Raw genomic sequence first — 44,345 nt, forward strand, 5'->3', positions numbered from 1 at the left:
AGCGCGCGCCCGTTTCCACGGTCATGGACGAGGCGTTCAAGGTGGCGATCACCCGTCTCGGCTCACGCATCCGGGCCGGCGGCATGGCTGAGATTGCCGGTTTCAGCAAGGATTTGCCGGCCGCACGCCAGGAAACGCTCGCCCATTCGGTGGAAGACCTGTTCGGCGGCGCGGGCGATCAGAACCAGGCGAAATTCTGGTGCGGCCTGCGCCCGATGACGCCCGATGGCACGCCTGTCATCGGCGCCACCCGCTACAGCAATCTCTATCTCAACACCGGCCACGGCACGCTCGGCTGGACCATGTCCTGCGGCTCGGCCCGGGTGCTTGCCGACCTGATCAGCGGAAACAAGCCGGAGATCGATACACACGACCTGGCCATCAGCCGCTACGCCGCCTGAGGCGGGACAGAAAAGCCCCTTCCCGCCGGCAAGGCGGGACAGGCGGCGATCAAAGCGCCAGCGCGTCCCTGAGCGCCAGTCCTTCCTTCATGCGAAGGTCGAGATCGGCTTCGATGTGGTCGAGGTGCCGCAGCATCAGCGCACGGGCTTTTGCCGCATCCTTCGCCTCCAGCGCATCCAGAAGGTCGGCATGGTCATTGTGGCCGCAGCTCGAGACACCCGAGCGACCGTAAAGCGCAATGACCAGCGATGAACGGGCCACCAGCTCATCCATGAATTTCTCGAGAATGGCATTGCCGGCAAGCGCGGCGAGCATCAGGTGAAAATCGCCCGACGCCTTGATCTCCGCACGTCTGGCGGTGGGGCCGCGCTCAAGCTGGTGGCGGCTTTCCTCGACCAGATGTTCCCTCAGCTTCTTCGCCGCCGCAGGGGTGATTTTTTCGATCGCCGCATCCACCACACCGGGTTCGATCAGCCGGCGCGAGGCAAAAACCTGTCGCGCCTCATCCGGCGTCGGGTTGGATACGAAAGCGCCCCGGTTTCGCTCGGCCTTGACCAACCCCTCATAGGCCAGCATCTGAAGGGCCGCCCGCACCACCGTGCGGCTGACCTCGAACAGGGTTCCCACTTCCGCTTCCGACAGTTTCGTCCCCGGTGCAAGCCGCCGGTCGACAATGGCGTCACGCAGCGTATCGCGAATGGCCTGTGCACGGTCTTCATGCGAGGAATCGGGATTGACGGTTATGTGGGAAAGGCTCATCGGTGCGTCCTGTTTACTCTTGAGTTCTAGCGCGAAGTACGGTCCGCGCAAACAGGAATTGCAGGCAGCCGCCGGTCCGCCACAATTCATTCAGCGCCCGTTCAGCAGCCGGACGGTATTTCCTTAACCATCGAATTTGCAACTGGCAGCGCCCTGCCACTTCGATGGAAGAAAACACCATGTCGTCCTTCGCAGCTAAAACAGTTCTGACGATCGCTGTGGCCGCCGCCACGCTCGTTCCCTTCAGCAGCGCATCCGCCGGCGACTGGGATCGCCACGACCGTCGCGACGCCGCCATTCTGGGTGGCGTACTCGGTCTTGCCGCCGGTGTCGCCGTTGGCTCGGCAATGGCGCGCCCGGCGCCGGTGGATGATGAGCGCGTCTATATCGACCCGCCCCGTCGTTATGAGCCGAGCTACGTGTATGAAGAGCCGGATTATCGCTATTATCAGCCGGCACCACAGCCGGTTTATCGCCCCGCTCCGGTCTATCGTCCGGCACCGGTTTACCGCGCCCAGCCGGTCTATGACACCAATCCCGGTTATTACCAGCCGCGCCGGACCTACCGTACCATCGAGCCTTGGACAAATGCCTGGTACGATTATTGCTCGCAGCGCTATCGCAGCTTCAACAGCCGGTCCGGCACCTATGTCGGTAACGATGGTCAGCGCCATTTCTGCGTAGCGGGTTGATCGGGAAGACCGCCAACATAAATACTCCCGTTATTGTCAGGCCGCGGACAGAAACGTCCGCGGCTTTTCCATGAGCGCCCCGCGCTACCTCACGCCGTACCGCTCTTCACATAATCCGCCCGGTTAATGCCGTGGCGCTGCAGCTTGTCGTAAAAGGTCTTGCGGGCGATGCCGAGCGTTGTGATGGTTTCCGCCACGTCTCCGTTCGACTGCTCCAGCGTTTCACGGATGATATTGGCCTCGATCTCGTCCATGCGCTCCGGCAGGGTGCCGGAAGCGGGAATGGCCGATTGTGACGCGATAGTAGCGGCCGGTTCTGCCTCCAGCCCCAGCACCACCCTCTCCGCAAAATGCCCGAGTTCCCGAACATTGCCCGGCCAGTCGTGCTCCTGAAGCCGCCGGGACGTGCCCGCGCTGATTTGTGGCACCGGCATGTTGAAGCGGTTGGCAGCCTTGGTGACGAAATGGGAAAACAGGAGTGGAATATCCGCCTTGCGTTCGCGCAGTGGCGGAATGGACAGCGTTACCACATTTAGCCGGTAGTAGAGATCCTCGCGAAAAGTGCCGCGTTCGGCCGGATCGCCGAGATCCACCTTTGCCGCCGCCACCACGCGAATATCGACCGGCCTTTCCTCGTTTGAACCCAACGGCGAAACTTCACGCATTTCCAGAACACGCAACATCTTCACCTGAACGGCAAGCGGCATGCTTTCGATCTCGTCGAGAAACAGCGTACCGCCGCTCGAATGTTCGATGCGGCCGACACGCTTTTTCTGCGCACCGGTAAAAGCACCCGGCTCATGACCAAAAAGCTCGCTTTCAATCACCGTCTCTGGCAGCGCACCGCAATTCAGCGCCACGAAATTGCCCTTCGCGCGCTTCTTGCTCCAGCGATGCAACGCCGTTGCCACCACTTCCTTGCCGCTGCCCGTTTCCCCCGCCACCAGCACATCCACATCGGTATCGGCTATGTGGCGCAGCGTGGTCCGCAGGCGCTCCATGGCGGGTGTCTGGCCGATCAGCGGCAGATCGTCTTCCGCCTGTCCCACCGCCCGGCGAAGCGCCCGATTTTCCAGCACGAGGCGGCGTTTTTCCAGCGCCCGGCGCGCGCTTTCCACCATGCGTTCGGCGGGAAAGGGTTTGGCGATGAAATCATAGGCGCCATTGTGAAGTGCATCGACGGCCATCGGCACATCGCCATGGCCGGTGATGAGGATGACCGGCAGGTCGGCATCGATCTTGCGGACATGGTCGAAAAATTCGAGACCCGTCATGCCGGGCATGCGCACATCGGTGATGATGATGCCGTCGAAATCCTCGCTCAGGGCCGCAAGCGCCTGCTCGGCGCGGGAAAAGGAAGTAACCGGCAATCCATCGAGTTCCAGCGTCTGCACCATCGCTTTGCGCAATTGGGAATCGTCGTCCACCAGGAATATGGTTCCATCCACCGTCATGTCATGCTCGCTTCAGAAATACGGAAAAACATGTGCCCGCCTCGCTGCTCGCCACCTCGATACGCCCGCCATAATCCGAAGCAATATCGTTGGAGATGACGAGACCGAGGCCGAGACCGCTTTCCTTTGATGTGTTGAAGGGCGAGAAAAGCTGGGCGCGGATGGCCTCCGGAATGCCGGTGCCATTATCGCTGACCGAAATCACGATCATGTCGCTCTCCTCCCGCACCCGCACCTCGACACGCGCGGTGTCAATCGTTTCCGTGGCTTCCAGCGCGTTTTGCAGGAGGTTGATGAGGATCTGTTCGAGCCGGATACGGCTGCCGAGTACCTTCAGATCCTGATCCGGCAGGGCGATTTCCAGCGCATCCATCTGCCCGGAAAAACGGCTACGCAACAGCACGACCGCACCTTCGATGACCAGCCTGACACTCACGGGTTCGGCGGCGGTGCGGCCCTTGCGCGCCAGTATCTTCAGGTCGGTGGTGATGGTGCCGATACGCTCGGTGAGAGCGGCGATATCTTCCAGATTTTCGGTGACTTCCGACAGCCGATCGCGTTTCAGCAAGGTGCGGGCATTATCGGCAAAGGCACGGATGGTCGCCACCGGCTGGTTGATTTCATGCGCTACGCCCGCCGCCACCTGGCCCAGAATGGAAAGACGGTTGGCCTGCACCAGCTCGTGCTGCACATTGCGTAACTCGCCGGTGGTCTTTTCATGCAGGGTAATTTCGGCCTGTAGATGATCGCGTGTTTTCGTCAGGTCGCGGGTGCGCTCCTGCACCTTCATTTCCAGCTCCGCGCGGGCGCGTTGCTCCTCTTCTTTTTCCTTGAGCGCCTTGTGCCTGCGCCACAACCAAAGGGCCGAAAGCGCCATCAGCGGCATCAGCGTCGCCAGCGCCACCACCCTGCCCTCACGAATTATGGCGTTCAGCGTCGGCGCCACAGGCTGGAGATAATGCAGCGTCCATGATGTCGTCGGCACCGGCACTTCCAGCCGCAGATAATCGCCACGCACACTCCCCGGTTCATCGACATGAATGAGCGGAACGCCCTCGCTCGCTCGCCGCGCTGCGCGAAACGGCAGCGTTGAAAGCGCCTCATTGCCGAATTGCAGGCTCTCGGAAATGATTTTCCGCTGCGCCTCGTCAATAGGTGCGACGGTCTTGAAGCGCCATTCCGGCACGCTGGTCATCAACACGACGCCGTTTCTGTCGACCACATAGACCGGTTTGCCTCCGATGTTCCAGTCGGTCTCAAGCCGATTGAACTCAACCTTGGCAATGACGACGCCAAGCGGCCGCCCGTCGGCGGCATCGATGCGGCGGGAGATATAAAGACCCGGTCGGCGGCTGACATTGCCAAGCGCATAATGTTCGGACATGCCGGTCTTCATCGCCGCCTGGAAATATTCGCGGAAAGCATAATTGGAGCCGACAAAGCTGTCGTCCTGCCGCCAGTTACTTGACGCGATGGTCAATCCGGTCGGCCCGGTGACATAGATCACCGAGGACTGCGTGCCTTCGATCAGGCCTTCCAGCTTGCGGTTCAACCGGTCGAGAGCGGGAGCACCACCGCCATCCAGCGCGGCGGCAAGATCGGGATCTCCGGAGAGGACAAGGGGAATGGCGCGCGGCCGCTCCAGCGCGACATTCAGGAGCGCGATCTTCAGTTCGGCATCCGTGGCGGCCTCGGAACCGGCCATGCGCAGCGCCTGATTGCGGGCGAACTCATCGGCCACCAGCAGAACGCCAAGACTGACGAGCAACCACAGGCCCGCCAGCGCCAGCCATTGCGCCCGCCGCTTAGCTTGGGAATGAGGTGCGTGATCCTGATAGGTCATGGGATGATTGTGCGGATTTACGCACAGACATCAAGATATTTTGTCCGGAATTCCGCACAAATGGCCGTGAGCCAGCGAAGCTTCAATAAAAACTACTTTTGAAATCAGCCAGTTACAGCAAATAATCAAGTCTGGCATGCGTATTGCACATGACTCCGCAATCGGCGCGAAGCCGTCAACGACACGGCGATCCCGGGAGGCCAATAAAGGCAGGGTGAGGCCGAGGAGGAAAAAATATGATCGATACGACAGCCGTGGCCGCAGGCCACGCCAAGCAGCCATTCTACAAGCACCTGTATTTCCAAGTTCTGGTGGCCATCATCGCCGGTATCGCGCTCGGCCATTTTTACCCGACTTTCGGCGAACAGCTGAAGCCGCTCGGCGACGGCTTCATCCGCCTCGTCAAGATGATCATCGCTCCCGTCATCTTCCTCACCGTCGCAACCGGCATCGCCGGCATGAACGACATGAAGAAGGTTGGACGTGTGGCCGGCAAGGCCATGATCTACTTCCTGGTGTTCTCCACGCTTGCGCTTATCGTTGGCCTCATCGTCGCCAATACCGTGCAGCCGGGCGCCGGCATGAACATCGATCCCGCCACGCTGGATGCCAAGGCCGTCGCGACCTACGCTGACAAGGCCCATGAGCAGACCATCACCGGCTTCCTGATGAACATCATTCCGACGACCATCGTCGGCGCGTTCGCCAGCGGCGATATCCTGCAGGTGCTGTTCTTCTCGGTGCTCTTCGGCATCGCGCTTGGCATCGTCGGCGAAAAGGGCAAGCCCGTCACCGATTTCATGCACGCCCTGATGTATCCGATCTTCAAGCTGGTCGCGATCCTGATGAAGGCCGCTCCCATCGGCGCTTTTGGCGCGATGGCCTTCACCATCGGCAAATACGGCATCTCGTCCGTCACCAACCTCGCGATGCTGATCGGCACCTTCTACATCACGTCCTTGCTGTTCGTGTTCGTGGTTCTCGGTGCGGTCTGCCGTTACAACGGCTTTTCCATCGTCGCGCTTATCCGCTACATCAAGGAAGAGCTGCTGCTGGTTCTCGGCACCTCGTCTTCGGAAGCCGCCCTGCCGGGCCTGATGAGCAAGATGGAAAAGGCAGGCTGCAAACGTTCCGTCGTCGGCCTCGTCATCCCCACCGGTTATTCTTTCAACCTTGACGGCACCAACATCTACATGACGCTGGCCGCCCTCTTCATCGCACAGGCGACTGGTATCCACCTCTCCTTCGGCGAACAGATCCTGCTGCTGCTCGTGGCCATGCTCTCCTCCAAGGGCGCGGCCGGCATTACCGGCGCGGGCTTCATTACGCTTGCGGCAACCCTCTCCGTCGTACCTTCGGTTCCCGTCGCCGGCATGGCGCTGATCCTCGGCATCGACCGCTTCATGTCGGAATGCCGCGCGCTCACCAACTTCGTCGGCAATGCAGTCGCCACAATCGTCGTTGCCCGCTGGGAAGGAGAACTGGATCAGGAGCAGCTCGCCCGCGTTCTGAGCGGCAAGGAAGAGTTCACCGGCATCGCCGATGTGGATCAGCTTCCGGCATCGGTCCAGCCGGCCGAATAACACGACCTCCCAAGGTCCTGCCTGTCCCGGTTTTCCCGGGCAGGCAAATACAGAAAGCCCGGAGCATCTTGCGATACTCCGGGCTTTTGCGTTGCGGGACTCCAAACCGTGCAGTGTCAGCCTTTCGCGGCCGATGCCTTATCGAGACCGCGTCTTACGCCGGCAAACAGATCGTCCAGCTGCTCGGCCGTGATGATCAGCGGCGGGCAGAAGCAGATCGATTCACCGATCGGCCGGGTGATGACACCTTCGCTTTCGATAGCCGCGGCCAGCGCCAGCGTCGTATCGCCCGGTTTCATGCCCTCCCACGGCTTCACCTCCAGCGCGCCGATCAGGCCGATACCGCGCGAGGAATGAATGAGCGGGTGATCGGCCAGCGCCTTCAGATGACTGAGGAACTTGCCCTCCAGCCGGGCGACATTCCCGACCAGATCGCGCTCCTGAATGATCTTCAGGTTTTCCAGTCCCACAGCCGTCGCGACGGGATGGCCGGAGGCGGTGTAACCATGGCCGAAAGAGCCGATACGGTCGGATTCGTCGGCAATCGGCTGGTAGAAATTGTCGTTCATGATGATCGCCGAAAGCGGCATGTAGGACGACGAAATCTGCTTGGAGACGACAAGCACATCCGGCTCGATGCCATAGGTCTCGCAGGCGAACATCTTGCCGGTTCGACCGAAACCGCAGATCACCTCATCCACCACAAGCAGAATATCGTATTTTTTCAGGATCGCCTGCACGCCCGCCCAATAACCTTCCGGCGGCAAAAGAACGCCGCCCGCGCCCATGACCGGCTCGCCCCAGAAAGCGGCAATCGTTTCGGGGCCTTCGCGGAGGATCAGATCCTCAAGCTCTTTCAGGATGCGCGCGGTGAAATCCCCCTCGCTTTCCCCTTCCTTTCCAAAATGCACATAGGAGGGGCAGGCCGTATGCAGCATCCGGTCCAGCGGCAGGTCAAAACTTTCATGGTTACGCGGCAGGCCGGTGATCGAGGCCGAGGCGATGGTTACGCCATGATACCCCTTGATGCGGCCGATGATCTTCTTCTTGTCTCGCCTGCCCAGCGCATTCGAGCGATACCAGACCATCTTGGCGACGAGATCGTTTGCCTCGGAGCCGGAGGAGGTGAAATGCACCTTGGACATCGGCACCGGTGAAAGCTCGATCAGCAACTCGGCGAGATCGACCGACGGGCCGTGAGTCTTATAGGAAAAGGTGTGGTAATAGGGCAGCTTCTGCATCTGCTTCGTTGCCGCTTCCACCAGCCGCTGCTCACCGAAGCCGAGCGCCACCGACCACAGCCCCGCCATCGCCTCGATATAGCGCTTGCCGCTGCTGTCGGTGACATAGATGCCCTCACCGCTCTCGATCACCAGACCGCCGGTCTTTTCGAATTTGCGCAGATTGACGTTCGGATGCATCTGATAGGCGATATCGCGTGCCTCGACGGAATTCGGCAGAATGGTCATCGATAAAGGCTCCATTTTTGGTTGATGCTCGGCGCGTCAGACGTGCTGGCCGCCATTGATGTGAATTTCCGCGCCGTTGATGTAGCTCGACTGTTCCGAGCAGAGGAAATAGATGGTCTGCGCCACCTCGGCCGTGGTGCCGAGCCGTCCAAGCGGCACCTGGGCTTCCACCAGTTCGGCCGTTCCGGGCGAAAGGATGGCGGTGTTGATCTCGCCCGGCGCAATCGCATTGGCGCGCACGCCGCGCGGGCCGAACTCATGCGCCAGTTCGCGCGTCAGCGCCGCAAGCGCCGCCTTCGACGTGGCATAAGCCACGCCGGCAAAAGGATGCACCCGTGAGCCGACAATCGATGTGACGTTGACGATGGAACCCTTTGCCGCTTCCAATTCCGGCAAAAGCGCGCGGGCGAGCAGCGCCGTCGAAACGAGATTGACGTTCAGCACCCGCGTCCAGATTTCCGCCGTCGTATCCATGACACCGAGGCGGCTACCGCCCTCCCCCTTCGGCGAAATTCCGGCATTGTTGACAAGCGCCGCAAGCTTTCCCTCCGGCAGGCGTGAGCGCACCTCGTTCGCGAGATCGCCAATGCGGGACAGGTCCTCCAGATCGGCCTGAATATGGCTCTCCCGCGCAGACGGCCAACGGCATTCCTCGGAGAAAGGTTGTCGCGATACGGTGAGAATTCTCCAACCTTTTTCCTGAAACAGCTTGACGGTGGCGTGCCCTATTCCGCGGCTGGCGCCGGTCAAAAGCATGAAAGGAACAGCCATATGAGAACTCCTGTGCCACGCGGGCCGTTGAGCCGGCCGCGCATTCAGCCCGGCATGTTAGAGCGCCGCCACCGGCTGACAAGGTCTTTTTTGTCGCGGCGCGGCGTTGGTGGATCGGCGACGGGCTAATCCCATTTGATGCACGGCTTTCACCCGAAGGGAATATTTGAAGCCGACCGTTTACCCATAAAATGAAGCCTCCCGAATGTGTGATCAGTATTGGGAGGGGGCAAGAATGCGCATCGATATCATCGACACGGACGCCGGCTTCGAGGCGATCCGCGAAAACTGGGATGCGGTGTTCATGGCCGATCCCCATGCCCGGCATTTCCTCTCTTGGGGGTGGCTCAGGGATTACATGCCGCGCCGCAGGCGCTGGTTCATTCTTGCGCTGCGCGAACGACAGGAAGGCTCGCCCTATGTGGCGTTTTTCCCGCTGCGCATCGTCACCGAACCGGACAAAAAAACCGGACGCTTCCACGACAGCATCGTCATGGCCGGCAATGCGGCGGCGGATTACACCGGTTTCATCACCCTGCCGGATTATGAAAATCGCGCAGTCGCCGGCTTCTGTTCATACATACGGCAACAGAACTGGACCGAGCTGAAGCTCGATTATCTTTGCGGCCCGCCGGAACGCCGCGACGCGATGATCCGCGCACTTCAGGGCCCGCTCGTCATGTTTCGTGACAACATGCCGACCAACCCCTACAACATTAACAATTGCATCTGCCCGGTCGTGACCCTGCCGGAGACGTTCGACGGCTATCTCGACAGCCATATGAGCAGCCAGACCCGGCAGAAGCTCAGGCGTTTCCTGAGAAAAGTGGAGGGCGGCGACGAATATCGCATCACCTTTGCAACGCGGGAAACAATCAGGCGGGATATGGACATCCTGTTCGATTTCTGGCGCATCCGCTGGGCGCCGCATAAGGGCAAGGAACGCACAGAGCTTCTGATCGGCGCGACGCGGCAGATGCTGATGGATGTCTATATCCGTGGCGATCTGGAAGTACCGGTATTGTGGTTCGGCGAACAGCCGCTGGGGGCACTCGCCAATATCATCGACCGCCAGAAGAAATCGGTCCTGTTCTACATTACCGGCCGCGACGAAAACTGGAAGACCCCTTCCCCCGGCCTCGTGCTGCATGGCCATTGCATTCGCAGGGCAATCGAGCAGGGTTTTAAAACCTATGATTTCCTGCGCGGTAACGAGCCTTACAAATATTTCTTCGGGCCGGAGGAGCAGAAGCTGAGCTGCACGCTGTTCCGCACCCGCTCGGGCGACAATCTCGGCGGCAAGCTTCACCCGCGCAGCATCCGTTTTGTCTACGAACAGGCCCTCAAGCTCTATAAGGCAGGCCAGAAGGCGGCCGCCAATATTGCCTTCGCGCAGGTACTGACTGCGGCGCCGGACCATCTCGGCGCCCAATTCGGGCTCGCCAATCTATTGTTCGACCGGGGCGAATTCCGGGAGGCCGAAATCGCCTTTCTCAGCCTTCTGGCCGCCGGGCAGGAACCCGTCGTCCTTTGGCTGCGTATCGGCGAGGCGCGGCTGGCGCAGCAGCACTACCACGAGGCGTCCGAGGCCTTCCGCCAGGTGACCAACCGCGCGCCTTTCCACCGGGAAGCGCTTTACAAATGCGCCGTGGCGCTGATTGCCGCTGAAAGAACGATGGAAGGTGCGGAAATCCTCGACAGGCTGCAGCACTATCACTCGGACGATGCAGCCCATCTGGAATATGCGGAAAAGGCCCGTGCAGCCCTTGCCCGGCTGGAACTGGCAAAGGCGAAGGTTCCGCTGCCGGCCGATGTCGTCACGCTCTCCATCAAGCCGAAAGCGGCAGGCAAGCGCTGGCACCCGCCAAAGGTTTTGCATTAAAGGCAACGCCCTGTAAGTTGCGGCAGGAAAAACCGGCCGGTCGACTTGCAAGGATGTTTGATGTTTCTGACCAACAAGGACATGCTCGATCTCATTGAGCTTCGCCATGATCTGCACCGTCATCCGGAAATTTCCGGCGAGGAGAAGCAAACGGCGCGGCGCATCCGCGCTTTCCTCGAGCGGGCGCAGCCCGACCAGCTTTTCACCGCTCTCGGCGGCCATGGCGTAGCTGCGGTCTATGACAGCGGCAAAAGCGGCCCGGCGATTCTGATCCGTTCGGAACTCGATGCTCTGCCCATTCACGAAAAGAGTGACGCCGAATACCGCTCCGGCACCGACGGCAAGGGCCATCTTTGCGGCCATGACGGCCACTCCACCATTCTGACGGCGCTTGCGCTCGGCCTTTCTCGGCAGCGCCCGGAGACCGGCCGCGTCATCCTTCTGTACCAGCCGGCGGAAGAAACCGGCGCGGGCGCCGCCGCCGTCCTCGCCGACCCGCACTTTGGGCAGATAAAGCCGGATTATTCCTTTTCGCTTCACAACCTCCCCGGCCTTCCTTTCGGCCATGTCAGCGTCGTGGAAGGTCCGGTCAACTGCGCGTCACGCGGGATCAAATTCCGCCTTTCCGGCAAGACCGCGCATGCGTCTTCGCCCGAACATGGCATTTCCCCGATGCAGGCAATATCCTGGCTGATGCCGGCCTTGGCCGAACTGGGCTCCGGTTTCCCGCCCGAACCCGATTTTTCCATGGTGACGATCACCCATGCCGCGATGGGCGAAGCCGCCTTCGGCATTTCCCCAGCCGATGCTGAAATCTGGGCGACACTCCGGACACTGACCGACGACCGGATGGAAAAACTCTGCGAGGCTGCGGAAACGCTGGCTAAAAAGGCGGCGGACAAACAGCAGCTGACACTCGACGTCACCTATGACGATATTTTCCTGCATTGCGAAAACGCGCCTGACGCGGTCGGGCACATCCGGCGCGCGCTGGACGAGGAGAAAATCTCCCACGGTTCGGAGGGGCTGCCCATGCGGGCTTCCGAGGATTTCGGCCGCTTTCGCGCCGTTTCGTCATCGGCGATGTTCTTTCTCGGCGCAGGCCGGGATTATCCCAACCTGCACAATCCGGATTACGACTTTCCGGATGCGCTGATCGGCACCGGCGCGCGCATTTTCATGCGCATCATCCGCAACCTGTCCGACGCAAAATAGCAGCGGCCGAAGACATCCAGCCACGATCAGCCGAACGTCAGCCGCCCTGGGGGCCGTTGCTCGGCCGGGCGGCGCGCACCGCAGCCAGCCCGCGGATACCATCCTTGTTTCCGATAGCCGTCAGGCTTTCGAAAATCTGGGCGGCCTCACCATAACGGCGCATGGCGAGGTAGGAATAACCGCGCAGCACCATCAGGTCAGTGCGTTCATCCGCCAGCCGCGCGCGCTGATCGAGCAGGAGAAGAGTTTCAACATATCGCTTCGACCCGAATGCGGAAACCGCTCGATCGGCAAGGATCGCGACTTGCAGTTCCGTCGCACGCGGGCGATCCATGTGCGACTTCGTTGCCGAGACGGCTGCACGGTCCGTCAAGCCCATGCGCAGATAGGCAAGGCTCTGGCCATAGGCCGCATCGCTTTTGACATTGGACTGACCGCTTTCTATCGCGGATTCGAAAGCTTTGAGAGCCTCCGCCGGCCGGTTCGTCTCCATCAGGCACCAACCGAGATCGAGCGCCTGCTGTGGCGGCAAACGTTGCGGATCGGGATAGGCAACGCAGGAGCGTGGGCGCGATGCGGCGCTTGTTTCCCTTCGCACCTGCACTACGCGGCGCGCCTGCTTGCGCGAAGGTTCAGGTTGCTGGACGACGGGTGGATTATACACCACCGCCGTTTCCCCCTGCGGGGCATTGGCCTGCAGGGGCGGCGGCGTCACCTGTGCCGCAACCGCCTGCCCGGACTGATCCACCATGCGCGCGGTTCCCACATCGGCGATACGTTGCGAACGGCCTCCCCATTGCTGCTGGATGCCGCGCAGGCCGGCAAGATTGCGAAGATCGTGATAGCTGACGGCCATGCCGTAGGCTGATGGCTCATCATCGGGTTTCCAGCCAAGGGCCGTACTGAACCATTGCAAAGCGAGCGGCGTCTGCCGGAAGGCAAGCGAGTACCAGCCGAATTGCTGCGCCGTCGCCGCATCCTTGCGCGCCACCGTTTCGGCGGCGATACGTTGCAGCACATCGGGAGGTAGAACGACCGGCGGCTCCAGCGCCAGAAGATTGGCGGTTGCGGCGAGATAGGTCGCAAGCGCTTCGTCGGATGCGTTGCGCCATTTATACATGACGTCCTCGGCCTCACGCGGCTCGTTACGGTCGATCAGCGCCAGCGCCAGACCCTGCGACGCCGACGCGCTGTCTTCTTCTTCCCGCGCCTTGCGGAACCATTTTTCCGCCTCCGCCATGTTCTTCTGCCGGATATTGTACCAGCCGAGCAGCAGGGCGTCGCTTGCAAGCTTGTCGGTCTCGGCAAGTCGCTGAAGCCGCATCACATAGGTCGAGGGAACGTTGACGCCCTCCTTCTCCCCTGCCTTTGCCACGAACTGACGGGCGAGATCATTCTTGACCGGTTCGAATTCCAGTTGACCGTCCACACCCGGTTTTTCCCTGGCAAGCAGCTCGTCCATCATTTCCGCCGGCAAAAGCGCGGATGCCTTCTGCACGGTGGCGAGCCTGTCGCTGGCGACAGTGCAATTGTTGAGAATGTAGAGATAGGCGTCGCGCGCCCGTCCCATCCGGTCGGTATTGGCGAAAGCATCGGCAACCCGCCACAGCACATCGACCTCGCCGCAGGTCAGCAGGCCGGGGTTGTTGGCAGCTGTATCCACCACTGTTGCATATTGCTTGAGATCGGAAGCATTAACGAGGCGCTGGCGCGCTTCGGCAAGGGAAAGCATGCCCATCAGATTGTCGGGCGCCTGCCAGCCGGGCTCCGCCTGCTGGCGGTCGGCAATCGCTTTCCGCACCTCGGCATAACGGCCGTCGGTATAAAGCTGCCACATCGCGTCGAGCTGAGGATCGCCGTTTTCGGGAATGGCGAGAGGATCGGCAGGCGGCGTCCAGTTGGGATAGAGCGCGCGCAGGCGCGCGATTTCGGCTTGAAGACGCTGCGTATCGCCCCTCGCCGCGAAATAGCGCAATGCGCTCAAATCGACCTCGGGCATATCGGCCGAGGCAGGCTGGGTGGCACGAGGGGCCGGTGCCTGCGTCGTCTTCGTTTGCGGTGCCTGCCCGGCAGACGGCGTGACCGGCAAGGGGTCGGTCGCCGGCACCGTCACCGGCGGTGTCTCGGGCTGCGTTACCTGCGCCATTTCACGGTTCTTGACGAAAGCATTTATCTGCGCCGGATTGGCCGCAGTCGACAAAACACGCTGCGTCGTCCGGTTGTCGCCGACCGCCGAGGTATGCACCTCCGACACCCGCCCGAGGATGCTGTCACGCCAGTGGAAGGCGGCGAGCGCTATAAGAAGCAGAATGAGAGCCGAGGTCGACAGTGGCTTGTTCATCGGCATTCCCCGTTATTCCTTGCCAGAAACGACAATGCCAGAAGATGCAATGTGGAAGGATAATAAAGTGTTGGCTGGAAATTCTTAAGTTCGGCGGAAACGTCCGGCCCGCCGCCGATACAGGCTGCGAGCGCCGGGATGATGCGATAGCCGGGATCGGACAGGACATCCTTGACCGCGCCGCTCCTCAGATCGAAGGTTCCGGCAGCGCCGCTTTCCAGCGTCATGCCGCTTTTCAGCCGGGCAAGCAGCACCGGCGATCCCATATTCGCCCTTGCCAGATAAAGCGGTATGCGCACCGCATTATAGCCGAATTCCGGCGGGAAGCCCGATGCTGGCTGCGGCTTCGTCTTCACCGATACCCAGTCGGCCGGCAGTTTTCGATCGCTGAAAGCGAATGTCTCGATCTGCGCCGCACCGTCATCGGCAATGGCTTTCCAAAGCGGCGATGGCGCAACAAGATTGAGTACCGGAAAGGCCTCGAAAATCAGATAGGAAGGATTGAGCACTGGCCCGTCCTCCCGGTCATCCTCGTTAAAACCGCTGGCCGCCGGCAAAAGCAGCGTTCGCCCGCCGCGTCGCACCACCGTCTTCTTGAGAATGGCGGATGCGATGGCTGCCGATGCTTGGGCATAATCCTGCCGGTTCCATTGCCCTGCCGCCAGCGCCAACGCATAAGCGATCAGAATGTCGCCATCCGTGGCGTTGTTGATATCGGTTATATGCGGCTTGATGCGCGGATCCCATTTCCAGGCGGAAAGCCCGTCGTCACGCACCAAAAGCTCGGTGCGCGTGAAACTCCAGATCAGCTCGAAGTCGGACAGGTTGTCGGCAAGCACGGCAAGCCACATGCCGTAGCCCTGGCCTTCGCTATGGCTGATATTGCCGTTGCCCGTATCGATGACGCGGCCGCCGGGATCGAGAAACGCGCCTTTATAGGCGGACCACGCCTCCGGCGAAACCGAAGCGGCGCGGCTGACGGAAATACCTGCAATCATCGTCATCATGGACAGGAAGAAAATACCGGCCAGTTTCGAAATTCCGCTCTTCATCGATGCCGTCCCATCATGCGCAGCATCGCGAAAGTGGCGAGGCCAAGGAGAGACACGAAACCGATGAACGCCAGCGAATAGGAAAGAACGTTGGAAGACAACCAGTTGGCGGCGATCAGCCTCCAGTTGGAAAGGGAAAACGCCCGCGTGACGTAAAAATAAGGCCGCTCCACCTCCACTGTCTCCAGCTTTTCGGCAGCGGCATCGTAAGCGGCAACACGTCCCCTCACGCCGCTCCAGCGGTTTTCCCGTGTCATCGCCGCCATCCCGTCACGAAGTTCGGCTGAAGTCGGTGCAGTGGCAAGCGTCCACACCCCCTCGCCGGAGGGGCTCAGCCCCTGGGCCAGCATGAAGGAGACATTGCTTGGCGGCGCATAGAGCTGCTCGGCTGCCGGCAGGAAGCGCAGCGTATCCGAACTCAGGTCGAAATTCCGCTTCATCCACTCCTCGAGGGAGGACACCTGCCCCTCCCAGACACCGCCATCCACCCGCTCGCGCCAGTCGTTGAAAAGGGTATCGCTGCTTTGGGCGGGCGGCTGGACGCCGGTTCCCATTTTCCAGGAAATCTGGCTGGAGGAAACGAGATTGAACTGGCCGATCAATGCCTGCGGGAACTGCGAAATCGTGCCGACGAACAGCGCGTCGCGATCGCCGATCACCAGTGGCGAGGCGACAGTCTCAATGTCGATGGGATGCCCCGCCACGCTTGCCAGACGGCTGATCAGCGTCGCTGCCGCAGACATGGTATCGGTGTCGAAACGGTCGAGTGACAGGGCAACAGGTGCTCCGCCGGTCCGATAGGGTTGTCCGGCCCCCGCCATCGCGGCGAGATCCGGCTTGCGGCCGATCTGCGCATAGTCCGGAATATGAAGTTCCGACGTGTCGAACAATGCAAAACGCGGCGTCGTGCTGGCGGGCGCGCCGGGGGCGCAGGCCTGATCCTGTGCCGTCATCAACACCGCCTCGATGGTCACCTTGTTCGGCCCGGGCTTGAAATGACGCATCGTCACATTGATCGGCAGATGCCGGAAAATGCCGCCGCCATTGTTGGAAATCGGCACGGTCGAGGCTATCTGGTCATTGACGTAGATATCGACATGGCTGCCCGGCAGTACCTGCGACGAATAGGCGGCGTCGAGGAGAAGCGACGCCTCACCATAGGCAGATGCGTAAAAATCAGCCGGCATGCCGACATAAAATTCGTTGCGGAAACGCCGCCCGCCAAATTCGGTGCTTTCGAGACCAAGTTCGGAAAGCGCGATACGACGATCAGACATGATGAGCGGCACATCCGGCGCATGCCAGCTGCGGGTCGAAAAAGTCGTTCTCTGCGCACCGGGGGTGCGCGATATCGACGAAAACAACGTTTCAATTGCCGCCTGCACCGCCTGAGAGGTGGGACCGCTCACAAAAAGCGGGGAAAGAGCGCCCGGCGCGGCAGCGCCGAAGCCGGCGAAAGCGCCTGCCGAAGCCTCGGGTGGCAGCGTTCCTGCGATCCCGGCGATCTCACGGGCGGTGCCGACGAAGACCGTCAGCGTGCCCGCCTTGCGTTCAGGGGAAGGAGCAGCCACGAAGCGGATCGTCTGGTTCGGCATCTGGGTTCGGAGCGCCAGCGCCTGTGAAAGGCGCAGGAGAGAATCCGCAAATGCCGGATTTCCGAGTGCCGGTGCGACAATCTCGATCGACGTCATCGCCTTGCCATCCGGCCCGGTCGCCTGAATATCGTCGATATTGGTAAAGCTTCCGGCGACATCCGCATTAAAGCCGATATAGGTATTGCCAGGGTCAATATCGGTCCACAGATCATAGGTGGACTGGATCGTGCAATCGGTTCTATGGCGTTGCTGTACGCCCAGTCTCACGACATTAGAGCCGACCTGCAAGACACCGGGCGGAATCGTCAAGGAGACATTGCCTTCGCTGTCGGGCGCTTCGATACGCGCCGGATCCAGCGCGACATTGTTCAGGCTGACCTGAAAATTCGAGCTTTCCGGCGCGACGACAATGGCGTTCTGATACCCGATATTGAGCGAAACGGCGGCGTTCACCTGTTCCGGCGTCAGGTAGATACTCCATTGCCGCCGATCCATCTCACCGGAAAGGCTGAGCTTTTCATAAGGCAGGATGTAACGTCGGCGGCTGTCGGCGTTGAGCGACGGTGCTGGAGCAGGTCCTGCGCCCTCCTGACGCGGAGGAGCCGCAACCGGCGGCGGCAACGGAACGGCGGGGCTCTGCTGCGACTGCGGCGCGGGCTGAACGGCAAATGGCGGCGGGGTGGATGGCTGAGACGACGACCGGGCCGGCATCTGGGCAGGCGGCAGCTGATACGGTGCGGCAGGCGGCTCGGGTGTCGGAGCAGTTTGGGCGGGCCGTTCCGGCGACATGTCGAAAGGAGAGGACTGCGCCATAGCGCCCGTGGTGACGGCTCCCCATACCAATATTGCCAGAGAATCCCGGATGGGTTTACGGTCGGTCATTTTACCGCTCCGACAGATTTGACGTCTCTGGGCGCAGGCCGAAGCGTCCGGACCAGATAATAAAGGCCGCGCTGCGTCTGGAAGAGCGCGATCGCCAAGAAGATGGCGGTGCCGCGTATAAGGCCGGGGTTCTTGCGGCGCACCCGCTGGAATTCGCTCCACTGTTCCGAATTGGCGAAGATCAGGTCCGCAATCAGGCGGTGATCGACGGCGCGTTGCGGCGAAAACGTACAGCCGATCGAGATGAACCCCTCGCCCTTCACCGTTCGCACCACGTTGACAGGCATGGTTTCCGGCACGCCCTCACTATGCGGCCTGACCTTCACGATGGCTGTGGCGCCTTTTTCGATGGTTGTCGCGCTGTCGAAGAGATTGATCAGCAGGCCATGAACAGACACGTTATCGATGGAAGCCGGCACCCAGGCGTCGCTGCCCTCGAGCTTGACTTCGCAACGCCGTTTGACCGTTATGCGCCGCGACGCCGACTTGTCGCCGCGCTCGGAGACGACACCGAGCGCACAGCCCGCGAAGATGAGATTGAGCAGGTTCCAACCGCCGACCACGAGCGTGACATCCGCCTTGTAAGGCTCGCTGTAGATGTGCCAAACTGCAAAGGCCATTGCCACCACCAGCAGCGCGAAAATGACGAAAAACGGCCGGCTGATTTCCGAAAGCCGCGCCTCGGCGATGGATTCGTCCTTCGCCGTCACCTTGAAGGTGGGCTTGCCGGGATTGAAGATCACCGAAACGACGGCGGGCAGGAGGTGAACCGTCTGTACATATTCGTAAAGTTCCGAAATCCACGGCCAGCGGAAGCTGCCATAGAGATAGTTCTGCATCATCAGGTTCACGAGCATATAGGCCGCCGTATAGGCCAAAAACTCGCCGCCGGAAGCCACGAAAATCTGCAGGTCGAAGAACAGGTAGAACAGCGGTGCGAACAGGAAGATGGTGCGCGGGAACGGAAACAGCCAGAACAGCGTCGACGACATGTAGCAGAGGCGTTGCGTAAAGGAGAGACCGCGCCGGAAAAGGGGCTGGCGGAAGATCAGGATTTGCATCATGCCCTGCGCCCAGCGGCTGCGCTGGCCGATAAAGCTTGCGAAGGTCGCCGGCTGCAGCCCGGCGATCAGCGGCTTGTCGACATAAATGCTGTTCCAGCCGCGCGAATGCAGCGCCAGGGCCGTTTCGCAATCTTCCGTGATGCTGACACCGCTGAACCCTTCGGTATCCTGCAACGCCTCACGCCGTAGCACCGCGGCCGAGCCGCAGAAGAATGCACCGTTCCACTTGTCGAGGCCGCGCTGGATGATGCCGTAAAACATCTCGTTTTCGCTGGGCATCGTCTCGAAGGTGCGCAAATTGCGCTCGATGGGATCGGGATTGACGAAGAAATGCGGCGTCTGAACGAGAAAGAGCCGCGGGTCCTCTTCGAAATAGCCAACCGTTTCCAATAGGAAGTCGCGGGCGGGCGCGTGGTCGGCGTCGAACACGGTCACGAGCTCGCCGGTCGAATGGGCAAGCCCGTTATTGAGATTTCCGGCCTTGGCGTGGACGTTGCGCTCGCGCGTCAGATAACGCACATCGAGATCCTCGCAGAGCTTCTTCAACTCCTCGTGGCGGCGCTGCGCCGCCTGCGCCTCGACGATATTGCTGGCGTTGCGCTTTTGCACCGAGCCACCATCGTCCAGCAGCCAGACGGTAAACCGGTCGGCCGGATAATCCATGTTCTTGGCCGCTGCGAGCGTATTGGCGAGAAGCTCCGCGTCCTCGTTATAGCTCGGCACGAAGACATCCACCGTCGGCCGGTAATCGGGTGAACCGGGCCTCGCCTTGCGCGACGGCAACGGCATCGATACGATGACGAGGCTGAGCGCCAGCATAATGACGCTATACATTTCCGCCAGATAGAGCAGAAAGCCGGGAATGAAGTTCTCAAGCTGATTGACGGGCGGCAGCGTGCTGGTGGTGCGCCAGTAGACATAGCGCAGCACGATGGCCGTGCCGAAACCGAGCGCGACCAGACGCCAAGCCCCCTGCCCGTTGAAACTTTTGATCGTCGCCAGCAGAATGAGGGAAATCGCCGTGGCGACCAGATGCGTCTGCAGGCTGACCGGCATCGTGACGATGGCCAGAACGCAAACCGAAACAAGTAACCAGACAATGATTGTGATGGCCTTGCTCATCTAGAAACTTTCCGTTGTCTTCCCAACCCGGAATTTCGGCCCGGATTTTTTGCGATCTTCGCCTTGGCGTGCTCTTTCCCGCTGGTTCCGGCGATCACCTGCATCCTGGCGTCACCCCCGAACCGGACAGACATGCGGGCGACGGAATGGATACCTGCGGGACTTGCGATGGTTGCCGGCCGCCACCCGCCGGCGCACCATCGACGCGCCTGCCCGCCACCGTAGGCCTTGCAGGCTGGAGGGGCGCGCCAGCCGATGCGGGCGACGGGATACTGACTGCAGCAACGGGTGGAAGTGGCTGCGGTTCCGGCTGGGCGGGCGGCGCAACGGCAGCCGTGCGACGAACGGGCCGGGTCGGCACGCTCGCGGTCACCTCGCCGCCGGGCCGCATGGGCACCTCATCCGCCTCTATGGGATAGACCGGGTGGCCCGGCCGTCCAAGATTTTTATCCACCGCCTGCGGCGTGCCGTAAGGGTTCCAGCCTGGCGAGGCGTAGGCGCCGGTAATCGTGTAATTATACATGACCGCCAGCAGCCGCTCGACACTGGCGCCTGACTGGCAAAGGCGCAGCCGCACCTTGATGCGCCCGAGATTGCGGAAATCCTGCCGCATGCTTTCCGGCGAGCGTATGTCCTGCCAGCCATAAAGGCAGGTATCGTCGCCACGGCCGCTGCCGGCGGCATAGGCGAACGCGCCATAACCGTTCTGCAGGTAATTTGCCGACATGGCGATGTTTTGGCCTGGAAACTCGGACCGGATCTCCCGCGCAACGGAAGATGCCCTGAAACCGGAAAAAGTCAGCGCATCGCCACCGGTATCCCCTGCCTTTTGCGGACCGAAAAACTCGGCTTTGATATAGTTCTGCCCGGGGGTCGCGGCCTCAGAGCGCAAAATGACCTGCTGCGCCACGGCGTTGGAATAGGTGCGGTTGACCACGGTCACGATTTCGGGACCACCGGGCGGCGGGAAAACCAACGCCTCGGACGGAGACAACATCTGTGCGCCCCCGAAGGACCGAACGCCCGCGGGAGTATTGCAGCCCGAAAGAACCGCAACGGAGAACAGCAATGAAGTAAAGGCAGAAAATCTCACTGCCTTGCGCCCCTTTATTTCCCCAACGCCGCCCAGGTTAAAAGGAGACCGAATCACTAATGACCAGACCATTGTTACGAAATACGGGAGGGGATCAAATAAGCAATACGAATTTTAGGAAGTATCAAACTCGCGTTGTAATTTCTGACATTTTGGTCTTTCGAATCAACAGCGTGCATGGACCCACCGATGAGATGACGGAACCGACTGCCTTGTTATCGGTTAGTTTGGATAGAGATCGATAATTTTGCGGTTGCAGCGCAATATGTCCCATGGTCTACTTGGCTCCATGATGACGTATTTTTATTGGTCCTTTTTTTATTCAACTGTAAAAACAGAGAGTTGACGTATGACATTGCAATTTCCGAGCATCGCGCAGGCGCTTGCCGAAGAGATCGGAACATTACGCAAATGGCTGGATGAGGACGCCCTACCCCTGTGGTGGGAGGCGGGATCGGCCCGCCCGGATGGCGGCTTTTACGAGCGTCTCGGTCAGGATGCGAAACCGATTTTTTCCGATGACCGCCGCGCCCGCGTGCAGCCGCGCCAAGCCTATTGTTTCGCTGCCGCCGGCCAGCATGGCTGGCAGGGACCGTGGAAGGACGCGCTCCTGCACGGGCTTTCCTGGTTTGAGAAGGTCTACCGCCTTGAAAACGGCCTTTACGGCAACCTTGCCGACCAGACCGGCAGGCTGATCGATCCCTCCTTCGATCTCTACAATCAGGCCTTTGCGCTGTTTGCCGCCGCACAGGCGGCCGCAAGCCTTCCCGAGCGCCGGGACGAGATGCGCGGCCGGGCGCTCGATATTCTTGCCATCCTCGAACGCGACTACAGACATCCGGTCGCCGGCTTCGAGGAAGCGAACCCGCCGCGCACGCCGCTCTGCTCCAATCCGCACATGCATCTCTTCGAGGCGATGCTGGCCTGGGAGGTGCAGGACCCGGACGGCCCATGGTCGGCGCTGGCCGACGAGATCGCCGGTCTTGCGCTTAACCGCTTCATCGATCGCGGCAATGGCGGCTTGCGCGAATTCTTCGGTCATGACTGGACACCCCATGATAGCGACAAGGGCCGGATCATGGAGCCGGGCCACCAGTTCGAATGGGCATGGCTTCTTGTGCGCTGGGGGGCCCTGCGTGGAAACGATGAAGCGATCAGGAAGGCAAAACGGCTGTTCCAGATCGGCGAAGAACATGGCATCTGCCCGCGCCGCAAAGTGGCGGTGATGAGCCTCTACGACGATTTTTCGGTGCATGACGGGCTGGCGCGGTTATGGCCGCAGACGGAATGGCTGAAAGCGGCGGTACGGCTTGCAAGCGTCACGAGCGGCGAGGAGCGGCAGCGTTACCTCGCCTCCGGTCTCAGCGCCATCGGCGCGCTGCAACCTTTCCTCGACACCACGGTCAAGGGCCTGTGGTTCGACAAATGGCCAGCGGATAAGCCGATGCTCGATGAGCCGGCGCCGGCAAGCACGTTTTATCACATCGTCTGCGCCATATATGAGGCGGAGGCGGTGCTTTCAGCGGATCAATAATATCGAAGCTGCGGGCGAGCGGCATCGCCGCTCGCTGGTATCGATGGCGATCAAACCTTGGCCGGTCTGACCACGCGCCAATCAGGTCTGCCGAGATTGTGCGGCCAGGGATGAACATCCTTGTCATTGAAATAGACGACTTCTTCCAGTTTCGGAAAATCCGCCTGCTTCAGCGTCACGTCGTTCATCCACGGACGAACATAGGAATCGCCGCCTTCATAGCCCAATTCGGCAACCCAGACCGGCTTGTTGAAGTTTTCGACAAGTCCATAGCCCTTGCGCAACAGGTCGGTAAAGGTTTGTGGCGCGCCATATTCGATCTTATCGTACTCCTCGAGACCGAAGACCGAAAGACCCACAAGATCCGCGTAACTGTCGCCGGGGTAATAAGCCCGCAGACCATCCATACCTTTGGGTGACCACATCACCTTGACGCCGGGAACCGCCTTACGGGTCATGTCCACCATACGTCTATAGGCCGCGATGTAGTCACGCGGGTTCCAGCCCGACCAAGAGAAGCGGCCGGACGTGTCCTCCATTTCCTGTCCCCAGCGCAGGATCAGCGGGCTCTTCATCGCAGACATGCGCGCGGCGATCGCCTGCATATTCTGGTCGTAGTCGCCTCTCATCACCTTACGGCGCAATTCGTCGGAGGTGAGCCGCCAGTTTACGTCCCAGGACCAGGGTTCGACCGTGATCAGCACGTTGCGCTTGCGTTCCATCGCATAGGCATCCGCAAGCGCCAGACTGTCGAGATCCACGTCCTCCCAGGGCAGGAACAGATGTTCCGTCGCCACCCCGGCCTGGCCGGTGAAATCGCCGTGCGGATCGTATGCGCCGAAACGAATACCGTCCGCATGCAATGTCGGTCTTTTGTCGGCAAGCGTCTTCATGCCCGTCGACGTCATGGGGGCGACACCCTGTGCGTCGAGCTTGAGCACCGGATACATGCCGGCGGTAAAGGCTGCGGCGGCACCACCTGCGAACAGAAGTTTTCTTCTTGTTATTTGCATGACACCCTACTCCCTACCTTGTTGCCCTCATCGCCTTGTCGTATGCGGCGATCTGCGGCGTGACATTGTCCTTGCGGACAAGTTTGAGGAATTCATCGCCTGGGCGTGGCGGGTTGTGCCGGAACACGTACCATGGCCCGCCCTGCTTGCGCTGGTAGATCACCTTGCCGATGCGGCCGTGATCGAAACAGGTATCGGCCTTGCCTTTGCCAGCGGCGCTTTTCCAGGTGGCGCGCATGCAGAGCGTGCCGTTGGCGTCGACAGTCCAGCGGCCTTTACCGGTGGATTTCTGGCCCTTTTCCTGCGTCGCAGCGATGAATTTGCGGTCTTCGGCAATGAAGCGTCCGCCGCCCGTTTCCCATTTCCAGGTCTTGTCGAAGTACATCTTCACGACCTCGCTGGTTCTGAGCGGTTTCGGCGTCTTCGTGCCGCCTGCAGCATGGACCGCGCTTGGCAAGACCACCGCAAGACAGAGTACGAAAGCGGAGAATCCGCATTTGCTTATTGTTGTTTTCATCACAGCCTCCTCCTTCATTGTCCGACCCTATTGTCGGCCAGCATGATCTCTCCGGGCGCCACCGCTGGCGGCGGCGTCACGATGGGTTCCGCCTGCATTTCCTGCGGTTCGCGCAAGCCCGGTACGGTAATGCGCAGTTTCAGACGCACCGATCTCGCACCTTCCACACCCGCGCCGGCGACCGTGAACCGCGTTTCGGTAAAACTCACATAGGGCTGCCCGTGCGACAGGGCTTCCAGGCCGCCGATTGCATGGGAACTGAGTTCTACAGCACTTCCCGCCGCCAGCAGCAACGAGCAGGCTGCGGCAGTCGCTCCACCGCGCAATGCCGGCAGCCTGGGCAAGCCGTTTTCCGTGGCATGACGGATGAGCAGAAACACGCAGAGGCCCGAATAGATCGCCACATTGATGGCGGCGAAGATGAAGAAACCCTCCGCGCCGTTTTCACGGGGCGCCAGAACCATGGCCGCAAGGCTGAGCGCCGCCAGTACGATGTAAGGCGCGACAACCCTCAGCGGTAGCGGCGGTTTTGCCTGCATGCCCTTGGGCGTGATGCGGAAATCGACGAAGTCGCCACGGATCGTGTCGCGTATCGCCGCCAGCACCCCCAACAGCGACCAGGGCCAGCGCAAGAACAGAAATACCATTGCCTCCCAACTGAAAAGCTTCGCATCGTGCGGACGGAATGCGCCCGTGGCCCGCCAGAAGAAGGCAAAGACGATCATGATTAGTGAAACCGGCAGGAAATGCGCCAGAAACGCCGGATAGGATGCGTTGACCAGTACATCGCCGCGTATCAGCGCAACAGCGGGAAGCAAGAACATCAGCGCCATGAAGCCGGAAAACAGCGGATACCAGAGCTGCGAAAACAGGAACTGGAACTTCAGGCGCGCAGGCAGCTTCGGCACGTAGTGCCTTGAATATTGCAGCAGAATAGTCATCAGGCTACGCGACCATTGGAATTCCTGCACGATGAGATCGGCAAAGGTCACCGGGCCGTCGCCATGGGCGATGGCGTTGACGGCGTGGACGCCGCGCCAGCCGCCGGCGTTCATCAGAAGCGTGGTGGAATGATCCTCGGCAAGCTCCGGGCCAAGACCGCCGACCTCGCGCAGGGCTTTCGTGCGCACGGCATAATGCGAACCAATGCACAGAGGCGCCCAGCCATTATTGTAACCCAGCTGCAACGCGCCATGCAGACTAGCCTCGGCATAAAGCCTGCCGCGCGCGGCCCAGCTTTCACTGGCATTGGCGTCGCAAATGCTCGGGGCCGAAACATAGCCAACTTTCGGATCGGCAAAGGGACGGATGATCTCGCTGAGATATTCCGGCTCCGGCACATGATCCGCATCGAACTGAGCGACGAAATCATAACGCTCGTAACCGTAACGATCGTAGAAATAGGCGAGATTGCCTTCTTTGCAGCGCGTGCGCCGCGGCCAGGTCTTGCGATGATATTCGGCAACACCCTGTCGCGTGGAAACGAAAACGCCGTGCGCACCACACCATTTCAGCGTTTCCGCATCCGGAGCCTCATCGGCAAGCCAGACGTCGAATTCCAGCCCTCCCTGATCGAGCCCTCTCTGATCGAGCATGGCCAGAAGCGTCTTTTGCACCACCGCGAAGGGTTCCGACGGCGCCTTGGTGACAACCATCGCCACCCTGCCCCGTGGCAGAGGGGAGCGCCGGTCCACGACCCTTGCATTCAGGAAGATGAAGATGAAATAGGACGGCAGAAGCGTGATCCACGCCAGAGTGATCGTGACGACGGTGTAATAGGGCCAGTCGATGACGCGGTCGCGATCAAGCCACCAGATCCAGAACCAGGCGAGCGTCACCAGCCAACCGCCGATGCCGAGGCGATAGGCCAACCGGTTCCAGCCGGTGAAGACCGGTTGCATCCTCAGGTCGCTGGCAACGGCGACCGAACGGGTCGATGGAACGGAAGCGGCGGAACGGATCTTCATGACCGCACCTCCAGTCCGAAGCCGGGACCTGCCGTGCGGATGATGGTGTCGATATCCGAACGCTTCGGAATAAAGCCGAGCGTCTCTTCCGCACGCTTTATATCCGCAAACAGGGCCGGCGGATCGCCAGCGCGCCTTGCGCCGAAATGGACCGGAACCTCCTGCCCCGTCACGCGGTGGATCGCGCGGATGATATCGCCGACCGATGTACCGTGCCCGGAACCGAGATTGACACGCAGCGTCTCTCCGCCATCGGCAAGATAATTGACGGCGGCCACATGGGCGTCGGCCAGATCGCTGACATGGATGTAATCACGAATGCAGGTGCCGTCGCTGGTGTCGTAATCCGCCCCGAAGACATCCAGTCGCGGCAGCCTTGCGGCCGCAGCCATCAGCGCCCGCGGGATCAGATGGGTTTCAGGCTCATGGCGCTCGTAAAGCTCACCGTCCGGATCGGCGCCGGCGGCATTGAAATAACGCAGCGCCACGAAACGCAGACCGTAGGCAGCAGCATAATCTTCCAGCGCCATCTCGAAGATCAACTTGGTGCGCCCGTAAGGATTGACCGGCATCTGCGCCGTCTCCTCGCGGATAGGCAATTGCGGCGGCACGCCATAGGTGGCGCAGCTGGAAGAAAACACCAGCCCGCCGATATCCTGGTCGAGACAGGCATCCAGCAGCGAAAGGCTCCCGCCGACATTGTTGCGGTAATATTTGCGTGGATCCTCGACGGACTCACCGACATAGGCATTGGCGGCGCAATGGATGACGAAGGCCGGTGAGAACTCCCTGAGCGTGGCTTTCAAAAGGCCGCGATCCAGAATGTCGCCCTCGATAAAGGGGCCCCAGCGAACCGAATCCGCGTGACCCGTCGAGAGATTGTCGTAAGCGATGGGCTTGAAGCCGGAGAGGGCAAGCGCCTTGCAGATGTGGCTGCCTATGAATCCGGCCCCGCCCGTGACGAGGATTGTGCGGGGCATCTCATACGGCCTCCGCCACAGCCTTACCGGCCAGCAGTGCATCGAAATAGACGATGGTTTTTTCCAGACCGATCTCGAGCGGCACACGCGGTTGCCATCTCAGCAGCTCGTTTGCCCGTGAAATATCGGGGCGGCGTTGCTGCGGATCGTCGATCGCAGCGGGCAGATGCACGATGCGCGAACGGGAACCCGTCATACGGATGACGATATCGGCGAGCTGCCGTACCGGAATTTCGCTCGGGTTGCCGAGATTGATCGGCCCGGTGCAATCTTTCGGCTTGGCCGAGAAGCGCAGGAAACCGTCGATCAGGTCATCGACATAGCAGAAGGACCGTGTCTGGCTGCCATCGCCATAAATGGTGATGTCAGCGCCCTTCAGAGCCTGGACGATGAAGTTCGAAACCACACGCCCATCGTCGGGTCGCATGCGCGGTCCATAGGTGTTGAAGATGCGTCCCACCTTGATATCGACACCGAAACTACGGTGATAATCGAAAAACAGCGTTTCGGCGCTGCGTTTCCCTTCATCGTAGCAAGCTCGCGGTCCGATTGTATTTACATTACCGAAATAGGTTTCCGGCTGCGGATTGATGTGCGGATCGCCGTAGACTTCCGAGGTAGAGGACTGCACCACCGTTGCACCGCATCTGCGCGCCACTTCCAGTACATTGACCGCGCCCAGGACATTGGTGAGCAGCGTACCGACCGGATCGCGCTGATAGTCTGGCGGCGAAGCCGGCGAAGCGAAGTTGAAGATCAACGATACATCAATGTCATAGGGTTTGCGCACATCGTGCTCGACCAGCAGAAACCGCTTATTGTCCCGCAAATGCGCCACATTCGCGGTGCGTCCGGTCGAAAGATCGTCGAGACAGATCACCTCGTGGCCGCTGCTCAGCAGGCGTTCACAGAGATGAGAACCGAGAAAACCGGCGCCGCCGTTAACGAGAACGCGTTGGCCAGGTCTCCATTCGGAGTAGATGGTGACGCCGTTGTCGTGTTCGTTGGGAACGAAATTACGCATTACACACTCCTCCCCAAGAGGAATCAGCGCAGCTGATTCACCTAAACTGGATCAAACCCCAGATTGTAAGATGTATTTAATACCACCCTCCGGTTTTTACTTCTTTTGGAGGTTAATATTTTCGATCGGATAAATTTCAACTTTCATGATAGGCGCAGAAGAAAACAGGTCAACTTCATTTTATCGAAATATTACAATTGATTACCCAAAACCACTCGAAATAGCCCTTGATTTAATACTTTTTAACTATGCCTCTATTATGCCTTTCTTATTGAGCATTAGCGCAAGCTTCGCTCAACCAGTCGGGGCTATGCTGGTTTTGTAAGGCTCGGTCCACCGGGAACAAAACCGCCCGGCGAGATGCGACAGACAGTCGATTTCAGGGGACACACATGACGAATGAAATGCCTTATTCCCATAGCGGCAAAGCAGCCCGCCATTGTCGCTTCGCACTTGTTGCCTCGGCACTTGTAACCTTCACCTTCGCGACGGCTTCATGCTCCGTGGTCGAAGACGCCGTTCTCATCAAGACCGCGTCGGCCAATACCGCCGCGATCCAAGGCCGGGTCGCTCCGGCGAAGGCGACCTACGGTTATCAAAAAACCGGCAACGTGGCCGTTACGCTCGTTGCCGACGCCTCGGACACGCCCGCGATATCGCGACAGTCCTACTCGGGTTCATCTCCCTATATCTGCTCACCGAGCGGATTCGGGCAGAAATCCCGCTGCTTCCTGAGGCCCTAAGCCTCCTGGAGAAACACCGGAAGGAACCGGCGTCCGGACGGCTCTCTCCGTCCTGACGCTCAGTTCTTCCAGCCGCCGGGGAAGGTCGTGTCTTCGTCCTTGTTAAAGAAGCGCGACGCAGCCTCCGTGCGGTTGCGCACGTTCATTTTCTTATAGATATTGCGAACGTGAACCTTGACGGTGTTCTCGGACAGATGCAGCCGATCAGCAATGATCTTGTTTTGCGTTCCCTTGCAAAGCAGATCGAGGATTTGCACCTCACGTGTCGTCAGCGCCGCCACGTCGCTCCTGCCTGCGGCAAGCGCATCGGCGCGGTTGGCGATAACGGCGTTGCTTTGAACGCTCTTGCCGCTGACGGAAGAAGAATAGGGCGTGAGTTTGCCGAGAAGGGCAGCCGGAAAATGTTCTCCGCCCTTCATCAGCAGATCGACGGCCGCCATGAAGACATCGAGCCTGAGGTTGAGCGGCAACACGCCGTCAATGACGCGCATTCCCACCAGTCTTTTCAACGACTCCTCGAATTTCTCGATGGTTTCGACAACGAGCGCGATCGGCGCATCGGGATGTTTTGCCCGAACCTCCGATAGAACGGCGTGAAGACGATCGCCAGACATGCGGTAAGGCAAAACCAGCCGTACATTATTACCGTAATCGTCTTCGATCTTCCCCGACGACCTCACGCTTACCACCGCGAATGTGGGGAACTTTTTGCCCAGCGCCTCCATGAGGCACTCGGAAAACAGGTCCGGATCCGCTATGATCAATAAAGTTCCATTTATAGGAGCAACGGCGTTTTTTTGTTTTGCCGCATAATCTGACGTTCCCATGAACATTGACGCCTCCCTCAAGCGCTTACGCATTACTTTCTTTTGGTTGTGCTGCCTGTTGTCCGTCGGCTATCTTCCCCCCCCCTCATACTTGGGGGCGAATCTCCGCCTTAAGTCCTGTCAACTATTATTAATCACCCGTTAATTAATACACGCTAATACGAAAAGCTGTGTAAATAAATGGCCCAAACGGGTTATTTTTTACAATTGACATACAAAACAGGCTACGACGCAATAGAATCCCCTATTCGGGAACGCCCACAAAAACAGGCGCATCGGAAAAGCTTTCGCTGTGGTTTTGCAATCCGGGAATATATAACTTTTGGTTGATATCCCTTTACATAGCTTGCCAGCGAACGAAGCGCGGAGCTGTTCCTTTCCGGGATAAAGATCATTTCCCGCCGCAACTAACCCTGGTTTCAAAGAGCCCTCTTTACCCGCCGAAACCCTCTTAATCTCCGGCCAAACCTACGACGCGGCACACCGGACAACCCTGCGGCATATATATTCGGGGTAACAGTGCCGATATGTTTAGCCCGAATTGATATCTAGGAAGCGCAATTTTTCTGCGGCACAGTCTGACCGTCGCTGAACGGCGGCCGATGGAAAGACACCTCCGGCCTTGACGTGTGTTTGAAAACGCCGGTCCCTTTTCAAGAAAACATGCAAGCAAAAAGACGAAGCCACCGCGCTCCCTGCTGGAGCGAGGAACGGATTTGTGCGCCTTTTTACCGAGTAGCGCGCAAGGGCTGAACGAAAAGAGCCCGTTCACGGGCCAATACCGAACCGCAGATGATGCGTACCGAGTGCATCTGCAAAACATCAATCTTCATGCTACCTGGAGCAAGCGCGATAAAAATCCCGTTTTAGATGAGAGGGATTTCGAAAGCTGCTCCGAGCTTTTTCGGAGGAAATCGAAATGGGTTATGATCACAAGGCATCTGGCAGCGACGACGATATCACCAAGATCGGCGCGCTTTCCGAGGGTTTTGCCAACACCTCGACCAATGACGCCAAGGTCGATGACAGCAATGTCGGCACCGCAAACGGCGAAAACCGCAACAACGACAACAGCGACAACAGCACCAACGTGGATGTTGACGCCAAGATCGATGTCGACGCCAATAACGGTGACAATCGCGACAACGACTATGACTGGAGCTATGACAGCAAGTCGTATAGCGACAACGACACGACCGTCAAAACAAGCACCGAAACCAGCACTGATATCAAAACCGACTACGACTGGAGCTATGAAAGCAAGTCGTACAGCGACAACGATACCAATGTGAAGACAATCACGGATACGGACAACAAGACGTTCTCCTATTCCGACAACGACACCTCCACCAAGACCACCACGACCTCCGACAGCTTCAACTCCGCAGACAGTTTCTACAAGTCTGATGACGACTTCGGCAACATCATGGGCGTCAAGGATGTTGGCAACCTCGGCGTCGCCGGCGGAGATCTCACCTTCAATCTGGGTGACGACTTCTCCTTCACCCTCGATGTCGACAATATCCTCAACGGCTCGCTCAACGGCGCCGGCAATGACACCGGCTTCAGCATGGTGCAGGCCAACCACCTGGCGGATCAGGATATCGCCTACGACGTCAAGATGCAGAACGGCGGCGCTGAAAACCACCTGAGCGCCAATGCCGGTGACGCCTACGGCGCCGAAGGCATGGACGGCAAGGGTTGGGACCTCAAGGCCGGCGACGACGCAGCAGGCACCAGCACTGCGGATGCATCGGCAATCCTTGCAAATTCCGGCTTCCATCTGGAACTGGTGCAGGGCGCCAACATGCTCTCCAATGCAGTTGATGTCACGATCACAGGCGGTAACTCGCATGTATCTGACGTCGGTGAGGATACCAGCGCCTGACGAGCGCCTCTCGAGAAAATAGCTGCACCGGCACCTACCGGTGCAGCTTGCGGTTGAACGACCAGGTTGGGTAAAACGAAGCACCGCCTCTGAGACGTGTGCCGCCCGCCTCCCCGTCAGCCGCAGCGATCAGGGAGGGACCTCCGATGCATATCGACAAGATTTCGGACATGATTGCGCATTTCATCGGCCTGTTCGACACGGTGATCGAGGAAGCGCGCCTAAGAAGCAACTACAGCGAAGGCCCGGCATACTCAAATCCGGACCGTCTGCCGGACGATGAGGCGGCAAAACTGCTCGACAAAAATTACGATGTTGCGCTCAAGGACTACGATCCCGGCGTCAACTACCGCGCCGGTTATTATGATTTCGATTATCTGCAGCCGCATTTCGCGCGCATGGTCGAATACGACATGCAGCAGCTCGCAAATGCTGTCCCTATCGATATTTCCGCCGCCCATTTCCGTTTTCCCGGCCGTCTTTCGTTCGAGGAGGAGCACGAACTGGTGGTTCACACCGGTCCCGGCTCGGTCATCGCACATGTGACGCAGGTCAATATTCTTCAGGACGACGACTACCTGAACATGACGGACGGCCCCTATGCGGCCCGCGATACGAGCTTTGTCACCGCGCGCACCGTCGAGTTCTACAATGAGGCGTCCACGTTCACGCCTTTTGCCGGTTTCCAGCGCACAGACAATTACGATGCCCTGCAGGCGCTGGCCAAATCTGCGCACGACTATATCGCTCACGCCCGCGAAAACGACGCGACGTCGCTCGGCACAGGCGCGGATCAGGATTTCGTTCTCGCCGGCCACGACATCGACGGGCTTTATATCAACGGCTCGGTAGCCAGCGAAAAGCCGATGCTCGACGACTACATGCCTGATCGCGGTATCGCCAAGCCGGCAGAAGAGCCGGAAAGGAGCGATGTTTCGCTGCATGAGGACAGCCCTGCCGGCAACAGCCTCGATGTCGCCGCAGGCGCCAATGTCGTCGCCAACATCGCCACGCTGGTCAATACCGGCGTCATGACGTCGGTAACCGCCGTCATGGGCGACTATCACCAGATCGACGCGATCACACAGGCCTATATCTATAGCGACCGGGACGAGATCGACTCCGTTTTCACGCGGTCGGAAGATCAGGCGGCGACGGCAGCCTTCAATATCGCCAGCTTCGAGCGCAGCGTCTATCCGGGCGCGGAAAACACGGAGAACAGCAGCCAGGAAAACGGCGAACCGCCGATATTTCCCACCGCCTGGCGCGTCAGCGTGCTGGAAGGCGACGTTTCCTTCGTGCACTGGATCGAGCAATACCAGTTCGTCAGCGACAACGACACGCTGACGATAACGACCTCGGGCGCCACCGTAAGCCTGCTGACAAGCGGGAACGCCGCGCTCAACATTGCGAATTTCCTCGGCATCGGCATGCAATACGACCTGATCATCGTCGGCGGCAATGTGCTGGACATGAACATCATCAGCCAGATGGCCGTGCTTTACGACAATGACTGGGCGCGCGCCAATCCCGATGCACCGGCAGGCGCCACCATCCAGTCCGGCAACAACCTGCTGTGGAACGATGCCGCCATTCACAACGTCGGCAGCAACGACCGTTTCGAAACCATGCCGGATTATATGAACCAGACGGTGAACGCCATCAACGAGCGCGATCCCAACATGCCGGATGCGCTTGCTCATGACGTCAATTTCGTCGGCTATGAGGGTCTGAACGTCCTCTACATCACCGGCAATCTTTATGACGTCAGCATCATAAAACAGGTGAGCGTACTGGGCGATTCCGACGATGTGACGCAGGCGGCCGCCAAGCTCGCCGAAAATAACGAGGACGCCACCATCCATGTCGACACCGGCAGCAATGCCGTCGTCAATCTGGCGCAGATCATCGACTACGACAGCTTCGGCTCCACCACCTATGTCGCCGGCGGCGTTTATTCCGATGCCATACTGATACAGGGCGGCATCATCGAAAACGACATGTCGCAACCCCAGCAAGGCCAGCTGGCGAACGAGGTCATTGCCTTTCTTCACGACGATCCCGCCACCATCGAAAACGAATCCAATGGCGTCATCAATGCCGGTCACGACCTGTCATGGTCGAACGGGCATTCGGCCGACGTCATGCAGGCGGTGACGGCGTAGATTCGGTTGGCGGGGCGATAACCGCGTCCCGTCACGGCCGAACCGCAAACACCGTGAGATCACCGAGGGGACCGATATAAAATGGATCATATTTCTAGAAAAACCATTGCCGACGGACGCTCGCTGGACTTGCCGCTGGATCAGGACGCGGAAGACAGCAAACTGACGGACGCCTGTATTTCAGCAATCAATGAAGCCGTCGAAAACCTTCGCCAATTATCCGGCGCGGAACAGACGGCGAAAGAAGTTTCCACCCCTGCACAGACCGCCTCCCCACAAGTTCTCTCCCAACCGCATGCAAAAACGGAGCAGGCGGAAGAGTTGCGGGATGTTCCCCCGGAAAGGCCGGCACCGCAACGGGACCGGCAACCCGCCTCCCCGCCGGAACCACAGGCCAAGATCGACAATGGCGACCTGCCTTTCGTCAAGACCATCGACAATAATGACGGGCCGGTCCGTGAAAACGAACGCCGGCCGGTGACGGGCGGCGGCGGCAAGGAGCCGACGGACAATGGCGGTGGTGGCGGTGGTGGCGGCGGCGGCGGTGGAAGCCAGAGCGGTTTTCACAAACGCAGCGAGCCGATCAATTTCGCCGCAAGCCTTGCCAAGGGCATCGCCGCCGTGCGGCGTAACATGGTGGTGGTGATGCTGTTCACGGTCGCCATCAACATCCTGCTGCTCTCCATCCCGCTCTATCTGTTCCAGATTTCCGACCGGGTTCTGACCAGCCGCTCGATGGATACGTTGGTGATGCTGACTGTCGCCGTCATTGGCGCGGTTCTGCTGCAGGCCTTCATGGACGCCATCCGCCGCTTCATCCTGATGCGCACCGCCGTCGAACTCGAGGTGCAGCTGGGCGCGCCGATCCTGTCCGCCGCCGCCCGCGCCTCCCTGCATGGCAACGGCAAGGACTATCAGACTCTGCAAGATCTGCAGCAATTGCGCGCCTTCCTTACCTCCGGTACGCTCATCGCCTTTCTCGACGCGCCATTGATGCCGCTCTTCATCGTGGTGGTCTATCTCGTCCATCCGCATCTCGGCATCATCATCATGGTTTGTTGCGCCGTGCTGTTCACCATCGCCTGGCTGAACCAGCGCTTCACTGCGAGACAGTTCGCCGAAGCATCAGGTTATCTCAGCCGCGCCAATTTCCACCTCGATTCCATGTCGCGCAATTCGCAGATCATCAATGCGCTCGCCATGATCCCCGAAGCGGTGAAGATGTGGGGCCGCGAAACCGCCGGTTCGCTGAAATCGCATGTGGCGGCGCAGGATCGCAACATCATGTTCTCAGGCGTCTCCAAGGCGGCGCGCATGATCACCCAGGTGGCTCTGCTCGGCTGGGGCGCGCATCTGTCGCTATCCGGCGAACTGACCGGCGGCATGGTGATCGCGGCCTCCATCATTTCCGGCCGCGCGCTGGCGCCCATCGAGGGCGCGATCGAAGGCTGGCACCAGTTCAACAAATCCGCCGCCTCCTATGGCCGCATTAAACAGCTTCTCGTCAATTCGCCGCTAAATTTCCCGCGCCTGCGCCTGCCCAACCCGGAAGGGCGTCTCGACGTCGAGCGCATCCTCTTCGTACCGCCGCCGCAGAAGAAGGTGATCTTGAACGGCATTTCCTTTTCGCTGAAAAAAGGGGAATCGCTCGCCATCATCGGCAATTCCGGCTCCGGCAAGACGACGCTCGGCAAGATGCTGGTCGGCTCCATCCTGCCCACGTCAGGCAATGTGCGCCTCGACCTCATGGATTTGCGTAACTGGGACCAGCGGCAATTCGGTGAAAGCATCGGTTACCTGCCGCAGGATGTGCAGCTTTTCCCCGGCACCATCAAGGCCAACATCTGCCGCATGCGCGACGATGTCGAAGATCGGCAGATTTACGAGGCCGCGGTACTGGCGGATGTGCACGAACTGATCGCCGGTTTCCCACAGGGTTATGAGACCGTGGTCGCCGCCGATGGCGCGCCGCTTTCTGGCGGCCAGAAACAGCGTATCGCACTTGCCCGCGCCTTCTTCGGCGATCCCAAATTCGTGGTTTTGGATGAGCCGAACTCCAATCTGGATACACAGGGCGAACAGGCGCTGGCCAAGGCGCTGCTGCACGCCAAAAGACAGGGCATCACCACCGTCACTATCACCCAGCGGCCGGCGCTGCTTCAATGCGTCGACAAGATCATGGTGCTGAAAGACGGATCGGTCGCCATGTTCGGCGAAAGGATGGACGTGCTGAAGGCGCTTTCCGGCAATGGCCGCCAGGCTAACCAGTCCCCGCAAATCGAGGGTTGAGGACCGTCATGTTCAAAAAGAAAACCACCATTGCCGAAGTCAAACCCCAGGGCCAGCTGGAGTGGTACAGCGAGGTGCCGCGCTCGATCCGCCTGCACAGTTCGATCGGCCTTGCCATGCTGCTCGCCTCGTTCGGCGGTTTCGGATTCTGGGCCGGCACCGCACCGCTCTCTTCCGCCATCATCGCGCAGGGCAGTTTCGTCGCCACCGGCAACAACAAGGTGGTGCAGCATCTGGAAGGCGGTATCATCAAGGAAATGATGGTCAGCGAAGGCGACACGGTCAAGGAAGGCGATGTCCTTCTGACGCTGGACAAGACGACGGCGCTTGCCAACGAGCGCATGCTGCAACTGCGGCGGCTTCGCCTCGAAACCATCGTGGTGCGCCTACGCGCCGAGGCCCAGGGCGCAAGAAGCTTCAAGGTGCCCGATATCGTCATGAAGGAAGCCGGCGATCCGGATATCACTTCCATCATCCAGAGCCAGAACATCGTGTTCCACAGCAAGCTCATCAAGCTGGAAGAGCAGCTGAACCTTATCGACAAGAACATCAAGTCGCTGGAGTTCCGCTATGCGGGGTATGAAGGCCAAAAACAATCCTTCGACCGGCAATTGGCGCTTTTGACACAGGAGCGCGACTCCAAGGAACGGCTCGCCAAGGACGGCGTCATCCGCAAGACCGACATGCTGGCGCTGGAGCGCGCCATCGCCGACGCCATGGGCGATATCGCCCGGCTGAGCGGCGAGATGAACCAGAGCGAGGCGGAAATCGCCAAGTTCCGGCAGGAAGCGGTCATTGCCGTCAACGCCAACAAGCAGGCGGCACTCGATGCGCTGGAAACCGCCGAATCCGATCTCGACAGCGTACGCGAACAGGTGCGCGGCGCGGCTGAAGTGCTGGAACGCACCATCATCCGCTCCCCCGTCAACGGCACCGTGGTGCGCGCCTATTATCACACGCCTGGGGGCGTCATCACGACAGGCAAGCCGATCATGGAAATCCTGCCCGCCCATGTTCCCCTCATTCTCGAGGCACAGGTGCTCAGAACCTCCATCGACCAGCTGCATGAAGGGCAGACCGCCGCAATCCGCCTCTCAGCGCTCAACCGCCGCACCACGCCAGTTCTGAACGGCAAGGTCTTTTACGTTTCAGCCGACAGTATCGAGGAAAATGCCGGCCTTCAGGTCAAGGACGTCTATATCGTGCGCGTCCAGATACCCGACGAAGAGATCGCCAAGGTCCATAATTTCCATCCCGTGCCCGGCATGCCGGCCGACGTGCTGATCCAGACCTCGGAGCGTACCTTCTTCGAATATCTGACCAAACCGATCTCCGAAAGCATGTCCCGCGCTTTCAAGGAAAGATGAAGAAATAACAGGGATTTACACTGTCAATCCCGCCCCTGTCGGCATATAATGCCCGTATAATTCTTTTGGGGTGGGGGAAGCGGGCATGGCGGCGATGTCGGATGTATTGCTGCTGGTCGGCAGGCTGAATTACGTGTGGACCAACACGGAAAGCCTGATGATCTATCTGATCGTCCATCTCCTGAAAGTGGAGAAGGAAGCGGCAATCGTCGTGTTCCTGACGCTTAACACCACACGGGCGCGCATGGATCTGATCGAGCGCCTGGCGAAGCTTCCTTCCACCGATGCGAAGGACCGCAAGACCATACTCTCCATCATGGCGCGGCTGAAGAAGGAAGCGAAGACGCGCAACAAATATAATCACTGCATCTATTCCTTCGATGAAAAAGGCGAGATCGCCAGCACGCAACTCATGCGGCTGGTGGAGGATGACAGCCAGGTGCGCTACGGGAAGGTGGAGCGCATGGACGAGAAAGAAATCGGGCAGCTGGAGAAATCGATCGCCGACATCGTCGATGTCAGCAAGGACATGTGGAGTTTCATCCACGCCAGTCCGCATGTCTCGGCGGATTATCTCTAGGCTCTCGTTTGCAACCGCATTCCGATTGCCGGGTGTTGCTCGCTCCCCTCAGAAACCCTTGCCGGAAGACATAGTTTCCCGGCCGCGAAATAAAGCAGGAACGAGCCTATCTGGTAGGGGAAGATGATGTCGATCTCTACGAAGGAACGCACGACAAACAGGGCGCAGATCGCAAACAGGATGACGCCCTGCGGATCGCTCTTGCGCATCAGCACCGAGCGCAGATGCCCGAGCAAAGTGCCATAAAGCACCATGCCAAGCAGCAGCATGCCGACAAAGCCGTTTTCCACCACGGTCTCGATGTAGGTATTATGGAAATGAAAGCCGCTGCGGCCGGTAATGAAGAAATCGTTCCACAACCGTTCGGCATCGGGAAAACCTGCAACCCAGAATCCCTGATAACCGACGCCGAGGATCGGCGTCTGTTTCGCTGCCTCAATGCCCTGCTGCCAGAGGTAGGTTCGGCCGGTCAACGTCGAATCCTTGCCGAAAATGCCGAGAATGGCGTCCAGCAGGCCGAATTGCAGGGAAGCGACCGCCAGCAATGCGCCGAGACCACCGAGCACAAAAAAAGTCATCTTTCGGTTCGCCGGCGAAAGCATGCCGATGGGAATGAAGCCGATGATGAGCGCGACCACCGCCGCCGTGGTAATAGTGGATGTGGCCGATTGGGACGCAAGGAGGCTATAGGCCGACAGGAGCCCGGTGACCCCGGCAATCGGCAACCAGATGCCCCTTTGCTTGAGCACCAGCACCGATGCGGCGGCAAAAATGACGCCGAGCGAGGCATAAAAGCCGAGCTGGTTCTTGGAAGAGAAAGCGCCAACGAAACTATAGGTGCCATCCAGCGCATCGAAGAGATAAATGCCGAACAGCAGCGAATAGAGCAGAACGACGGCGATGCCGATCAGCGCACCGCGCGTCAGCGTCCCGATCGAGATCACCCGCATGGCGATCAGCGCGCAGACGATATGCGTCATATACTGGATGGAGGCACGCATGGTCACCGACGCCGCTTCCGACCAGAAACTGGACAGAACCGTCAATGTGCCGAAGGCGAATATCCAGAGATAGCGCGGATAATTGCCGAGCACGCGCCGATAATCGACCACCACCAGCGGCAGCCACATGCCATAATAGGCCAGAACCGAGATTTGCCCGAAACGCGACGAGTAAGCGAAGACGAAGAATGACAGCGCAACCGCCGTCATTCCGTAAATTTCATTAAGTTCGGGATCGATCAGCGCCGATTTGGCGATCCGCATAAAAACCTCACTGCATCAGGATTTCAGACGAGACCTTGATGACATCGCCGGGCTGGAGCATGGCGTTTTCATCCACTTTCAGCTCCTTCGGCTTGCCGTTTTCCTCACGCACCACGACATAGCTGATCGTCGCGGACTTGCCCGACGGATCGAAACGGATCGCTTCTGCCGATTGCGCCAACGCTTCCGACATCAATTCGCGGCTGGTGGTCAGCTGCAGGTTAAGCTTGTCCAGTTCCGCTTCCGTGTCCTGCAATTCCTTGGAGCGCTGCGCCACCCAGTCGTTGCGCAGGTTGATCTCGTCCTGGGTCGCCTTGTTGATATCCTGTTTGGCGCGCAGCGACTGCGTATCGATATCGAGCAGGTTGGATTCCACTTCCGCGGCGCGTTCTTCCGCAGAAATACGCCGTTGCGACAGCGCAAGCCCCTGCTCGTTCAGCCGGTTGACGCGGTCGCGGTCCTCGTTGGCAAGCTGGAGCTGACGGTTCTGCGTTTCCGATTTCTTCTTCAGGGATTCGACTTCGCTCTCCAGAAGGGCGTGGAGGTCCGTTAGCGCCTTGAGTTGCAGGGTGTAACGTTCGGTGCGCGATTTCATCAGCGCGCTTTCGCTGGCCAGCAGCAGGTCGATATCGCCGATCTTTTCCATTTCAGGCGTCTTGGCGATGGTCGCGTCACCCTTGACCTCGGCAATCAGCCGCGCCTGACGGGCAAGCAGCCTTGCGCGCTGATTGTCATAGACGGCTGCGTCACCGCGGGCATTGATGAAGTCGCGGGCAAAGCGCTGCCCGGCATCCGAGCGCCGCAGCCCCCCGGCAAGGCTGACCGCCTTCAGCACCGTGAGATTGGCGGCATAGGGATATTCACCCGGCGTCTGCACATCGCCGCTCAAGAAGATCGGCCGGAACTGCGCGATTTCGACGGAGGCCGAAGGCAGGTTGCGAAGGGCGAACTTGCTCTGAAGCTGGGCTCCAATCTCTTCACTGACCTCCGATGGGGTCTTGCCCGCAACATCCAGTTGGCCGATGAAAGGCAGAGACAGCGCCCCCGACGGACCGACGGAATAATCACCGTTGATCACATCCCAGTTGCGGATGCTGCCATCCGCCGGCTGCCATTCGGCAACGCGGATACGCAGCTTGTCAGCGGTACCGAGCTTATATTGGGCGCCATCCGCAGCCATGGCGGAGAGCGGCGCGGAAAGGGCGACGGAAGCGGCAAATACGAAGGCCACAAACGGGCGGCGGGCGGCAGACAAGCCGTTCATCGGGAAACTCCCTGTTAGCGGATCGCCACACGGGCGAGCCGGCCGTCGCGCAACTGGGCAGGGCCGTCTGCGCAGCGCCGCGAAAAGCGGCCGGTATGATTAGCACCAATGACGCACCCAAAGACCGGACTTGGGATCCCGGTCGGGGTGCGTGTCGAAACGAAGATCGATAAAGCCGAACTCAATATCGGTTTTCAGTAGCTTCCGCGTGAAAGGCACACGGCGGGTATGGTCTTGACGATGATGAAGACATCCTGACGCATCGACCAGTTCTGCACATAGTGCGTGTCGAAAGCGACGCGTGTCTTGTAGGATACGTCGTTGCGGCCGCTGATCTGCCACAGGCCGGTCAGGCCCGGGCGGGTGCTGAGATAATAAGCGGCGGCGCTCTCATAATAACTCAGTTCTTCATCGACGACCGGGCGTGGGCCAACCACGCTCATTTCGCCGCGGATGATGTTGAGAAGCTGCGGCAGTTCGTCGAGCGAGAGCTTGCGCAACACGGCACCGACGGCAGTAACCCGCGGGTCGTTCTTGAGCTTGCGGGTGGCGCGCCATTCTTCGGCCGCTTCCGGATTGGCCGCAAGATATTGCCGGAGAATCTCATCACCGTTCATCGCCATCGTCCTGAATTTCAGGCAATGGAAGTAGCGGCCATTATGCCCCACACGCCGGTGACCATAAAAGATCGGGCCGGGATCGGACAACTTCACCAGCACGGCGATCAACAGGAATATCGGGCTGAAGATGAGCAGCGCAAGCGCAGCCGATGTCATATCGAAGCTGCGTTTTGCGATGCCCCCGATAGGGAAACTGACATCGAAATCTTCGGAGCTGCTGAGTGTCTGTTCAGCCGATTGGGTCGCGGACTTCATAGAGAGAACTCCATTTATGTTTTGCGATTGGTCGGTGCCCGGAGGCGCGTCTTTCCGTCTAAAGGAGATAACAAGTCTGTGTTCGGAATTTGATGCTAATGGATTTTTTGTAAGGCACATTGGCCATAACCGTCTATGCGATTTCTTGCGCGAACGGCCGATCAACGTCCGAGCAATATTAACGGTTGCATAAAAAAGCAACAAATGCGCCGACGGCCATGTGTGGAGAGCATGGGTAGTACCGCGCCATGTATTGGGTTTTGGACCTTCGGCGGTCTTTTCTTATATGTTTCTTATGACTTGCGCAGATGGGACAGGAACGCCAAGAAAAGGCATCTCTCGAAAAGACTATTAAAGTTTTTTGCATCGCAGCAAGATTTTGGCAATGCATATAAAATTTGACATATTGGCCGGGATTTTTTGCCCGTCATTGTCGCTACGCCAATAAAAAGCGATGGAAAAATCGCAAGGAGGGCGCAAAGACGGCAAAAGCGTGGCGAGGAACCGCATTCCCGTCATAGCAGCCACGCAAAATTGCCGTAGCTCGTGGCGTTTTTTCTTCGCCCGGCGGGATTTCACCCTATCACCGGTGCCACAAACCACCGTATATGGCGGGAATCAGAAGGTCGGTGGCGTGCAGGCACTGATCACTTCGCAGGGCACCGGACCGACACAACGGAAGCGGTGGGGCCTGCGGCTTTCGAAATAATAGGCATCACCGGGGCCAAGCACCCGCCTCTCCTCATCGACAGTTACTTCCAGACGCCCTGAGAGGATGATGCCGCCTTCTTCGCCATCGTGAACCAGCGGAACCTTGCCGGTATCGGCGCCCGGCTGGTAACATTCCTTCAGGATTTGCAGGCTGCGGCCGAAAACATTCTCCCCCACCTGCCGGAAGGAAATCGGCCCCTTGCCGATTTCAACCAGTTCATCCGCCCGGTAAAAGGCCTTGCGGCTGGTTTCCGGCTCGAAGGCGAAAAACTCGGCAAGACCGATCGGTATGCCATCGAGAATGCGTTTCAGCGCGCCGACGGATGGGTTCGACGTGTTGCTCTCAATCAGCGAAATCGTTGAATTGGTGACTCCGGCACGCCGTGCCAGTTCGCGCTGGGAAATATTGTGACGCAGCCGCAAATGGCGCAAACGTCCGCCTAAATCCACCGACATGCGCAAGCCTCCGTTGCCCTTGTTCGAAATATCGAAAATATGGCTCCACACCTATAACATTTTCAATAGCTTGGCCACGGAAAGAAAAGGGCTTGTTCAGTCGAGAAAATAGCTTTCAATCACCGGCAACGAACAGGAGATCACCATGGACAATCCGAACCGATCCAATTCCACCTCGCTTGACAGCTACTGGATGCCATTTACCGCCAACCGGCAGTTCAAGGCCAATCCCCGCCTGCTGACGAGCGCCGAAGGCATGTATTACACCAGCAATGACGGCCGCCAGGTTCTCGACGGCACGGCTGGCCTTTGGTGCGTCAATGCCGGCCACGGCCGCCAGCAGATCGCGTCGGCCGTCAAGCACCAGCTTTCGACCATGGATTATGCGCCCTCCTTCCAGATGGGCCATCCCGTCGCCTTCGAATTCGCCGAACGGCTGGCTGAAATCGCCCCCGGCCCGGAAGGCGCAAAGCTCGACCGCGTGTTCTACACCGGCTCGGGTTCTGAATCGGTCGATACGGCGCTGAAGATCGCCATCGCCTATCAGCGCGCCATCGGTCAGGGCACGCGCAGCCGCCTGATTGGCCGTGAACGCGGCTATCATGGCGTCGGCTTCGGCGGCATCTCCGTGGGCGGCTTGGTCAACAACCGCCGCGTTTTCCCGCAAATCCCTGCAGATCATCTGCGCCACACGCATGATCCGGCCAAGAACAGCTTCGTCAAGGGCCAGCCCGAGCATGGGGCCGAGCTTGCGGACGATCTGGAACGGCTGGTCGCCCTGCATGGCGCGGAAACCATCGCCGCCTGCATCGTCGAACCGGTCGCCGGCTCCACCGGCGTGCTGGTGCCGCCGAAGGGTTATCTGGAGCGTCTCCGCGCCATCTGCGACAAGCACGGCATCCTGCTGATTTTCGATGAGGTCATCACCGGTTTCGGCCGCATGGGCTCCACTTTCGCCAGCAACTATTTCGGTGTTACCCCAGATATCGTCACCACGGCCAAGGGCCTGACCAATGGCGCCATCCCCATGGGTGCGGTTTTTACCAGCCGCAAGGTACATGATGCTTTGATGCACGGCCCGGAAAACCAGATCGAACTGTTCCACGGCTATACCTATTCCGGCCACCCCGTCGCCTGCGCCGCCGGCATCGCGACGCTCGACATCTACCGCGACGAGGGTCTCTTCACACGCGCGGCCGAATTGCAGGATGTCTGGCACGACGCCATCCATTCCCTGAAAGGCTTGCCCAATGTCATCGACATCCGCACCATCGGCTTCATCGCCGGCATCGAGCTGCAATCGCGCGACGGTGCTGCCGGCGCACGCGCCTATGACGTCTTCGTGGATTGCTTCGAGCGCGGCCTGCTCATTCGCGTCACCGGCGACATCATCGCCCTTTCACCGCCGCTGATCGCCGAAAAATCCCATTTCGACGATATCGTCTCCATCCTCGGCGATGCGCTGAAGCGCGCGCAGTAAGAAACATGCAAACAAAAAAGGGCCGCGCTTCGAAGCGCGGCCCAGACCGCTGACAAACCCGTCGATATTTTCGGCGGGTTTTTTCTGTTTCGGGATGATTACGTTTTGTTGTCGTCTTTTACGATGCTGGATGGGAGATAAGATGAGCCTCGTTTCCTCATCCCCAGGCGGGTTTGGGTGC

General features: G+C 59.5%; 34 protein-coding genes (1 of these 34 running past the window's edge). 13 read left to right on the forward strand and 21 right to left on the reverse strand.

Annotation, left to right across the window (positions count from 1 at the left end; translation table 11 throughout):
- Positions 1-401, forward strand: partial view of a D-amino acid dehydrogenase gene (locus BS627_RS16890; RefSeq protein ID WP_077984325.1) — the end only. It extends 856 nt beyond the left edge of the window; 401 of the gene's 1,257 nt are visible here — the last part of the coding sequence; the start codon falls outside the window, past its left edge; the stop codon is at positions 399-401.
- Between the two features lie 49 nt (positions 402-450).
- On the opposite strand, the gene BS627_RS16895 is transcribed toward BS627_RS16890, so the two are convergent.
- Positions 451-1,161 carry a GntR family transcriptional regulator gene (locus tag BS627_RS16895; protein WP_077984326.1) on the reverse strand — a complete coding sequence of 237 codons (711 nt, stop codon included), beginning with the start codon at positions 1,159-1,161 and terminating at the stop codon, positions 451-453.
- 179 nt (positions 1,162-1,340) lie between these two features.
- Here BS627_RS16895 and BS627_RS16900 point away from each other — a divergent pair, with 179 nt between their 5' ends.
- Positions 1,341-1,853 (forward strand): BA14K family protein, encoded by a 513-nt coding sequence (locus tag BS627_RS16900; RefSeq protein ID WP_077984375.1) that lies wholly within the window; start codon positions 1,341-1,343, stop codon positions 1,851-1,853.
- Positions 1,854-1,942: 89 nt separating this feature from the next.
- Here the strand turns inward: BS627_RS16900 and BS627_RS16905 are convergent, their stop codons facing one another.
- The gene (locus BS627_RS16905; protein ID WP_077984327.1) at positions 1,943-3,307 is read right to left on the reverse strand and encodes a sigma-54-dependent transcriptional regulator; all 1,365 of its coding nucleotides are present in this window, start codon (positions 3,305-3,307) and stop codon (positions 1,943-1,945) included.
- 1 nt (position 3,308) lies between these two features.
- Positions 3,309-5,150 carry a sensor histidine kinase gene (locus tag BS627_RS16910; RefSeq protein ID WP_089153263.1) on the reverse strand — a complete coding sequence of 614 codons (1,842 nt, stop codon included), beginning with the start codon at positions 5,148-5,150 and terminating at the stop codon, positions 3,309-3,311.
- A 236-nt stretch (positions 5,151-5,386) separates the two neighbouring features.
- Here BS627_RS16910 and BS627_RS16915 point away from each other — a divergent pair, with 236 nt between their 5' ends.
- On the forward strand, positions 5,387-6,733 hold the full coding sequence (locus tag BS627_RS16915) for a dicarboxylate/amino acid:cation symporter (RefSeq protein ID WP_077984328.1): 1,347 nt from the start codon (positions 5,387-5,389) through the stop codon (positions 6,731-6,733).
- A 116-nt stretch (positions 6,734-6,849) separates the two neighbouring features.
- Here BS627_RS16915 and BS627_RS16920 read toward each other — a convergent pair whose 3' ends face one another.
- A complete protein-coding gene (locus BS627_RS16920; RefSeq protein ID WP_077984329.1) occupies positions 6,850-8,202 on the reverse strand; it encodes an aspartate aminotransferase family protein in 1,353 nt (450 codons plus the stop codon).
- A gap of 36 nt (positions 8,203-8,238) precedes the next feature.
- Positions 8,239-8,973, reverse strand: a complete 735-nt coding sequence (locus BS627_RS16925; protein WP_165691284.1) for an SDR family NAD(P)-dependent oxidoreductase — start codon at positions 8,971-8,973, stop codon at positions 8,239-8,241.
- 235 nt (positions 8,974-9,208) lie between these two features.
- Between BS627_RS16925 and BS627_RS16930 the strand changes: the two genes are divergently transcribed.
- Together BS627_RS16930 and BS627_RS16935 are read left to right on the forward strand one after the other, a co-directional pair.
- Complete coding sequence (locus tag BS627_RS16930; RefSeq protein WP_077984330.1) at positions 9,209-10,855, forward strand: GNAT family N-acetyltransferase; 1,647 nt, start codon at positions 9,209-9,211, stop codon at positions 10,853-10,855.
- A gap of 60 nt (positions 10,856-10,915) precedes the next feature.
- Positions 10,916-12,070 carry an amidohydrolase gene (locus BS627_RS16935; protein WP_077984331.1) on the forward strand — a complete coding sequence of 385 codons (1,155 nt, stop codon included), beginning with the start codon at positions 10,916-10,918 and terminating at the stop codon, positions 12,068-12,070.
- A 37-nt stretch (positions 12,071-12,107) separates the two neighbouring features.
- Here BS627_RS16935 and BS627_RS16940 read toward each other — a convergent pair whose 3' ends face one another.
- The 5 genes from BS627_RS16940 to bcsN all read right to left on the reverse strand — a co-directional run bounded on the left by BS627_RS16940 (position 12,108) and on the right by bcsN (position 21,123).
- On the reverse strand, positions 12,108-14,417 hold the full coding sequence (locus BS627_RS16940; RefSeq protein WP_165691285.1) for a tetratricopeptide repeat protein: 2,310 nt from the start codon (positions 14,415-14,417) through the stop codon (positions 12,108-12,110).
- Positions 14,408-15,463 carry a family 8 glycosyl hydrolase gene (locus tag BS627_RS16945; RefSeq protein ID WP_077984332.1) on the reverse strand — a complete coding sequence of 352 codons (1,056 nt, stop codon included), beginning with the start codon at positions 15,461-15,463 and terminating at the stop codon, positions 14,408-14,410. The genes BS627_RS16940 and BS627_RS16945 overlap by 10 nt, the downstream gene beginning before the upstream one ends.
- Positions 15,460-17,940 carry a cellulose biosynthesis cyclic di-GMP-binding regulatory protein BcsB gene (locus BS627_RS16950; protein WP_077984333.1) on the reverse strand — a complete coding sequence of 827 codons (2,481 nt, stop codon included), beginning with the start codon at positions 17,938-17,940 and terminating at the stop codon, positions 15,460-15,462. Before BS627_RS16950 ends, BS627_RS16945 begins: the two co-directional genes overlap by 4 nt.
- The gene (gene bcsA / locus BS627_RS16955) at positions 17,937-20,126 is read right to left on the reverse strand and encodes a UDP-forming cellulose synthase catalytic subunit (RefSeq protein WP_077984334.1); all 2,190 of its coding nucleotides are present in this window, start codon (positions 20,124-20,126) and stop codon (positions 17,937-17,939) included. The genes BS627_RS16950 and bcsA overlap by 4 nt, the downstream gene beginning before the upstream one ends.
- 94 nt (positions 20,127-20,220) lie before the next feature.
- Positions 20,221-21,123, reverse strand: a complete 903-nt coding sequence (gene bcsN / locus BS627_RS16960) for a cellulose biosynthesis protein BcsN (protein ID WP_077984379.1) — start codon at positions 21,121-21,123, stop codon at positions 20,221-20,223.
- A 445-nt stretch (positions 21,124-21,568) separates the two neighbouring features.
- Here bcsN and BS627_RS16965 point away from each other — a divergent pair, with 445 nt between their 5' ends.
- Positions 21,569-22,753, forward strand: a complete 1,185-nt coding sequence (locus tag BS627_RS16965; RefSeq protein ID WP_077984335.1) for an AGE family epimerase/isomerase — start codon at positions 21,569-21,571, stop codon at positions 22,751-22,753.
- A 50-nt stretch (positions 22,754-22,803) separates the two neighbouring features.
- Here BS627_RS16965 and BS627_RS16970 read toward each other — a convergent pair whose 3' ends face one another.
- The 5 genes from BS627_RS16970 to BS627_RS16990 are packed head-to-tail and all read right to left on the reverse strand — an operon-like array spanning position 22,804 to position 28,254.
- Positions 22,804-23,766, reverse strand: coding sequence for a glycoside hydrolase family 26 protein (locus BS627_RS16970; RefSeq protein ID WP_077984336.1), 963 nt, complete (start codon positions 23,764-23,766; stop codon positions 22,804-22,806).
- Positions 23,767-23,779: 13 nt separating this feature from the next.
- Positions 23,780-24,283 (reverse strand): DUF995 domain-containing protein, encoded by a 504-nt coding sequence (locus tag BS627_RS16975; RefSeq protein ID WP_077984380.1) that lies wholly within the window; start codon positions 24,281-24,283, stop codon positions 23,780-23,782.
- Between the two features lie 14 nt (positions 24,284-24,297).
- Positions 24,298-26,250, reverse strand: a complete 1,953-nt coding sequence (locus BS627_RS16980) for a glycosyltransferase family 2 protein (protein WP_077984337.1) — start codon at positions 26,248-26,250, stop codon at positions 24,298-24,300.
- Complete coding sequence (gene galE / locus BS627_RS16985) at positions 26,247-27,230, reverse strand: UDP-glucose 4-epimerase GalE (RefSeq protein WP_077984338.1); 984 nt, start codon at positions 27,228-27,230, stop codon at positions 26,247-26,249. The genes BS627_RS16980 and galE overlap by 4 nt, the downstream gene beginning before the upstream one ends.
- Before the next feature lies 1 nt (position 27,231).
- Positions 27,232-28,254: a UDP-glucuronic acid decarboxylase family protein gene (locus tag BS627_RS16990; RefSeq protein WP_077984339.1), complete on the reverse strand. Its 1,023-nt coding sequence runs from the start codon at positions 28,252-28,254 to the stop codon at positions 27,232-27,234.
- Positions 28,255-28,646: 392 nt separating this feature from the next.
- On the opposite strand from BS627_RS16990, the gene BS627_RS16995 reads away from it, so the two are divergent.
- Positions 28,647-28,997 (forward strand): hypothetical protein, encoded by a 351-nt coding sequence (locus BS627_RS16995; RefSeq protein WP_077984340.1) that lies wholly within the window; start codon positions 28,647-28,649, stop codon positions 28,995-28,997.
- Between the two features lie 59 nt (positions 28,998-29,056).
- On the opposite strand, the gene BS627_RS17000 is transcribed toward BS627_RS16995, so the two are convergent.
- Positions 29,057-29,830: a helix-turn-helix transcriptional regulator gene (locus BS627_RS17000; protein ID WP_077984341.1), complete on the reverse strand. Its 774-nt coding sequence runs from the start codon at positions 29,828-29,830 to the stop codon at positions 29,057-29,059.
- 913 nt (positions 29,831-30,743) lie between these two features.
- Between BS627_RS17000 and BS627_RS17005 the strand changes: the two genes are divergently transcribed.
- The 5 genes from BS627_RS17005 to BS627_RS17025 all read left to right on the forward strand — a co-directional run bounded on the left by BS627_RS17005 (position 30,744) and on the right by BS627_RS17025 (position 38,113).
- Positions 30,744-31,712 (forward strand): fibrinogen-binding protein, encoded by a 969-nt coding sequence (locus tag BS627_RS17005; protein ID WP_077984342.1) that lies wholly within the window; start codon positions 30,744-30,746, stop codon positions 31,710-31,712.
- 146 nt (positions 31,713-31,858) lie between these two features.
- A complete protein-coding gene (locus tag BS627_RS17010; RefSeq protein ID WP_077984343.1) occupies positions 31,859-33,877 on the forward strand; it encodes a hypothetical protein in 2,019 nt (672 codons plus the stop codon).
- A gap of 81 nt (positions 33,878-33,958) precedes the next feature.
- Positions 33,959-36,166 carry a type I secretion system permease/ATPase gene (locus tag BS627_RS17015; RefSeq protein WP_077984344.1) on the forward strand — a complete coding sequence of 736 codons (2,208 nt, stop codon included), beginning with the start codon at positions 33,959-33,961 and terminating at the stop codon, positions 36,164-36,166.
- An 8-nt stretch (positions 36,167-36,174) separates the two neighbouring features.
- A complete protein-coding gene (locus tag BS627_RS17020) occupies positions 36,175-37,533 on the forward strand; it encodes an HlyD family type I secretion periplasmic adaptor subunit (protein ID WP_077984345.1) in 1,359 nt (452 codons plus the stop codon).
- 85 nt (positions 37,534-37,618) lie between these two features.
- Positions 37,619-38,113 (forward strand): hypothetical protein, encoded by a 495-nt coding sequence (locus BS627_RS17025; protein WP_003523808.1) that lies wholly within the window; start codon positions 37,619-37,621, stop codon positions 38,111-38,113.
- On the opposite strand, the gene BS627_RS17030 is transcribed toward BS627_RS17025, so the two are convergent.
- From BS627_RS17030 to BS627_RS17050, 4 genes are all read right to left on the reverse strand, one after another.
- Entirely contained in the window at positions 38,110-39,378 is a 1,269-nt protein-coding gene (locus tag BS627_RS17030; protein WP_077984346.1) for an O-antigen ligase family protein, read from the reverse strand. The genes BS627_RS17025 and BS627_RS17030 overlap by 4 nt on opposite strands.
- Positions 39,379-39,385: 7 nt before the next feature.
- The gene (locus tag BS627_RS17035; protein WP_077984347.1) at positions 39,386-40,642 is read right to left on the reverse strand and encodes a polysaccharide biosynthesis/export family protein; all 1,257 of its coding nucleotides are present in this window, start codon (positions 40,640-40,642) and stop codon (positions 39,386-39,388) included.
- A 194-nt stretch (positions 40,643-40,836) separates the two neighbouring features.
- Positions 40,837-41,517 carry a sugar transferase gene (locus BS627_RS17040; protein ID WP_077984348.1) on the reverse strand — a complete coding sequence of 227 codons (681 nt, stop codon included), beginning with the start codon at positions 41,515-41,517 and terminating at the stop codon, positions 40,837-40,839.
- 618 nt (positions 41,518-42,135) lie between these two features.
- Positions 42,136-42,684 (reverse strand): cupin domain-containing protein, encoded by a 549-nt coding sequence (locus tag BS627_RS17050; RefSeq protein ID WP_006315224.1) that lies wholly within the window; start codon positions 42,682-42,684, stop codon positions 42,136-42,138.
- A 145-nt stretch (positions 42,685-42,829) separates the two neighbouring features.
- Here BS627_RS17050 and aptA point away from each other — a divergent pair, with 145 nt between their 5' ends.
- Positions 42,830-44,164 carry an omega-aminotransferase AptA gene (gene aptA / locus BS627_RS17055; RefSeq protein WP_077984349.1) on the forward strand — a complete coding sequence of 445 codons (1,335 nt, stop codon included), beginning with the start codon at positions 42,830-42,832 and terminating at the stop codon, positions 44,162-44,164.
- Here the strand turns inward: aptA and BS627_RS24720 are convergent.
- Positions 44,084-44,345: hypothetical protein (locus BS627_RS24720; protein ID WP_205635503.1), on the reverse strand; the 262-nt coding region annotated here is incomplete at its 5' end. The two genes, aptA and BS627_RS24720, sit on opposite strands and share 81 nt — an antisense overlap.

It is taken from the genome of Agrobacterium salinitolerans (genome assembly GCF_002008225.1).
GTDB classification, from domain to species: Bacteria; Pseudomonadota; Alphaproteobacteria; order Rhizobiales; family Rhizobiaceae; genus Agrobacterium; species Agrobacterium salinitolerans.

Bases quoted from the DNA above. Each gene is read 5' to 3' on its own strand.
- BS627_RS16895 (WP_077984326.1), bottom strand. From the start codon at position 1,161: ATGAGCCTTTCCCACATAACCGTCAATCCCGATTCCTCGCATGAAGAC.
- BS627_RS16900 (WP_077984375.1), top strand. From the start codon at position 1,341: ATGTCGTCCTTCGCAGCTAAAACAGTTCTGACGATCGCTGTGGCCGCC.
- BS627_RS16905 (WP_077984327.1), bottom strand. From the start codon at position 3,307: ATGACGGTGGATGGAACCATATTCCTGGTGGACGACGATTCCCAATTG.
- BS627_RS16910 (WP_089153263.1), bottom strand. From the start codon at position 5,150: ATGACCTATCAGGATCACGCACCTCATTCCCAAGCTAAGCGGCGGGCG.
- BS627_RS16915 (WP_077984328.1), top strand. From the start codon at position 5,387: ATGATCGATACGACAGCCGTGGCCGCAGGCCACGCCAAGCAGCCATTC.
- BS627_RS16920 (WP_077984329.1), bottom strand. From the start codon at position 8,202: ATGACCATTCTGCCGAATTCCGTCGAGGCACGCGATATCGCCTATCAG.
- BS627_RS16925 (WP_165691284.1), bottom strand. From the start codon at position 8,973: ATGGCTGTTCCTTTCATGCTTTTGACCGGCGCCAGCCGCGGAATAGGG.
- BS627_RS16930 (WP_077984330.1), top strand. From the start codon at position 9,209: ATGCGCATCGATATCATCGACACGGACGCCGGCTTCGAGGCGATCCGC.
- BS627_RS16935 (WP_077984331.1), top strand. From the start codon at position 10,916: ATGTTTCTGACCAACAAGGACATGCTCGATCTCATTGAGCTTCGCCAT.
- BS627_RS16940 (WP_165691285.1), bottom strand. From the start codon at position 14,417: ATGCCGATGAACAAGCCACTGTCGACCTCGGCTCTCATTCTGCTTCTT.
- BS627_RS16945 (WP_077984332.1), bottom strand. From the start codon at position 15,463: ATGAAGAGCGGAATTTCGAAACTGGCCGGTATTTTCTTCCTGTCCATG.
- BS627_RS16950 (WP_077984333.1), bottom strand. From the start codon at position 17,940: ATGACCGACCGTAAACCCATCCGGGATTCTCTGGCAATATTGGTATGG.
- bcsA (WP_077984334.1), bottom strand. From the start codon at position 20,126: ATGAGCAAGGCCATCACAATCATTGTCTGGTTACTTGTTTCGGTTTGC.
- bcsN (WP_077984379.1), bottom strand. From the start codon at position 21,123: ATGTTGTCTCCGTCCGAGGCGTTGGTTTTCCCGCCGCCCGGTGGTCCC.
- BS627_RS16965 (WP_077984335.1), top strand. From the start codon at position 21,569: ATGACATTGCAATTTCCGAGCATCGCGCAGGCGCTTGCCGAAGAGATC.
- BS627_RS16970 (WP_077984336.1), bottom strand. From the start codon at position 23,766: ATGCAAATAACAAGAAGAAAACTTCTGTTCGCAGGTGGTGCCGCCGCA.
- BS627_RS16975 (WP_077984380.1), bottom strand. From the start codon at position 24,283: ATGAAAACAACAATAAGCAAATGCGGATTCTCCGCTTTCGTACTCTGT.
- BS627_RS16980 (WP_077984337.1), bottom strand. From the start codon at position 26,250: ATGAAGATCCGTTCCGCCGCTTCCGTTCCATCGACCCGTTCGGTCGCC.
- galE (WP_077984338.1), bottom strand. From the start codon at position 27,230: ATGCCCCGCACAATCCTCGTCACGGGCGGGGCCGGATTCATAGGCAGC.
- BS627_RS16990 (WP_077984339.1), bottom strand. From the start codon at position 28,254: ATGCGTAATTTCGTTCCCAACGAACACGACAACGGCGTCACCATCTAC.
- BS627_RS16995 (WP_077984340.1), top strand. From the start codon at position 28,647: ATGACGAATGAAATGCCTTATTCCCATAGCGGCAAAGCAGCCCGCCAT.
- BS627_RS17000 (WP_077984341.1), bottom strand. From the start codon at position 29,830: ATGTTCATGGGAACGTCAGATTATGCGGCAAAACAAAAAAACGCCGTT.
- BS627_RS17005 (WP_077984342.1), top strand. From the start codon at position 30,744: ATGGGTTATGATCACAAGGCATCTGGCAGCGACGACGATATCACCAAG.
- BS627_RS17010 (WP_077984343.1), top strand. From the start codon at position 31,859: ATGCATATCGACAAGATTTCGGACATGATTGCGCATTTCATCGGCCTG.
- BS627_RS17015 (WP_077984344.1), top strand. From the start codon at position 33,959: ATGGATCATATTTCTAGAAAAACCATTGCCGACGGACGCTCGCTGGAC.
- BS627_RS17020 (WP_077984345.1), top strand. From the start codon at position 36,175: ATGTTCAAAAAGAAAACCACCATTGCCGAAGTCAAACCCCAGGGCCAG.
- BS627_RS17025 (WP_003523808.1), top strand. From the start codon at position 37,619: ATGGCGGCGATGTCGGATGTATTGCTGCTGGTCGGCAGGCTGAATTAC.
- BS627_RS17030 (WP_077984346.1), bottom strand. From the start codon at position 39,378: ATGCGGATCGCCAAATCGGCGCTGATCGATCCCGAACTTAATGAAATT.
- BS627_RS17035 (WP_077984347.1), bottom strand. From the start codon at position 40,642: ATGAACGGCTTGTCTGCCGCCCGCCGCCCGTTTGTGGCCTTCGTATTT.
- BS627_RS17040 (WP_077984348.1), bottom strand. From the start codon at position 41,517: ATGAAGTCCGCGACCCAATCGGCTGAACAGACACTCAGCAGCTCCGAA.
- BS627_RS17050 (WP_006315224.1), bottom strand. From the start codon at position 42,684: ATGTCGGTGGATTTAGGCGGACGTTTGCGCCATTTGCGGCTGCGTCAC.
- aptA (WP_077984349.1), top strand. From the start codon at position 42,830: ATGGACAATCCGAACCGATCCAATTCCACCTCGCTTGACAGCTACTGG.